The sequence below is a fragment of the Leifsonia sp. NPDC056824 genome (assembly GCF_042789575.1).
Lineage (GTDB): Bacteria > Actinomycetota > Actinomycetes > Actinomycetales > Microbacteriaceae > Leifsonia.
Window position 1 is genome coordinate 332,117 of record NZ_JBHUAV010000001.1, and the last position, 55,479, is coordinate 387,595.

At 67.6% G+C, this 55,479-nt stretch carries 63 protein-coding genes (1 of these 63 running past the window's edge); 6 read left to right on the plus strand and 57 right to left on the minus strand.

What is annotated here, in order from left to right:
* Window positions 1–2: 2 nt before the first annotated feature.
* The 27 genes from rpsK to rpsJ form a co-directional block, all read right to left on the minus strand.
* Window positions 3–401 (minus strand): 30S ribosomal protein S11, encoded by a 399-nt coding sequence (rpsK, locus tag ACFRFH_RS01690; protein ID WP_018191944.1) that lies wholly within the window; start codon window positions 399–401, stop codon window positions 3–5.
* A 29-nt stretch (window positions 402–430) separates the two neighbouring features.
* Window positions 431–805, minus strand: a complete 375-nt coding sequence (gene rpsM, locus ACFRFH_RS01695) for a 30S ribosomal protein S13 (RefSeq protein WP_055914002.1) — start codon at window positions 803–805, stop codon at window positions 431–433.
* A gap of 168 nt (window positions 806–973) precedes the next feature.
* Window positions 974–1,087 (minus strand): 50S ribosomal protein L36, encoded by a 114-nt coding sequence (gene rpmJ / locus ACFRFH_RS01700; RefSeq protein WP_011186712.1) that lies wholly within the window; start codon window positions 1,085–1,087, stop codon window positions 974–976.
* A gap of 79 nt (window positions 1,088–1,166) precedes the next feature.
* Complete coding sequence (infA, locus tag ACFRFH_RS01705; RefSeq protein WP_011186713.1) at window positions 1,167–1,388, minus strand: translation initiation factor IF-1; 222 nt, start codon at window positions 1,386–1,388, stop codon at window positions 1,167–1,169.
* 168 nt (window positions 1,389–1,556) lie between these two features.
* Window positions 1,557–2,387, minus strand: coding sequence for a type I methionyl aminopeptidase (gene map / locus ACFRFH_RS01710; RefSeq protein WP_382461291.1), 831 nt, complete (start codon window positions 2,385–2,387; stop codon window positions 1,557–1,559).
* Window positions 2,388–2,393: 6 nt separating this feature from the next.
* A complete protein-coding gene (locus tag ACFRFH_RS01715) occupies window positions 2,394–3,002 on the minus strand; it encodes an adenylate kinase (RefSeq protein WP_382461292.1) in 609 nt (202 codons plus the stop codon).
* The gene (gene secY / locus ACFRFH_RS01720) at window positions 2,999–4,321 is read right to left on the minus strand and encodes a preprotein translocase subunit SecY (protein WP_179605010.1); all 1,323 of its coding nucleotides are present in this window, start codon (window positions 4,319–4,321) and stop codon (window positions 2,999–3,001) included. Before secY ends, ACFRFH_RS01715 begins: the two co-directional genes overlap by 4 nt.
* A gap of 80 nt (window positions 4,322–4,401) precedes the next feature.
* Window positions 4,402–5,091, minus strand: coding sequence for a 50S ribosomal protein L15 (gene rplO, locus ACFRFH_RS01725; RefSeq protein WP_382461293.1), 690 nt, complete (start codon window positions 5,089–5,091; stop codon window positions 4,402–4,404).
* On the minus strand, window positions 5,091–5,276 hold the full coding sequence (gene rpmD, locus ACFRFH_RS01730) for a 50S ribosomal protein L30 (protein ID WP_185276507.1): 186 nt from the start codon (window positions 5,274–5,276) through the stop codon (window positions 5,091–5,093). Before rpmD ends, rplO begins: the two co-directional genes overlap by 1 nt.
* Window positions 5,276–5,995 (minus strand): 30S ribosomal protein S5, encoded by a 720-nt coding sequence (rpsE, locus tag ACFRFH_RS01735; RefSeq protein ID WP_055913991.1) that lies wholly within the window; start codon window positions 5,993–5,995, stop codon window positions 5,276–5,278. Before rpsE ends, rpmD begins: the two co-directional genes overlap by 1 nt.
* Window positions 5,992–6,363: a 50S ribosomal protein L18 gene (rplR, locus tag ACFRFH_RS01740; protein ID WP_382461294.1), complete on the minus strand. Its 372-nt coding sequence runs from the start codon at window positions 6,361–6,363 to the stop codon at window positions 5,992–5,994. Before rplR ends, rpsE begins: the two co-directional genes overlap by 4 nt.
* 2 nt (window positions 6,364–6,365) lie before the next feature.
* Window positions 6,366–6,902: a 50S ribosomal protein L6 gene (rplF, locus tag ACFRFH_RS01745; protein WP_382461295.1), complete on the minus strand. Its 537-nt coding sequence runs from the start codon at window positions 6,900–6,902 to the stop codon at window positions 6,366–6,368.
* Window positions 6,903–6,909: 7 nt separating this feature from the next.
* Window positions 6,910–7,308: a 30S ribosomal protein S8 gene (rpsH, locus tag ACFRFH_RS01750; protein ID WP_382461296.1), complete on the minus strand. Its 399-nt coding sequence runs from the start codon at window positions 7,306–7,308 to the stop codon at window positions 6,910–6,912.
* 111 nt (window positions 7,309–7,419) lie between these two features.
* On the minus strand, window positions 7,420–8,007 hold the full coding sequence (gene rplE, locus ACFRFH_RS01755; RefSeq protein ID WP_382461297.1) for a 50S ribosomal protein L5: 588 nt from the start codon (window positions 8,005–8,007) through the stop codon (window positions 7,420–7,422).
* Window positions 8,007–8,366 carry a 50S ribosomal protein L24 gene (gene rplX, locus ACFRFH_RS01760; protein WP_370054593.1) on the minus strand — a complete coding sequence of 120 codons (360 nt, stop codon included), beginning with the start codon at window positions 8,364–8,366 and terminating at the stop codon, window positions 8,007–8,009. Before rplX ends, rplE begins: the two co-directional genes overlap by 1 nt.
* 2 nt (window positions 8,367–8,368) lie before the next feature.
* Window positions 8,369–8,737, minus strand: a complete 369-nt coding sequence (rplN, locus tag ACFRFH_RS01765; RefSeq protein WP_018191958.1) for a 50S ribosomal protein L14 — start codon at window positions 8,735–8,737, stop codon at window positions 8,369–8,371.
* Window positions 8,734–9,039 (minus strand): 30S ribosomal protein S17, encoded by a 306-nt coding sequence (gene rpsQ, locus ACFRFH_RS01770; RefSeq protein WP_018191959.1) that lies wholly within the window; start codon window positions 9,037–9,039, stop codon window positions 8,734–8,736. Before rpsQ ends, rplN begins: the two co-directional genes overlap by 4 nt.
* Window positions 9,039–9,371, minus strand: coding sequence for a 50S ribosomal protein L29 (gene rpmC, locus ACFRFH_RS01775; RefSeq protein WP_370054595.1), 333 nt, complete (start codon window positions 9,369–9,371; stop codon window positions 9,039–9,041). Before rpmC ends, rpsQ begins: the two co-directional genes overlap by 1 nt.
* A complete protein-coding gene (rplP, locus tag ACFRFH_RS01780) occupies window positions 9,371–9,790 on the minus strand; it encodes a 50S ribosomal protein L16 (RefSeq protein WP_370054596.1) in 420 nt (139 codons plus the stop codon). Before rplP ends, rpmC begins: the two co-directional genes overlap by 1 nt.
* Before the next feature lie 2 nt (window positions 9,791–9,792).
* Window positions 9,793–10,572 carry a 30S ribosomal protein S3 gene (gene rpsC, locus ACFRFH_RS01785; RefSeq protein WP_382461298.1) on the minus strand — a complete coding sequence of 260 codons (780 nt, stop codon included), beginning with the start codon at window positions 10,570–10,572 and terminating at the stop codon, window positions 9,793–9,795.
* Window positions 10,572–10,964: a 50S ribosomal protein L22 gene (gene rplV, locus ACFRFH_RS01790; RefSeq protein WP_345834049.1), complete on the minus strand. Its 393-nt coding sequence runs from the start codon at window positions 10,962–10,964 to the stop codon at window positions 10,572–10,574. Before rplV ends, rpsC begins: the two co-directional genes overlap by 1 nt.
* Window positions 10,965–10,988: 24 nt before the next feature.
* Complete coding sequence (gene rpsS, locus ACFRFH_RS01795) at window positions 10,989–11,270, minus strand: 30S ribosomal protein S19 (protein WP_018191964.1); 282 nt, start codon at window positions 11,268–11,270, stop codon at window positions 10,989–10,991.
* A 12-nt stretch (window positions 11,271–11,282) separates the two neighbouring features.
* Window positions 11,283–12,122: a 50S ribosomal protein L2 gene (gene rplB / locus ACFRFH_RS01800; RefSeq protein ID WP_345834048.1), complete on the minus strand. Its 840-nt coding sequence runs from the start codon at window positions 12,120–12,122 to the stop codon at window positions 11,283–11,285.
* Between the two features lie 24 nt (window positions 12,123–12,146).
* On the minus strand, window positions 12,147–12,446 hold the full coding sequence (gene rplW, locus ACFRFH_RS01805) for a 50S ribosomal protein L23 (RefSeq protein ID WP_382461299.1): 300 nt from the start codon (window positions 12,444–12,446) through the stop codon (window positions 12,147–12,149).
* Complete coding sequence (gene rplD, locus ACFRFH_RS01810) at window positions 12,446–13,096, minus strand: 50S ribosomal protein L4 (protein ID WP_382461300.1); 651 nt, start codon at window positions 13,094–13,096, stop codon at window positions 12,446–12,448. The genes rplW and rplD overlap by 1 nt, the downstream gene beginning before the upstream one ends.
* Window positions 13,097–13,100: 4 nt before the next feature.
* The gene (rplC, locus tag ACFRFH_RS01815; RefSeq protein WP_055913953.1) at window positions 13,101–13,760 is read right to left on the minus strand and encodes a 50S ribosomal protein L3; all 660 of its coding nucleotides are present in this window, start codon (window positions 13,758–13,760) and stop codon (window positions 13,101–13,103) included.
* A gap of 14 nt (window positions 13,761–13,774) precedes the next feature.
* The gene (gene rpsJ / locus ACFRFH_RS01820) at window positions 13,775–14,083 is read right to left on the minus strand and encodes a 30S ribosomal protein S10 (RefSeq protein WP_005050520.1); all 309 of its coding nucleotides are present in this window, start codon (window positions 14,081–14,083) and stop codon (window positions 13,775–13,777) included.
* Window positions 14,084–14,537: 454 nt separating this feature from the next.
* Here rpsJ and ACFRFH_RS01825 point away from each other — a divergent pair, with 454 nt between their 5' ends.
* Window positions 14,538–15,488 (plus strand): hypothetical protein, encoded by a 951-nt coding sequence (locus ACFRFH_RS01825; protein ID WP_382461301.1) that lies wholly within the window; start codon window positions 14,538–14,540, stop codon window positions 15,486–15,488.
* Between the two features lie 244 nt (window positions 15,489–15,732).
* On the opposite strand, the gene ACFRFH_RS01830 is transcribed toward ACFRFH_RS01825, so the two are convergent.
* The 8 genes from ACFRFH_RS01830 to rpsL form a co-directional block, all read right to left on the minus strand.
* Window positions 15,733–17,286: a choice-of-anchor L domain-containing protein gene (locus tag ACFRFH_RS01830; RefSeq protein ID WP_382461302.1), complete on the minus strand. Its 1,554-nt coding sequence runs from the start codon at window positions 17,284–17,286 to the stop codon at window positions 15,733–15,735.
* Window positions 17,287–17,381: 95 nt separating this feature from the next.
* The gene (locus tag ACFRFH_RS01835; protein ID WP_382461303.1) at window positions 17,382–18,464 is read right to left on the minus strand and encodes a glycosyltransferase; all 1,083 of its coding nucleotides are present in this window, start codon (window positions 18,462–18,464) and stop codon (window positions 17,382–17,384) included.
* A complete protein-coding gene (locus ACFRFH_RS01840; RefSeq protein WP_382461304.1) occupies window positions 18,461–19,420 on the minus strand; it encodes a glycosyltransferase in 960 nt (319 codons plus the stop codon). The genes ACFRFH_RS01835 and ACFRFH_RS01840 overlap by 4 nt, the downstream gene beginning before the upstream one ends.
* 23 nt (window positions 19,421–19,443) lie before the next feature.
* Complete coding sequence (locus ACFRFH_RS01845) at window positions 19,444–20,457, minus strand: glycosyltransferase family 2 protein (protein ID WP_382461305.1); 1,014 nt, start codon at window positions 20,455–20,457, stop codon at window positions 19,444–19,446.
* Between the two features lie 244 nt (window positions 20,458–20,701).
* The gene (tuf, locus tag ACFRFH_RS01850; protein ID WP_055913937.1) at window positions 20,702–21,895 is read right to left on the minus strand and encodes an elongation factor Tu; all 1,194 of its coding nucleotides are present in this window, start codon (window positions 21,893–21,895) and stop codon (window positions 20,702–20,704) included.
* A gap of 114 nt (window positions 21,896–22,009) precedes the next feature.
* A complete protein-coding gene (fusA, locus tag ACFRFH_RS01855; RefSeq protein WP_382461306.1) occupies window positions 22,010–24,124 on the minus strand; it encodes an elongation factor G in 2,115 nt (704 codons plus the stop codon).
* 87 nt (window positions 24,125–24,211) lie between these two features.
* Window positions 24,212–24,682, minus strand: coding sequence for a 30S ribosomal protein S7 (gene rpsG, locus ACFRFH_RS01860; RefSeq protein WP_382461307.1), 471 nt, complete (start codon window positions 24,680–24,682; stop codon window positions 24,212–24,214).
* Window positions 24,682–25,056, minus strand: coding sequence for a 30S ribosomal protein S12 (gene rpsL, locus ACFRFH_RS01865; protein WP_055811472.1), 375 nt, complete (start codon window positions 25,054–25,056; stop codon window positions 24,682–24,684). The genes rpsG and rpsL overlap by 1 nt, the downstream gene beginning before the upstream one ends.
* Before the next feature lie 403 nt (window positions 25,057–25,459).
* On the opposite strand from rpsL, the gene ACFRFH_RS01870 reads away from it, so the two are divergent.
* The 5 genes from ACFRFH_RS01870 to ACFRFH_RS01890 all read left to right on the plus strand — a co-directional run bounded on the left by ACFRFH_RS01870 (window position 25,460) and on the right by ACFRFH_RS01890 (window position 29,123).
* Complete coding sequence (locus ACFRFH_RS01870; protein ID WP_382461308.1) at window positions 25,460–26,038, plus strand: SIS domain-containing protein; 579 nt, start codon at window positions 25,460–25,462, stop codon at window positions 26,036–26,038.
* Window positions 26,016–26,582 (plus strand): D-glycero-alpha-D-manno-heptose-1,7-bisphosphate 7-phosphatase, encoded by a 567-nt coding sequence (locus ACFRFH_RS01875; RefSeq protein WP_382461309.1) that lies wholly within the window; start codon window positions 26,016–26,018, stop codon window positions 26,580–26,582. The genes ACFRFH_RS01870 and ACFRFH_RS01875 overlap by 23 nt, the downstream gene beginning before the upstream one ends.
* 68 nt (window positions 26,583–26,650) lie before the next feature.
* The gene (locus tag ACFRFH_RS01880) at window positions 26,651–27,637 is read left to right on the plus strand and encodes a hypothetical protein (protein WP_382461310.1); all 987 of its coding nucleotides are present in this window, start codon (window positions 26,651–26,653) and stop codon (window positions 27,635–27,637) included.
* Complete coding sequence (locus ACFRFH_RS01885; protein ID WP_382461311.1) at window positions 27,637–28,323, plus strand: sugar phosphate nucleotidyltransferase; 687 nt, start codon at window positions 27,637–27,639, stop codon at window positions 28,321–28,323. Before ACFRFH_RS01880 ends, ACFRFH_RS01885 begins: the two co-directional genes overlap by 1 nt.
* Window positions 28,320–29,123 (plus strand): WecB/TagA/CpsF family glycosyltransferase, encoded by an 804-nt coding sequence (locus ACFRFH_RS01890; RefSeq protein WP_382461312.1) that lies wholly within the window; start codon window positions 28,320–28,322, stop codon window positions 29,121–29,123. Before ACFRFH_RS01885 ends, ACFRFH_RS01890 begins: the two co-directional genes overlap by 4 nt.
* Here the strand turns inward: ACFRFH_RS01890 and ACFRFH_RS01895 are convergent.
* From ACFRFH_RS01895 to ACFRFH_RS02000, 22 genes are all read right to left on the minus strand, one after another.
* Window positions 29,074–30,183, minus strand: coding sequence for a hypothetical protein (locus ACFRFH_RS01895; protein ID WP_382461313.1), 1,110 nt, complete (start codon window positions 30,181–30,183; stop codon window positions 29,074–29,076). The two genes, ACFRFH_RS01890 and ACFRFH_RS01895, sit on opposite strands and share 50 nt — an antisense overlap.
* A 108-nt stretch (window positions 30,184–30,291) precedes the next feature.
* Window positions 30,292–30,783, minus strand: a complete 492-nt coding sequence (locus ACFRFH_RS01900; protein WP_382461314.1) for a DUF6121 family protein — start codon at window positions 30,781–30,783, stop codon at window positions 30,292–30,294.
* 34 nt (window positions 30,784–30,817) lie between these two features.
* Window positions 30,818–31,990, minus strand: coding sequence for a hypothetical protein (locus ACFRFH_RS01905; protein WP_382461315.1), 1,173 nt, complete (start codon window positions 31,988–31,990; stop codon window positions 30,818–30,820).
* 100 nt (window positions 31,991–32,090) lie between these two features.
* On the minus strand, window positions 32,091–32,828 hold the full coding sequence (locus ACFRFH_RS01910) for a hypothetical protein (protein WP_382461316.1): 738 nt from the start codon (window positions 32,826–32,828) through the stop codon (window positions 32,091–32,093).
* 1 nt (window position 32,829) lies between these two features.
* The gene (locus ACFRFH_RS01915; RefSeq protein ID WP_382461317.1) at window positions 32,830–33,621 is read right to left on the minus strand and encodes a hypothetical protein; all 792 of its coding nucleotides are present in this window, start codon (window positions 33,619–33,621) and stop codon (window positions 32,830–32,832) included.
* Complete coding sequence (pilM, locus tag ACFRFH_RS01920) at window positions 33,618–34,670, minus strand: type IV pilus assembly protein PilM (protein WP_382461318.1); 1,053 nt, start codon at window positions 34,668–34,670, stop codon at window positions 33,618–33,620. Before pilM ends, ACFRFH_RS01915 begins: the two co-directional genes overlap by 4 nt.
* Window positions 34,671–34,697: 27 nt before the next feature.
* Window positions 34,698–35,504, minus strand: a complete 807-nt coding sequence (locus ACFRFH_RS01925) for a prepilin peptidase (protein WP_382461319.1) — start codon at window positions 35,502–35,504, stop codon at window positions 34,698–34,700.
* Window positions 35,505–35,513: 9 nt separating this feature from the next.
* Window positions 35,514–37,124 carry a hypothetical protein gene (locus ACFRFH_RS01930; protein WP_382461320.1) on the minus strand — a complete coding sequence of 537 codons (1,611 nt, stop codon included), beginning with the start codon at window positions 37,122–37,124 and terminating at the stop codon, window positions 35,514–35,516.
* Complete coding sequence (locus ACFRFH_RS01935) at window positions 37,115–37,729, minus strand: type II secretion system protein J (RefSeq protein ID WP_382461321.1); 615 nt, start codon at window positions 37,727–37,729, stop codon at window positions 37,115–37,117. The genes ACFRFH_RS01930 and ACFRFH_RS01935 overlap by 10 nt, the downstream gene beginning before the upstream one ends.
* On the minus strand, window positions 37,726–38,145 hold the full coding sequence (locus ACFRFH_RS01940) for a prepilin-type N-terminal cleavage/methylation domain-containing protein (protein WP_382461322.1): 420 nt from the start codon (window positions 38,143–38,145) through the stop codon (window positions 37,726–37,728). The genes ACFRFH_RS01935 and ACFRFH_RS01940 overlap by 4 nt, the downstream gene beginning before the upstream one ends.
* 114 nt (window positions 38,146–38,259) lie before the next feature.
* On the minus strand, window positions 38,260–38,727 hold the full coding sequence (locus tag ACFRFH_RS01945; protein ID WP_382461323.1) for a type II secretion system protein: 468 nt from the start codon (window positions 38,725–38,727) through the stop codon (window positions 38,260–38,262).
* A gap of 234 nt (window positions 38,728–38,961) precedes the next feature.
* Window positions 38,962–39,438, minus strand: coding sequence for a type II secretion system protein (locus ACFRFH_RS01950; protein ID WP_382461324.1), 477 nt, complete (start codon window positions 39,436–39,438; stop codon window positions 38,962–38,964).
* A gap of 164 nt (window positions 39,439–39,602) precedes the next feature.
* On the minus strand, window positions 39,603–40,832 hold the full coding sequence (locus ACFRFH_RS01955) for a type II secretion system F family protein (RefSeq protein WP_382461325.1): 1,230 nt from the start codon (window positions 40,830–40,832) through the stop codon (window positions 39,603–39,605).
* Window positions 40,832–42,523, minus strand: a complete 1,692-nt coding sequence (locus tag ACFRFH_RS01960; protein WP_382461326.1) for a type IV pilus twitching motility protein PilT — start codon at window positions 42,521–42,523, stop codon at window positions 40,832–40,834. Before ACFRFH_RS01960 ends, ACFRFH_RS01955 begins: the two co-directional genes overlap by 1 nt.
* A 13-nt stretch (window positions 42,524–42,536) precedes the next feature.
* Window positions 42,537–44,207, minus strand: a complete 1,671-nt coding sequence (locus ACFRFH_RS01965; protein ID WP_382461327.1) for a GspE/PulE family protein — start codon at window positions 44,205–44,207, stop codon at window positions 42,537–42,539.
* A 227-nt stretch (window positions 44,208–44,434) separates the two neighbouring features.
* Window positions 44,435–44,665, minus strand: a complete 231-nt coding sequence (locus tag ACFRFH_RS01970) for a hypothetical protein (RefSeq protein ID WP_345834026.1) — start codon at window positions 44,663–44,665, stop codon at window positions 44,435–44,437.
* Between the two features lie 89 nt (window positions 44,666–44,754).
* Window positions 44,755–48,630 carry a DNA-directed RNA polymerase subunit beta' gene (locus ACFRFH_RS01975; RefSeq protein WP_382461328.1) on the minus strand — a complete coding sequence of 1,292 codons (3,876 nt, stop codon included), beginning with the start codon at window positions 48,628–48,630 and terminating at the stop codon, window positions 44,755–44,757.
* Window positions 48,631–48,680: 50 nt separating this feature from the next.
* Window positions 48,681–52,178 carry a DNA-directed RNA polymerase subunit beta gene (rpoB, locus tag ACFRFH_RS01980; protein ID WP_382461329.1) on the minus strand — a complete coding sequence of 1,166 codons (3,498 nt, stop codon included), beginning with the start codon at window positions 52,176–52,178 and terminating at the stop codon, window positions 48,681–48,683.
* A gap of 285 nt (window positions 52,179–52,463) precedes the next feature.
* Complete coding sequence (locus ACFRFH_RS01985; protein ID WP_382461330.1) at window positions 52,464–53,495, minus strand: SDR family oxidoreductase; 1,032 nt, start codon at window positions 53,493–53,495, stop codon at window positions 52,464–52,466.
* Window positions 53,496–53,551: 56 nt separating this feature from the next.
* Complete coding sequence (locus tag ACFRFH_RS01990; protein WP_382461331.1) at window positions 53,552–54,259, minus strand: response regulator; 708 nt, start codon at window positions 54,257–54,259, stop codon at window positions 53,552–53,554.
* On the minus strand, window positions 54,256–55,413 hold the full coding sequence (locus ACFRFH_RS01995) for a sensor histidine kinase (RefSeq protein ID WP_382461332.1): 1,158 nt from the start codon (window positions 55,411–55,413) through the stop codon (window positions 54,256–54,258). Before ACFRFH_RS01995 ends, ACFRFH_RS01990 begins: the two co-directional genes overlap by 4 nt.
* Window positions 55,414–55,420: 7 nt before the next feature.
* Window positions 55,421–55,479, minus strand: the 3' portion of a protein-coding gene (locus ACFRFH_RS02000) for a hypothetical protein (RefSeq protein ID WP_382461333.1). Its footprint extends 460 nt past the window's final position; 59 of the gene's 519 nt are visible here — the last part of the coding sequence; its start codon lies beyond the right edge, outside the window; the stop codon is at window positions 55,421–55,423.

Genomic DNA, 55,479 nt, shown 5'->3' on the forward strand with positions numbered 1-55,479 from the left:
AACTAGACGCGGCGACGCTTCGGCGGGCGGCAGCCGTTGTGCGCCTGCGGGGTGACGTCGTTGATCGAGCCCACCTCGAGGCCGGCGGCCTGGAGCGAGCGGATCGCGGTCTCGCGGCCCGAGCCCGGGCCCTTGACGAAGACGTCGACCTTCTTCATCCCGTGCTCCTGCGCCTGGCGGGCGGCCGACTCGGCTGCCAGCTGCGCGGCGAACGGGGTGGACTTGCGCGAGCCCTTGAAGCCAACTCCACCGGAGGACGCCCACGAGATGACCGCACCGGTGGTGTCGGTGATCGAGACGATGGTGTTGTTGAAGGTGCTCTTGATGTGGGCCTGGCCCACAGCGATGTTCTTCTTTTCCTTCTTGCGCGGCTTGCGAGCGGCCGACTTGGGTGCTGCCATGATATTTCTCCTTCAGTCCTGGTGTCGGCCTAGCGAGCCTTCTTCTTACCGGCGACGGTACGCTTCGGGCCCTTGCGGGTACGCGCGTTCGTCTTGGTTCGCTGGCCGCGGACCGGGAGGCCCTTGCGGTGGCGGATGCCCTCGTAGCTGCCGATCTCGACCTTGCGGCGGATGTCGGCGGCGACCTCGCGGCGGAGGTCACCCTCGACCTTGAAGTTGCCTTCGATGTAGTCGCGAAGTGCGACGAGCTGGTCGTCGGTCAGATCCTTGACGCGGATGTCGCCCGAGATCTCGGTCTCGCGAAGGGTCTGCAGCGCACGAGTGCGCCCGACGCCGTAGATGTAGGTGAGTGCGACCTCCACGCGCTTCTCGCGCGGGATGTCGACGCCTGCTAGACGTGCCATGTTGTGGCTTCTCCTGTGATGAGTGGAGGTCTTCAGCGGTCCCGGTGCCCCGGCCTCCTCCGAGGGTGTCCCCCGCCTCCACGCTGGATGGAGACGGGTTCTGGGATCGCTTCGCCTGTTTAGTTGTTAGTTACTGTCAGTTGAGTCGTGCTGGTACTGCTGCTGCGATCAGCCCTGGCGCTGCTTGTGGCGCGGGTTCTCGCAGATGACCATGACCCGGCCGTTGCGACGGATGACCTTGCACTTGTCGCAGATCTTCTTGACGGAGGGGTTGACCTTCATTGTGCTGTTACCTTTGTTCGCTGTCCTCGTACCTCGCCAGGGGCTACCCGGTGGCGTGGCCGTTACTTACAGCAGTCCGTTACTTGTAGCGGTAGACGATCCGGCCGCGGGTCAGATCGTAGGGGCTCAGCTCCACGATCACGCGGTCCTCGGGGAGGATGCGGATGTAGTGCTGACGCATCTTGCCGGAGATGTGGGCAAGAACCTTGTGACCGTTCGTGAGCTCCACGCGGAACATCGCGTTGGGGAGCGCCTCGATCACAGATCCTTCGATCTCGATGACACCGTCTTTCTTGGCCATAGCCTCACTGTCGCTATTAGTAGTGGTTTGCTGGTCGTGCGTTGACTGGTGCCGGACATGCAGAAAGCACGCCTAAGACACCAAGGATCAATCTTATGGGATACCGGCGCATTTCGCCAATTCTGGTCTATCATCTGCGCCCGCTCTGAGCGAACAGTCGCGGAACGACTACGGGATCGGCGTCGGCGTGATCCCGAACGGCGCGAGCCCCGCGGCCCCGCCGTCGACCGCCGTGAGCACCCAGATGCCGCCGGCGTGCACGGCGACGCTGTGCTCCCAGTGCGCCGCAGCCGAGCCGTCCTCCGTGGCGACGGTCCAACCGTCGTCCTTCACGTACGTGTCCTGGTCCCCCAGCACCACCATCGGCTCGATGGCGACCACGAGACCCGGACGGACCTCGGGGCCTTTGGAGCGCACCCGGTAGTTGAACACCGGCGGCTCCTCGTGCATCCGGCGGCCGATGCCGTGCCCGATGTAGTCGGTGAGGATGCCGTAGTCGCCCTGCGACATGATGTGGTCCTCGACCGCCTCGCCCACCTCGTTGAGGTGACGGGCGGTCGCGAGCCGGGCGATGCCGTGCCAGAGCGACTGCTCGGTGACCTCGGAGAGCTTCTGCCGCTCGGCGACGCGCTCGGGATGCGCCGGGTCGGGCAGCACGAACGTGCGCGCCGCGTCCCCGTTCCAGCCCTCCTGGATGGCGCCGCTGTCGACCGACAGGATGTCGCCGGGCTGCAGGATGCGAGCCCCGGGGATGCCGTGCACGACCTCGTCGTTGACCGACGCGCAGATCGTGTGGTGGTACCCGGCCTCCAGCTGGAAGTTCGACCTTCCACCCGCTGCCTCGATCGCGGCCTCGGCGATCCGGTCGAGCTCGAGGGTGGAGACCCCGGCGGCGACCGCCGCCGCGACGGCGTCGAGGGACGCCGCGGTCGCCCGTCCCGGCGCGACCATCAGTCGGAGCTGGGCGGGCGACTTGTAGATCGACCGTCTCAGTGCCATCGGAAGCTAGGCGACCGGCTCGCCGGCGCCCTCGAGCGGGAGGATGCCGCGCTCGGCCAGAGCCGAACGGATGCGGGCGGCGACGTCGTCCATCCCGCCGAGGCCGTCCACCTCGACGAGCAGACCGCGCTCGCGGTACACGTCGATCAGCGGGGACGTCTCGCGCAGGTAGACCTCCTGGCGGTGCCGGATGGCCTCCTCGGAGTCATCGGCGCGGCCCTGCTCCTGCGCGCGCTTGGTGAGGCGCGCGACGATCTCGTCCTGGTCGGCGACGAGCTGGATCACCGCGGCGAGCTCCTGGCCCTTCGAGGCCAGCAGGTCGTCGAGGTACTTCACCTGCTCGAGCGTGCGCGGGTAGCCGTCGAGGAGGAAGCCGTCCTTCGCGTCGTCCTCGTTCAGCCGGTCGGTGACGAGCTGGTTGGTGAGGCTGTCCGGAACGTAGTCGCCCGCGTCGACGATCGCCTTGACCTGCTGGCCGAGCGGGGTCTCGTTCTTGATGTTGGCCCGGAAGATGTCGCCCGTCGAGATGTCGGGGATCCCGTACACGGAGGTGATGCGGGAGGCCTGAGTGCCCTTGCCCGCTCCGGGAGGTCCGACGATCAACATACGGGTCAACGCAGAAGCCCTTCGTAGTGCCGCTGCTGAAGCTGCGAGTCGATCTGCTTGACCGTCTCGAGTCCGACACCGACGATGATGAGGATGGACGTGCCGCCGAACATGAAGTTCTGGCTGGCGCCGAGCAATGCGAACGCTATCAGCGGGATCAGGGCGATGATGCCGAGGTAGATCGAGCCGGGCAGCGTCACGCGGGTCAGCACGTAGTCGAGGTACTCGGCGGTGGGGCGGCCCGCGCGGATACCGGGGATGAAGCCGCCGTACTTCTTCATGTTGTCCGCGACCTCCTCCGGGTTGAACGTGATGGCCACGTAGAAGTACGTGAAGCCCACGATCAGGAGGAAGTAGAGCAGCATGTAGAGCGGGTGGTCGCCCTTGGTCAGGTAGTTCGTGATCCAGGTCACCCAGGGCGCAGGGGCCTTGCCGGCCGCGGGCTGGTTGAACTGGGCGATCAGCGCGGGCAGGTACAGCAGCGACGACGCGAAGATGACGGGCACGACGCCGGCCATGTTCACCTTGATCGGGATGTACGTGTTGTTGCCGCCGTAGGTGCGCCGGCCGACCATCCGTTTGGCGTACTGCACCGGGATGCGGCGCTGCGACTGCTCGACGAAGACGACCGCGGCGACGATCAGCAGACCGATCGCAATCACCACCAGCATCACCTCGATGCTCTGCGACTGGCCGATGGCCCAGAGGGAGCTCGGGAACTGCGCGGCGATCGAGGTGAAGATCAGGAGCGACATGCCGTTGCCGATGCCGCGCTCGGTGACGAGCTCGCCCATCCACATGATGAGGCCGGTGCCGGCGGTCATCGTGATGACCATGAGCATGATGGCGTACCAGGAGTCATCCGTGATCAGCTGCGTGCACTGCGAGACCGCCGTGGTGCCGAAGAGCGCGCCGGAGCGGGCGACGGTGATGAGGGTCGTCGACTGGAGGACGCCCAGCGCGATCGTGAGATAACGCGTGTACTGCGTGAGCTTCGCCTGGCCGGCCTGGCCCTCCTTGTAGAGGGTCTCGAAGCGCGGGATGACCACGCGCAGCAGCTGCACGATGATCGACGCGGTGATGTACGGCATGATGCCGAGCGCGAAGATCGAGAGTTTGAGGAGAGCGCCACCCGAGAACAGGTTGACCAGGGAGTAGAGCCCCGAGGTGTCCTGGTTGGCGTTCAGACAGGTCTGCACGTTGGCGAAGTCGACGAACGGCGCAGGGATGAAGGAGCCCAGCCGGAACAGGGCGATGATCCCCAGCGTGAAGAAGATCTTCCGGCGGAGGTCCGGGGTGCGGAAGATCCGCGCGACGGCGCTAAACAAAAGTGCGTCCTGCTTTCCTGTAAGAGTCAGTCGGGTGACCGGAGCTTTCCGGCCACCCGACTGCGCTGCTTTACGGGCGGCTACTTGACGGAGCCACCAGCGGCGACGATCTTCGTCTCGGCAGAGCCGGAGACCTTGTCGACCGCAACGTTCAGCTTAACCGCAATGTCCCCGTTACCGAGAACCTTGACCTTCTCGTTCTTGCGAACGGCGCCCTTGGCGACGAGGTCGGCGATGGTGACATCGCCACCGGCCGGGTACAGCTCGGCCAGCTTCTCGAGGTTGACCACCTGGTACTCGACGCGGAACGGGTTCTTGAACCCGCGCAGCTTCGGCGAACGCATGTGGAACGGGAGCTGACCGCCCTGGAAGCCGGGGCGGACCTGGTAGCGGGCCTTGGTGCCCTTCGTGCCACGGCCCGCGGTCTTGCCCTTGGAACCCTCACCGCGTCCGACGCGGGTCTTGTCCTTCTTGGCGCCCGCGGCGGGACGGAGGTGGTGCACCTTGAGGACCTGCTCGCGGGGGGCCGCGACGTCCTTCTTGGCCGGGGCCTTCTTCGCCGAGGCGGAGACGGTCTCGTCCTTGGTGGAGGCGGCGGCCTTGTCGGCAGCGGCCTTCGCCGGAGCCTTCTTGGCCGGAGCCTTCTTCTCGGCGGCCGGCTTGGCGGCAGCCTTCTCGGCGGCCGGCTTCGCGGCAGCCTTGGTGGTGGTGCTCTTCTTGGCCGCCGGCTTCTCGGCAGCGGCCTCAGTGGTCGGCTTGTCGTCAGCCATTAGTCGATCTCCTCAACCTTCACCAGGTGAGCGACGGTGTTGACGTACCCGCGGTTCTGCGGGGTGTCCTCGCGGACGGTGACGTCACCGATTCGCTTCAGTCCCAGACTGCGCAGCGTGTCGCGCTGGTACTGCTTCTCGCTCACTTTCGACTTGATCTGCGTGATCTTCAGGCGCGCGGCCATCAGGCACCTACCTTCTCTGCCTTCTTGGCGGCAGCAGCGGCCTCAGCCGCCTCGGCCTCGGCACGCAGCAGGCGCGCGGGCGCGACCTGGTCGTAGTCGAGACCACGGCGAGCTGCGACGGCACGGGGCTCCTCGAGCTGCTTCAGCGCCTCGACGGTCGCGTGCACGATGTTGATCGTGTTGGACGAACCGAGCGACTTGCTCAGCACGTCGTGGATGCCGGCGCACTCCAGGACGGCGCGCACCGGGCCACCGGCGATAACACCGGTACCGGCGGCGGCCGGACGCAGGAGGACGACGCCGGCAGCGGCCTCACCCTGCACCGGGTGCGGGATGGTGACGCCGACGCGCGGGACGCGGAAGAAGTTCTTCTTCGCCTCCTCGACGCCCTTCGAGATCGCCAGCGGCACCTCGCGGGCCTTGCCGTAGCCGACGCCCACCAGGCCGTTGCCGTCTCCGACGACCACGAGAGCGGTGAAGCTGAAGCGACGACCACCCTTCACGACCTTGGAGACGCGGTTGATGGTGACGACGCGCTCCAGGAACTGGCTCTTGTCGGCGTCCCGGCTGCCGCGATCGCGGTTGGGGTTGCGCTCCCGGCCACCGCGGCGCGGCTCGCGCTCACGGTTGTTGTCGGTCGACGCAGCGGTCTCGACCGGCTGCGCGGTCTCCGTTACCTCAGCGGCCACGGTCTGCTCCTTGTTGTTCTCGTCGCTCACAGGTTCAGCCCACCTTCACGAGCGCCTTCGGCGACGGCCGCAACGCGACCGGCGTACTTGCTGCCGCCACGGTCGAAGACCACGGCCTCGACACCGGCGCTCTTCGCGCGCTCGGCGACGAGCTCGCCCACCTTGCGGGCCTTGGCGGTCTTGTCACCGTCGAAGCCGCGCAGGTCGGTCTCCATGGTCGACGCGGAAGCCAGCGTGTGGCCCTTGGCGTCGTCGATGACCTGCACGAAGACGTGGCGGGCCGAACGGGTGACGACCAGGCGAGGACGGACCTCGGTGCCCACGACCTTCTTGCGAAGTCGGGTGTGACGACGGCCGCGAGCGGCTGCCTTGCTCTTTCCTCTGGTACCCAGAGCCATGATTACTTACCAGCCTTTCCGGCCTTGCGACGAACGACCTCGCCGGCGTAACGCACACCCTTGCCCTTGTACGGCTCGGGCTTGCGGATCTTGCGGATGTTCGCAGCGACCTCGCCAACAGCCTGCTTGTCGATCCCGCTCACGGTCACCTTGTTGTTGCCCTCGACCGTGAAGGTGATGCCGGCCGGCGGCTCGACGTTGACCGGGTGCGAGAAGCCGAGCGCGAACTCGACGCCCGCGCCCTTCTGGGCCACGCGGTAACCGGTGCCGACGATCTCAAGGCCCTTGGAGTAGCCCTCGGTGACGCCGATGATGTTGTTGTTGATGAGCGTGCGGGTGAGGCCGTGGAGCGAGCGCGAAGAGCGCTCGTCGTCCGGACGGGTGACCAGGACCTGGCCCTCCTCCAGCTTTGCCTCGATGGGGCTCGCGACGACGAGCGAGAGCTCGCCCTTCGGGCCCTTGACGGTGACGGTCTGGCCGTCGATCTTCACATCGACCCCAGCGGGGATCTCGATGGGCAGTCTTCCGATACGCGACATGGCGGTGTCACCACACGTAGGCGAGGACTTCCCCACCCACGCCCTTCTTCTCAGCCTGGCGGTCCGTGAGGAGCCCCGAGGAGGTGGACAGGATGGCGACACCGAGGCCGCCGAGGACCTTGGGGAGCTCCGTCGACTTCGCGTAGACGCGGAGGCCGGGCTTGGAGACTCGCTTGATGCCGGCGATGGAACGCTCACGGTTCGGACCGAACTTGAGGTTGAGCGTCAGGGTCTGGCCGACACGGGCGTCGGTGACCTCCCAGCCGGAGATGTAGCCCTCGGAGGTGAGGATCTCGGCGATGTGGGACTTGAGCTTGGAGTGCGGCATCGACACGGTGTCGTGGTGCGCCGAGTTCGCGTTGCGCAGTCTGGTCAGCATGTCTGCGACCGGATCTGTCATCGTCATTGCGGTTTTCCTTTGTTCACCAGGTTTCGTACAGCCGTTACACGACTGACGACCTGTGGTGGAAGTGGGCCGGCCGGGTGGCCGGCCCACAAAGAGACAAGACTACTAGGTCTAGTTGCTCGCCTCGTTCGAACGGAACGGGAAGCCGAGCTGCTTGAGCAGCGCGCGGCCCTCGTCGTCGTTCTTGGCAGTGGTCACGACCGTGATGTCCATACCGCGGACACGGTCGATCCGGTCCTGGTTGATCTCGTGGAACATCGACTGCTCCGTGAGACCGAACGTGTAGTTGCCGTTGCCGTCGAACTGCTTTTCGCTCAGGCCGCGGAAGTCCCGGATACGGGGCAGCGCGAGCGAGAGCAGACGGTCGAGGAACTCCCACATGCGGTCGCCGCGCAGCGTGACGTGCGCGCCGATCGGCTGGCCCTCGCGCAGCTTGAACTGCGCGATGGACTTGCGGGCCTTGGTGACCTGCGGCTTCTGGCCGGTGATCAGGGTGAGGTCGTTGATCGCACCGTCGATCACCTTGCCGTCACGAGCAGCCTCGCCGACACCCATGTTGACCACGATCTTCACGAGACCGGGCACCTGGTGCACGTTCGTGAAGCCGAAGTCGCCCTTGAGCTGAGCGGAGATCTCGGTCTTGTACTTCTGCTTCAGGCGAGGCTGGATTTTGCCAGCACTCGTTGCAGTGTCCGTCATTACAGGTCCTTACCAGACTTCTTGGCGTAACGAACGCGGACCGTCTTGGTGACGCCGTCCTTCGTAACGGTCTCGTTGCGGAAGCCGACGCGGGTCGGCTTCTTGGTCTCGGGGTCGACGAGCGCCACGTTGGAGACGTGGATGGAAGCCTCGTGCGTCTCGATGCCGCCGGTCTTCGTGCCACGCTGCGTCTGACCGACGCGGACGTGCTTGGTCACGAAGTTGACGCCCTCGACGATCACGCGGTTCTTCTCCACGAGGACCTCGATGACACGACCCTGCTTGCCGCGGTCACCACCGCGGGCCTGCGAGCGGCCCGTGATGACCTGGACCAGGTCGCCCTTCTTGATGTTCGCCATGGTTACAGCACCTCCGGGGCCAGCGAGATGATCTTCATGAACTTCTTGTCGCGAAGCTCACGGCCGACCGGGCCGAAGATGCGGGTACCGCGGGGGTCACCGTCGTTCTTCAGGATCACGGCGGCGTTCTCGTCGAACTTGATGTAGGAGCCGTCCGGGCGGCGGGTGTTCTTCCGCACGCGCACGACGACGGCCTTGACGACATCGCCCTTCTTGACGTTGCCGCCGGGGATCGCGTCCTTGACCGTGGCGACGATGACGTCACCCAGGCCGGCGTAACGACGGCTGGAACCGCCGAGGACACGGATGGCGAGAAGCTCCTTGGCGCCGGTGTTGTCGGCGACCTTGAGTCGGGATTCCTGCTGAATCACTTGGCCTTCTCCAGAATCTCAACCAGGCGCCACCGTTTGGAGGCGCTCAGCGGACGGGTCTCGTTGATGAGAACGAGGTCGCCGATGCCGGCGGTGTTGTTCTCGTCGTGCGCCTTCACCTTGGAGGTGCGGCGGATGACCTTGCCGTACAGGGGGTGCTTCACGCGGTCCTCGACCTCGACGACGATGGTCTTGTCCATCTTGTCGCTGACGACGTACCCGCGACGGGCCTTGCGGTAACCACGGACGAGGGCCTCGTCGGCCGCCGACTCCGCGGCCGCAGCCTTGGTGGTCTCAGCCATTACTTGGCCTCCTCAGTCTCGGTCTCGGCGACCTCGGGGGCCTCAGCGGCCTCCTTCTTCGCCTTGCTCTTCTTCTCTGCCTTGGCGGGCGTCACGTCGGCCGGGGCCGGGGTCGCCCGGATCCCGAGCTCGCGCTCGCGGATCACGGTGTAGATACGAGCGATGTCGCGCTTGACCGCACGCAGGCGGCCGTGGCTCTCGAGCTGACCGGTGGCCGACTGGAAGCGCAGGTTGAACAGCTCTTCCTTGGCCTTCTTCAGCTCGTCGATCAGACGCTCGTCTTCAAAGGTGTCGAGCTCGCTGGGAGCGAGCTCCTTGGTGCCGATCGCCATTACGCGTCGCCCTCCTCGCGCTTGATGATGCGTGCCTTGAGGGGCAGCTTGTGGATTGCACGGGTCATTGCCTCACGAGCGAGTTCCTCGGAGACGCCGGAGACCTCGAAGAGGACCCGACCCGGCTTGACGTTCGCGACCCACCACTCGGGAGAACCCTTACCGGAACCCATTCGGGTCTCGGCCGGCTTCTTCGTGAGCGGACGGTCCGGGTAGATGTTGATCCACACCTTGCCGCCACGCTTGATGTGACGCGTCATGGCGATACGAGCGGACTCGATCTGACGGTTGGTCACGTAAGCGGGGGTCAGGGCCTGGATGCCGTACTCGCCGAAGGAGACCTTCGTGCCACCGGTCGCCTGGCCGCTACGGCCGGGGTGGTGCTGCTTGCGGTGCTTGACTCTGCGTGGGATCAACATGGTTATGCCTCAACTCCTGCTGCGGCCGGCGCGGTCTCGACGGCGGGGGCGTTGCCCCGGCCACCGCCGCGACGCGGACCACGGTCACGGTCGTTGCGCTCGCGCGACGGCTTCTGGTTGGCCTGCTCGCGGGCAAGCTCCTTGTTCGTGATGTCGCCCTTGTAGATCCACACCTTGACACCGATGCGACCGAAGGTGGTCTTGGCCTCGTAGAAGCCGTAGTCGATGTTGGCGCGGAGCGTGTGCAGCGGCACACGACCCTCGCGGTAGAACTCCGAGCGGGACATCTCGGCGCCGCCGAGGCGGCCCGACACCTGGATGCGGACACCCTTGGCGCCGGCGCGCTGAGCGCCCTGCAGGCCCTTGCGCATCGCGCGGCGGAAGGCCACGCGGGCGGCGAGCTGCTCGGCGATGCCCTGGGCGACGAGCTGAGCGTCGGCCTCGGGGTTCTTGACCTCGAGGATGTTCAGCTGGATCTGCTTGCCCGAGAGCTTCTCGAGGTCGGCGCGGATGCGCTCGGCCTCGGCGCCACGACGACCGATCACGATGCCCGGACGGGCGGTGTGGATGTCGACGCGGACGCGGTCGCGGGTGCGCTCGATCTCGATGCGGGACACGCCCGCGCGGTCGAGCGAGGTCTTCAGCAGCGTGCGGATCTTGACGTCCTCAGCGAGGTAGTCGCTGTAACGCTGACCCTTCTTCGTGCTGTCGGAGAACCAGCGCGACACATGGTCGGTCGTGATCCCCAGACGGAAGCCGTACGGGTTGACTTTCTGGCCCATTACTTGCTCGCCTTCTTCGTAGCGTTCGCAACCTCAGCCTCGTCCGGCGTCGCGAGGACGATCGTGATGTGGCTGGTGCGCTTGTTGATCCGGAAGGCCCGACCCTGTGCGCGCGGCTGGAACCGCTTGAGCGTGGTGCCCTCGTCCACGAAGGCCTTGCTCACGTACAGGTCCTGCTCGTCCAGGTAGGTGTTGCTCTGGTCGGCCTTGACGCGCGCATTGGCGATCGCCGAGGCGACGAGCTTGTAGACCGGCTCGCTCGCGCTCTGCGGGGCGAACTTCAGGATGGCCAGGGCCTCCTGGGCCTGCTTGCCGCGGATCAGGTTGACGACGCGGCGGGCCTTCATGGGGGTGACGCGGATGTGACGCACGCGTGCGATCGACTCCACCATTTCTCTCCTCCTTACGCCACCGCGTTAGCGGCGGCGACCCTTCTTGTCGTCCTTCACGTGACCACGGAAGGTGCGGGTGGGCGCGAACTCGCCCAGCTTGTGACCGACCATGGTCTCGGTGACGAACACCGGGATGTGCTTGCGACCGTCGTGCACCGCGATGGTGTGACCCAGCATGGCCGGGACGATCATCGAGCGGCGCGACCAGGTCTTGATCACGTTCTTGCTGTTGGCCTCGTTAGCGGCGACCACCTTGCGAAACAGGTGCTCGTCGACGAAGGGGCCCTTCTTGAGACTGCGTGGCATCTTCTCGAACTCCTACTTACGCTTCTTGCCGGCGTTACGACGGCGGACGATGAGCTTGTCGCTTTCCTTGTTGGGGTGGCGCGTGCGGCCTTCCTTCTGACCCCACGGGCTGACCGGGTGGCGACCACCGGAGGTCTTGCCCTCACCACCACCGTGCGGGTGGTCGATCGGGTTCATGGCGACACCGCGGACGGTCGGGCGGACGCCCTTCCAGCGCATGCGGCCGGCCTTGCCCCAGTTGATGTTCGACTGCTCGGCGTTGCCGACCTCGCCGATCGTCGCGCGGCAGCGGACGTCGACGTTGCGGACCTCGCCCGAGGGCAGGCGCAGCTGGGCGTAGGGGCCGTCCTTCGCGACGAGACGCACCGAGGCACCGGCGGAGCGGGCCATCTTGGCGCCCCCACCCGGCTTCAGCTCGATGGCGTGCACGACGGTACCGGTCGGGATGTTGCGCAGCGGCAGGTTGTTGCCCGGCTTGATGTCCGAGCCGGCGCCCGACTCGACCACGTCGCCCTGCTTCAGCCCGGCCGGAGCCAGGATGTAGCGCTTGGTGCCGTCCACGAAGTGGAGCAGCGCGATGCGCGCGGTGCGGTTGGGGTCGTACTCGATGTGCGCGACCTTGGCGTTGACGCCGTCCTTGTCGTTGCGACGGAAGTCGATCACGCGGTACTGGCGCTTGTGGCCACCACCGATGTGACGGGTCGTGATGCGGCCCTGGTTGTTGCGGCCACCGGTCTTCGACAGCGGACGGAGAAGGGACTTCTCCGGCGTCGAGCGGGTGATCTCGGCGAAGTCGGCGACCGAGGAGCCGCGACGACCGGGGGTCGTGGGCTTGTAATTACGAATAGCCATGTCTGTCTTCCTCTAGTCCTTCGCTTAGCCGACGGCCGTGAAGATGTCGATGGAACCGGACTTCAGCGTGACGATGGCACGCTTGGTGTCCTTGCGCTTGCCGGTGCCGAACTTGGTGCGGCGGGTCTTGCCCTGACGGTTCAGGGTGTTGATCGACGCGACCTCGACCTTGAAGATCGACTCGATGGCGAGCTTGATCTCGGTCTTGTTCGAACGCGGGTCGACGACGAAGGTGTACTTGCCCTCGTCGATCAGGCCGTAGCTCTTCTCGGAGACGACCGGGGCGATGATGATGTCGCGCGGGTCCTTGTTGACGGCGGCCATTACGCGTTCACCTCTTCCTTCTTGGTCTTGGACGAGATGAAGCCCTCGAGCGCGGCCTGCGAGAAGACGATGTCGTCGCTCACCAGGACGTCGTAGGCGTTCAGCTGGTCGTAGGTCAGCACATGCACGGACGGGACGTTGCGCACGCTCTTGAAAGCGAGCTCGTCGTCGCGCTCCAGCACCACGAGGACGTGGCGGGAGGTCGCGACGCCGTTGAGCAGCTCCACGACGGCCTTGGTCGAGGGGACCTCGCCGGTCGTGAACGCCTGCACGGCATGGATGCGGCTGCCGCGGGCGCGGTCCGAGAGGGCGCCGAGCAGAGCAGCGGCGATCATCTTCTTCGGGGTGCGCTGCGAGTAGTCGCGCGGGTTCGGTCCGTGGACGACGCCACCGCCGGTCATCTGAGGAGCGCGGATCGAGCCCTGACGAGCGCGACCGGTGCCCTTCTGCTTGAACGGCTTGCGGCCGGCGCCGGAGACCTCGCCACGACCCTTGGTCTTGTGGGTGCCCTGGCGCGCCGCGGCGAGCTGAGCGGTCACGACCTGGTGGATCAGCGGGATGTTGGTCTGGACGTCGAACAGGGAGTCCGGAAGCTCGATGGAGCCGGCCTTCTTGCCCTTGAGGTCGACGACGTCAATCGAGGTAGCCATCTACTTAGGCCCCCTTCACTGCGTTGCGGACGAAAACGATGCGGCCACGAGCGCCGGGGACGGCGCCCTTGACGAGCAGCAGGCCCTTCTCGGCGTCGACGGCCTGGACCTTGAGGTTCAGGACGGTCACGCGCTCGCCACCCATGCGACCGGCCATGCGCATGCCCTTGAAGACACGGCTCGGGGTCGAGGAGGCGCCGATGGAGCCCGGCTTGCGGTGGTTGCGGTGCGCACCGTGCGAGGCGGAGACGCCCTTGAAGTTGTGGCGCTTCATGACACCGGCGAAGCCCTTGCCCTTGGAGGTGCCGACGACGTCGACCAGCTGGCCGGCTTCGAAGGTGGCGTCCACGGTGAGCTCCTGGCCGGCCGAGTACTCGGCGGCGTCAGCGGTGCGGACCTCGGTGAGGTGGCGGCGCGGCGTGACGCCCGCCTTGTCGAAGTGGCCGGCGGCCGGCTTGTTGACCTTGCGCGGGTCGATCTGGCCGTACGCGATCTGGACGGCGTTGTAGCCGTCGACCTCGGGGGTGCGGACCTGGGTCACGACGTTCGGCGTGATCTCGATGACAGTCACCGGGATGAGCTTGTTGTTCTCGTCCCAGACCTGGGTCATGCCGAGCTTCTTGCCCAGGAGGCCCTTGGAGGTCTTGGTGTCGATGTTGGACATAGCGGCACTCCCCCTTAGAGCTTGATCTCGATGTTGACGTCGGCGGGCAGGTCGAGACGCATGAGCGAGTCGACGGCCTTCGGCGTCGGGTCGATGATGTCGATCAGCCGCTTGTGCGTGCGCATCTCGAAGTGCTCGCGGCTGTCCTTGTACTTGTGGGGCGAACGGATGACGCACACCACGTTCTTCTCGGTGGGAAGCGGCACCGGGCCGACGACGGTTGCGCCTGCACGGGTCACCGTGTCGACGATCTTGCGCGCCGAGGTGTCGATGACCTCGTGGTCATACGACTTAAGCCGAATGCGGATCTTCTGTCCCGCCATGTCTGACTCTCTCTCTTGTTATGGCGTCGTACGAGACGGCTCTTACGAACCGCGCTCGCATTGGACGCAGTGCGACGTACGCGTGGGAAACGCCACTATTCTTCTGTCAACTCACGCACGCCTCGAGGCACAGAGAAATCCCTGCTTTTCGAAGATGTCGATTGTGAGCATGTCCTGCTACCTGCGGCCTAACCCCTCGACCGCCGATCCGAAGACTCTCGCGGTGGGCTATGCACTGCCTGGCAGTGATCCGTTCGGAGCGCACGTCAGCGCGCTCGTTCCGAAATGTTGAACCAGACAAGTTTGCCAGATCCGGAGCGATGCTGCAACCCGGGCGTGTCGCGGGTGGTCGGCAGCGGTCTGAACTTCCTCCACAGCCGCGCCAGAACGCCGTGTTCTCCCCAGATTTCCGCCGTCCCGCCCGTCGCCGGCCGGCCCTCGCCAGGCTGGACCCATGACAGCACTCCACGACACCACCAGCACCCCCACCCGGCTCCACCGGCTGCACCTGCGCGCGGTCGAGCCCGGGCGCCACGCGACCCTCCGGCAGGTCGGCAGGAGGCGGTCGCGGAGGGAGCAGCTCGAGCGGCTGCACCTGTTCGCCGCGATGCGGGCGAGGCCTCCTGTGTTCGCGTACTGGTCGGCGGCGATCATTCACGGGCTCCCCTTGCTCAACGTTCCCCCCGCGACCATTCATATCGTCGCCGCAGGACCCGCTGAGAGCGCCGCTCACGGGATCGTGACGCATCGAGGGACGGCCGGGGCGGCGCCCGTGCACGCACACGGGCTCAACGCGACGTCGGTCGCCGAGACGGTGGCGGCGCTGGCAGGGCGGACGTCGTTCGTCGAGGGCGTGGTGCTCGCCGACCACGCCTTGCATGCGGGCGCGTTCGGGGATCGGGTCCCGCTCGCGACCTGTGCCGAGCTGGTCGACGCCGCCGGAGCGCTGACCGATCCGGAGGAGCGGCGGCGCGCACTCGCAGTCGCGTGGTTTGCGGACGGGCGTGCCGAGTCGCCGCTCGAGTCGGTCAGCCGGGCGACTATGGCGCTGGCCGGGGCTCCCCCACCCGAGTTGCAGCTCCGCGTGCAGGACCTGTTCGGTGTGATCGCCCGGCTCGACTTCTGCTGGCCCGGGCTCGGGATCGCCGGCGAGGCGGACGGGGCGGAGAAGCTGCAGCATCCGGCGTTCCGACGATTCACCGAGGTGCGGGAGGAGCTCGCGGCGCGAGCGGAGCGCGAGAGACGGATCGAGTCCGCCGGGCTCCGGGTCATCCGCTGGCGCTGGGCCACGGGACGGCGCGTCGATCTGATGCGGGAGTTCCTGATCCGGGAGGGCGTCCCGCTCGATCCGCGGGGCCGGCTGGCTGAGCTGGGGCTGGACCCGGGATCTGGCCCGTCCCCGTGACGCGGAAAACGGGACCGGCGTTCGCCGGTCCCGCTCCGAACGGCGCCTCGCGCCGCCGCTCTCGTGGTTCCAAGACCGCCTAGACGGTGTCCGAACTCTTCGTCCGTGCTCCGGTCAGCGGCTTGGTCTGGTTTGCGAGGTCCATGCTCACCATAGGCACTCTCCCTTCGTCGACGGACCCGTTCGGTTGAAACGGTGCCCTCATTCTGCGCCCGACCCGGCGAGAGGTAAACCCCTGGCGAACTCAGGCACAGGAACGGGTGCGTCGCGATCGCACGAGGAGACCGAGACAGAGCGCCGCCGCACCGGCTACGCCGGCGCCGATCGCCAGCGACGCCAGCGGGACGATCTCGACGGTGGCGCCGGTACCGGCGAGAGTGCGCGAGCGCTCCGACACGGACACCGGCCCGGGCGGGAAGACCGGAACAGTGCGGCCGGTGATGGCCGGCACGGGCCGGGTCACGACATCCAACGTGACGGTGGCCGGCGTGCTCGTCCTGCCCTCGATGGTGGCGGTGTAGACGAACGAGTCGGCTCCGGCATGTGCCGGGTCGCTCCGGTAGCTGCGTTGCGCACCCTCGCCGCTGAGGATGCCGTGGGTCGGCTCCGCCACGACGTCGATCCGCACGGACCCCTCGTCCGGGACGGAACCATCCGCTGCGGAGGCGACCAGGCGTATCGGCGTGTCCTCCCCCGCGAACGCGGTGTAATGCACGTCGCTCACGGTCGGAAGGAGCGCGGCGTCCTCGACCACCTCGATGTCCACCCGGTACGGGCCCGACGTGGAGTGACCGTCGCTGACCGTGTACTCGAACGCATCCGCCCCGGCGAAACCCGCTTCGGGGCTGTACACGCCGCCGGAGCCGCTCGACCGGAACGTGCCATGGGCCGGCTCGGAGACGATCGCGTACGTCAGCTCGTCGCCGTCCGGGTCCGTGCCGGGGAACTCCACCGCAGCCGACGACCCCGCCGCCAGGGTGAACGCGATATCGGCGGCCGCCGGCGGAGCGTTCGACACGACGCCGCCCGCGGCCAGGAGCACCACCGAGTCGAGGAACGCGTCCGAGACATCCGCGATGACGAGCTTGACGTGATTCTGCTCGTGCGCCGCCACCGGAGCGACGCAGCGCAGCGGAACGGTGAAGCCGTTGAGCGCCGTGTCGACCGAACCGGCCGTGTTGTCCACGAACAGCTCCGCGTAGCTGAGCGCGTTCACCGTGTCGACACTGACCGGAGCCTCTCCGATCACGGCGCAGTTCGTGCCGTTGACGAAGAAGCCGAACACGTCGTTGTAGCCCTTGCCGACCCACTTGTTGTACTCGGCCGACCCGAACACGTAGTCGATGGAGAGTGAGGTCGAGGTCGGTACGACGTCGAATTCCAGGATGGCCGCGTCCCGAGTCTGGGCACCCGCCAATGCGGTGGCGTCCTCGTCGCCCGGGGTGTCCAGGCGCGTCGACAGGCTGCCCCCGTGAGGACCGGGGATCCCTGCCACCCGACCGGTGCTGAGCGCGACGCCCGACGTGAGACCGAGCGCGCCCATCCCGTCGAAGGAGCCGATCGCCCGAGGGTCACCGGTGAACCGGATGTCCGAGGTGGTGACACCCTCACCGACAAGCTGCGCGACGAAGGACTCAACAGAGGCCGTCGTCCCGTCCGTCACCGTTTGCGCGGGGTCGCCGAGCGCCGCCGGCCCGGCGAGTGTGAGCGGCGCCGCGACGAGGGCGAGACCTCCGATGGCGGCGACGAGACGGGTGGGAAAGGAGCGAGAGCGGGCGCGGGAACGAATCGAGGGCATGCGTGATTACCTTAGGTGTTAGATGCGACCACCAATATTTATCACACCTCTACCTCCACGCCAAACGATGAAGATGACGGCGACGGACCATGCGCTTACGCGCTGCGTCGGTCAACCAGGCGGCGGAGGGCCGGTCCGAGCTCGTCGAACCGGTTTGCCACGTATTGTTCGAGCCTTCGAGCGCTACCCTCACGGGGTATCGCGTTGCTTTCAGCACCCGACTGTACGAATGCGGCAGCAAGACTGTCCACGAGCCCGCACTTCTGCGTGTCCTCCACGATCACAAGCTGGTCTCCCACCGCGGGCACGATCTCGGCGATCGCGGGCGACGCCTGGGTTATGACCGGTTTCCCGCACGCCAATCCTTGCCACACCTTGTTCGCGAGTACAGTCTGTGCCTTCCGGGAGGTTCCGAACACGCCGAGCACGACGTCGTGTCCTGCGATCAGGTCGCCGAGCTCGGATTCGGGGACGGGACCGCGGAAGTCGCAGAGCGCTTCGACGCCGAGCAGTCGGGCCTCCTTCTCGATCGACGGACGGAGCGCGCCATCGCCGACGAGCGTGAGTCGGATCGGTGTGTCCTCGACTGCGCGGCCGAGCGCTTCGAGCACCACCGGAAGCCCGTGCAGCGGGGCATAGTTCCCGTAGTAGAGAAGGCGGAGAGTGCCGGACGGTTCGGGCGACGCTGCGGGTACCGCCCAGGTCGGGGCGCCAACAGGAAGAGCCATCGCCCGCACGCCCGGATGCGCTTCCTCGATCGCGGCAGCGCGGACGTCGGTGTCGATGAGCACGAGGTCCGCCAGACGGTAGGCGATCGTGTCGGCGAACCGCAGCAGCCGCGCCTTGAGCGAGCGTGGACGAGCACGACCCCAATCCTCGACCTCGGTCTCGTACTTTCCCACGAACGCATCGACGACGAAGGCTCCTCGATTCAGGCGAGCCACCAACCAGTAAAGCGGGGCGAACCCGTTCGAGAACTCGGAGAGGATGTACACGTCACGACGATTCACCCTCGTGAACGCGCGCCAGACATCCTGCAGGAGACGTCGTGGTCTCGATCTGTTGTCGCCGCGACGGGTGAGGTCGACCTCCACGTCGCCGAGGCCGGTCAAGTGTGCACGCACTCGAGCATTGCGCGGATAGTTCTCGTCCCAGACCCGGCAGTATGCGACCCTCACGATTGCGCCCCCTGTTGGTGTGAGCGGCGGCGGTTCAAGGAGGCGATTCGCCGAAGGGAAACGCGGACGCAACGCGCCACGCTCACGCCGAAGTAGGCGAGCGCGTACGGCCCTGGTCTTCCATGCCGTATGGCCGCCGCCATGCACCTGACGAGACCTCCCAGATCCCCCGCCCGCGCGGCCCGGTCGGTGGGTGCTGTGAGGAAGAAGTCGCCGCGAATCCTTGCCGAGAGAGCCGGGAGGTACCGCCGTCCCCACTCGATGCTTCCGCGCCAGTTCGGTGCTGTCGTGAGCGAATCCGCCATGCCGACCGGCCGGAACGACAGGGGCTCGTACTGACACGCCATCGGTGTCCCCTGCCGTTGCACAAGTCGAAGGAGCCACTCCCAGTCCTGATGCAGCCGCACTGCCGGGTCCCACGGCTCCCGGCGAGCAAGCGCAGTCGGAAACACCAGCGTGGAGGATTGGAACTGAGGCGAGGCCGAGTGGAGCGCGGAACGTTGCAGCAGATACGCCGGGATGTCCGGGATCGGGCTGCGGCCCGGGTCCGTCGTCGGAACGACGCGGCGCGCACCCGTTTCGGCGTCGATCTCGGTGATCGCACAGCTCACCAGCCAGTTGTCGTCTGCACCACGGCCGAAAAGCGCCCGAGCGAACTCGAGCTGCGAGGCAAGCTTGTCGGGAGACCAGAGGTCGTCATCGTCGAGCAACGCCAGCACGGGGTGACGCGCAGCCGCGATGCCGGCTCGTCGAGCTCCGTTGCCTCGGTCTTCGGGCGACGACCGGATGACGCGGACTCGACGGTCCGCGAAAGTCGGAGCGTCGCCTGTTCCGTTCATGACGACCACGACTTCGACCTCGACATCACGCTGATCGAGCGCTGTCCGCACTGCTGCCTTCAGACTGTCGCGATCGCCCGTTGTGGGGATGACGACCGAGACCTTCGCGCTGTTCACGCTCGATCGAGCCCGGTCGGGCATCATCGCCCCCTGACTGATCGAGCCAGGCCGTGAACGGACAAGGCCAGGCGAAGTGCAGGCGCGTAGAACGGGCCGCTGTGAGAGATCAGTCGGGCATGCAGTACTGCCTTCCGGTCGATTCGTGCGATTCTCGATAGATCGAAGGTCGCGATCTCGGCCCGGGCAAGGCGAGTACCCAGTCGCACCGTGGCCGGACTCGCGCGGAAACGCACCGGGGTGAAAGCCACGGCAATCGCGTGGAACCAGAGCTGGAAGTACTCGATCAGTATCGGGTCGAAGCCCTCGTCACGGGCAACCCGAACCAGGCTGTCCCGCGCGATCGCATACCGGTCGAGTGCTGGATTCCTGGTACGGCTGAGCGACGCCTCGCGGTTCAGATACGTGTAGACCGTCTCGGATACAGTCACCACCGTGGCGCTCCGCGACAGAGCGGTCACCGTGCCGACGAAATCCTCCTGCGGACTGTTCGCGGGGAAGACGTCGCCGGCCAGAGCCGATACGCGGATCAACTTGCTCCAGAGGAAACCCTGGATCTCCCCACGGAGCATCAGGTCGAGGGCGCCCTTTCTGTCGAGGACGGTGGAGCGTGGAACGCCGTCGATGCGCCGGCCCTGTTGCGCGGCCGGCCGTCGATAGTCGGCGCATCCGATCACCATGTCGGCGTCGTGCGCCAGCGCGGCGGCGGCCAGGGTTGTCAGTGCGTGCGGCGGCCAGCTGTCGTCTGCGTCGATGAACCAGGCATAGGGACGCTCAGCCGACCGGAGACCCAGATTGCGGCTCTCGGCGAGCCCCTGATTCTGCGGGGCCCGAACGACGACCACCTCCGGCTTCCCGTCGGCCCACGCCGACAACAGGGAAGGGGTGTCGTCGGTGGAGCCGTCATCGACGAGAACGAGCTGAGCGCATCCGAGAAAGCTCGCCTCCACGTTGCTGAAGAATCCGGGCAGATAGCGCTCTTCGTTGTAGAAGCACGCGATCACGCTGACGGGGAGCTGTTCGTCGGGCTCGGGCAATTGGTCATTCCTCGGGATCGGCGCGACTGCGCAAACGTCACCGAACTGACGCCGGCAGCGCCCGAGTATTCCACGTTGCCGAAGCCGGTCATTCGATCGAGCCCGGGACACCGCGGAGCGAGCCCCATCGTCACGCCCGCGATTTCACCCGGTCGAACCCGCGCCCGACCCAAACGACGAAGGGCCGGACCCTCACGGGTCCGGCCCTCTGCCGAAATACCTGCCCGGTGGACCGGGCGGGGACTTACTTGTTGATCTTGGTCACCGTACCGGCGCCAACGGTGCGGCCACCCTCACGGATGGCGAAGCCGAGGCCCTCCTCCATGGCGATCGGCTGGATCAGCTCGACCGACATGTCGGTGGTGTCGCCGGGCATGACCATCTCGGTGCCCTCGGGCAGCGAGATGACGCCGGTGACGTCGGTGGTACGGAAGTAGAACTGCGGGCGGTAGTTCGTGTAGAAGGGGTTGTGACGGCCACCCTCCTCCTTCGAGAGGATGTAGGCAGTGCCCTCGAAGTTGGTGTGCGGCGTGACCGAACCCGGCTTCACGACGACCTGGCCGCGCTCCACGTCCTCGCGCTTGGTGCCGCGGAGGAGCAGACCACAGTTCTCGCCGGCCCAGGCCTCGTCGAGCTGCTTGTGGAACATCTCGATACCCGTGACCGTGGTCTTCTGCGTCGGGCGGATGCCGACGATCTCGACCTCGGAGTTGATGGCGAGGGTGCCACGCTCGGCGCGACCGGTGACGACGGTTCCACGACCGGTGATCGTGAAGACGTCCTCGATCGGCATCAGGAACGGCTTGTCCTTGTCGCGCACCGGGTCCGGGATGGACTCGTCGACGGCGTCCATGAGGTCGAGGACCGACTGGACCCACTTCTCGTCGCCCTCGAGAGCCTTGAGGCCCGAGACGCGCACGACCGGGGCGTTGTCGCCGTCGAAGTCCTGGCTGGAGAGCAGCTCGCGGACCTCGAGCTCGACGAGCTCCAGGATCTCCTCGTCGTCGACCATGTCGGACTTGTTCAGCGCGACGAGCAGGTACGGAACGCCGACCTGCTTGGCCAGCAGAACGTGCTCGCGGGTCTGAGCCATCGGGCCGTCGGTGGCGGCGACCACGAGGATCGCGCCGTCCATCTGAGCCGCACCGGTGATCATGTTCTTGATGTAGTCGGCGTGACCCGGGGCGTCGACGTGCGCGTAGTGACGCTTCGGGGTCTCGTACTCGACGTGCGAGATGTTGATCGTGATACCACGCTGACGCTCTTCCGGAGCCGAGTCGATCGACGCGAAGTCGCGCTGCACGTTGGTCGCCGACGGGTACTTGTCAGCAAGCACCTTGGAGATCGCCGCGGTGAGCGTCGTCTTGCCGTGGTCGACGTGACCGATGGTTCCGATGTTCACGTGCGGCTTAGTCCGCTCGAACTTGGCCTTAGCCACTGTGGTCCTCCTCAGGACTCTCGTGCAGACACCCCGGTCGACGGATTTCGACCGGAAGGCCTACGGGATTGGTTTCTTATGTTACGGGATGTTGCCTGAGAGCAGTGACCGAGGTCACTCGCCCTTGCTCTTCTGGACGATCTCGTCGGCCACAGCCTTCGGGACCTCCGCGTAGCTGTCGAACTGCATCGAGTACACCGCGCGGCCCGAGGTCTTGGACCTCAGGTCGCCGATGTAGCCGAACATCTCGGACAGCGGGACGTTGGCGCGGACGACCTTGACGCCGCTCGCGTCCTCCATGGACTGGATCTGTCCACGGCGGGAGTTGAGGTCGCCGATGACGTCGCCCATGTACTCCTCCGGCGTACGCACCTCGACCGCCATGAGCGGCTCGAGGAGCACCGGGTTCGCCTTGCGCGCAGCCTCCTTGTAGGCCATCGAGCCGGCGATCTTGAACGCCATCTCCGAGGAGTCGACGTCGTGCGAGGCACCGTCGACGAGGATCGCCTTGACACCCACCGTCGGGAAGCCGGCGAGCACGCCGACCTGCATCGCGTCCTGGATGCCCGCGTCGACCGAGGGGATGTACTCGCGCGGGACGCGACCACCGGTGACGGCGTTCACGAACTCGTACGAGGTCTCCGGGGTCACCTCGAGCGGCTCCAGGGTGATCTGCACCTTAGCGAACTGACCGGAACCACCGGTCTGCTTCTTGTGGGTGTAGTCGTACTTCTCCACCGTGCGGCGGAGGGTCTCGCGGTAGGCCACCTGCGGCTTGCCGACGTTGGCCTCGACGTTGAACTCGCGCTTCATGCGGTCCACGAGGATGTCGAGGTGCAGCTCGCCCATGCCCTTGATGACCGTCTGACCGGTCTCCTGGTTCTGCTCGGTGCGGAACGTCGGGTCCTCTTCGGCGAGCTTCTGGATGGCCGTGCCGAGCTTCTCCTGGTCGGCCTTGGTCTTCGGCTCGATGGCGACCTCGATCACGGGCTCCGGGAAGGTCATCGACTCGAGCACGACCTGGTGGTCCGGGTCGCTCAGGGTGTCACCGGTGGTGGTGTCCTTGAGGCCGATCACCGCGTAGATGTTGCCGGCGGTGACGAAGTCGACCGGGTTCTCCTTGTTGGCGTGCATCTGGAAAATCTTGCCGATGCGCTCCTTCTTGCCCTTGGTCGAGTTCACGACACCGGCTCCGGAGTCGACACGGCCCGAGTACACGCGGACGTAGGTCAGGCGACCGAAGAACGGGTGCACGGCGACCTTGAACGCGAGCGCCGAGAACGGCTCGGTGGCGTCGGCGTGGCGCAGGATGACCTGCTCCTCGTCGCGCGGGTTGTGCGCCTCGATGGCGGGCACGTCGAGCGGCGACGGGAGGTAGTCGATCACGGCGTCGAGCATCGGCTGCACACCGCGGTTCTTGAACGCGGAGCCGCAGAGGACCGGGTAGATCTCGTTGTTGACCGTGAGCTTGCGGATGGCGGCCTTGATCTCCGGGATGGTGATCTCTTCGCCGGCGAAGAACTTCTCGAGGAGCGCGTCGTCGGTCTCGGCGACGGTCTCGAGGAGGCGGTTGCGGTACTCCTCGGCCTTCTCCTGAAGGTCGGCGGGGATCTCCTGGACCTCGTACTTGGCGCCCATGGTCACGTCACCCTTGGCGTCGCCGGGCCAGACCAGTGCACGCATCTCGACCAGGTCGACGACGCCGACGAAGTCGGACTCGGAGCCGATCGGGAGCTGCATCACCAGCGGCTTCGCGCCGAGGCGGGAGACGATGGTGTCGACGGTGAAGTAGAAGTCGGCGCCCAGCTTGTCCATCTTGTTGACGAAGCAGATGCGCGGGACGACGTACTTGTCGGCCTGACGCCACACGGTCTCCGACTGGGGCTCGACGCCCTCCTTCGCGTCGAAGACGGCAACGGCACCGTCGAGCACGCGGAGCGAGCGCTCCACCTCGACCGTGAAGTCGACGTGACCCGGGGTGTCGATGATGTTGATCTGGTTCTTGTTCCAGAAGCAGGTGACCGCGGCGGACGTGATGGTGATGCCGCGCTCCTTCTCCTGCTCCATCCAGTCGGTGGTCGAGGCGCCGTCGTGCGTCTCACCGATCTTGTGGTTGACGCCCGTGTAGAACAGGATGCGCTCGGTCGTGGTGGTCTTGCCGGCATCGATGTGGGCCATGATGCCGATGTTGCGGACCTTGTTGAGGTCGGTGAGCACGTCCTGTGCCACAGGGATTCCTCCGAAAAGTAGAAAGTGGAAGGGGTGCCGCCCGGGCGCGGCACTCCTACGAGTGCAACGCCCGGACGACGAAAATGTTTACCAGCGGTAGTGCGCGAAGGCCTTGTTCGACTCGGCCATCTTGTGCGTGTCCTCGCGGCGCTTGACAGCGGCGCCCAGACCGTTGGACGCGTCGAGGATCTCGTTGGTGAGACGCTCGGTCATCGTCTTCTCGCGACGGCCCTTGGCGTAGCTGGTGAGCCAGCGCAGCGCGAGGGTGTTCGCACGGTGCGGCTTGACCTCGACCGGCACCTGGTAGGTCGAGCCACCGACGCGTCGGCTGCGGACCTCGAGGGTCGGGCGGATGTTGTCGAGAGCCTTCTTGAGGGTGACGACCGCGTCCTGGCCGGACTTGGTCGAGACGCCCTCGAGCGCGTCGTAGACGATGCGCTCGGCGAGGCCCTTCTTGCCGTCGAGGAGGATCTTGTTGACGAGCTGGCTGACGATCGGCGCGCCGTACACCGGGTCGGCGACGACGGGGCGCTTCGGAGCGGGACCCTTGCGAGGCATTACTTCTTCTCCATCTTCGCGCCGTAGCGGCTGCGAGCCTGCTTGCGGTTCTTGACGGCCTGGGTGTCGAGCGCGCCGCGGACGATCTTGTAGCGGACGCCGGGCAGGTCCTTCACACGGCCGCCGCGGACGAGCACCATCGAGTGCTCCTGCAGGTTGTGGCCCTCACCGGGGATGTACGCGGTGACCTCGGTCCCGTTCGAGAGCTTGACACGCGCGACCTTGCGGAGCGCCGAGTTCGGCTTCTTGGGGGTGGTGGTGTAGACACGGGTGCACACGCCGCGCTGCTGGGGGTTGGACTTCAGGGCGGGAGCCTTGGTCTTGGTGACCTTCGGCGACCGGCCCTTCCGAACCAACTGCTGAATGGTTGGCACTGAACTTCTCCTTATATGGACTGCACGGTGACAGTTGTCGCTTTTTCCCCGCACCCCGAGCGACCCGCTTCGCAGGCGATCGAGGAGTTGGGGAGTATCGGACCGATGGCCGATATGCCGTGGGGGCGGTGATTCCGTGCGGTCTCTCCGCCCATCGGATGAGTACGTGCCGGCCCGCTCGGTGTCGGCTCTCGCGAGCACACAACAAGCGCGCGTCAGAGCGCACACCCGATAAATACTATCGTCCGCGCGGTGGGCGGTCAAATGAAGGAGGGCGTGCTAGCGGTCTGTCCGCGCGAGGCGGAATCTCCCCGTGTCACCCGGGGTGGAATGCTTCTTGTCAGGTGCAGTATCTCAACCCCGTATACACTCCCGGCATCCGACGCCGAAAGAAGGGCCCGTCATGCGCAGCATCGAAGAGATCCTCACCGAGACCATCGCGGTCAAGAGCCGCATCATCGACGACAGGCGCCTGCTCGCCGTCGGCGAGCAGATCGCCGAGGCAATGGTGCGGTCGTATCGGGCGGGCGGACGCTCCTACTTCTGCGGCAATGGGGGCAGCGCGGCCGACGCCCAGCACTTCGCCGCCGAGCTCAGCGGGCACTTCATCTTCGATCGCCCACCCCTGGCGGCGGAGGCTCTGCACGGCAATGCCTCGCACCTCACGGCCGTTGCGAACGACTACGACTACGACAGCGTGTTCGCCCGCGCGCTTGAGGGATCCATCCGATCCGAGGACGTGCTGGTCGCCATCAGCACCTCAGGCAACTCCGAGAGCATCGTCCGAGCGGCCAAGGCCGCCCATGACAAGGGGGCCACGGTCATCGCATTCACCGGCGAGTCCGGCGGCGCGCTGCGCGAGCACGCCGACATCCTGCTGAACGTGCCGTCGTCGGACACCGGGCGCATCCAGGAGTCGCACATCGTCTTCATCCACGCGATCTCGGAGCACGTCGAGCATGACCTCTTCGCAGCCGCCTGAGCCGTGGTGCCTCTTCCTCGACCGGGACGGCGTCATCAACCGCCGGATCGCCGGGGATTACGTGCGCACGACGCGGCAGTGGGAGTACCTCCCCGGAGCGATTCAGGCGCTGCGCCTGCTCTCGGAATGGGCGCCGCGGATCGTGATCGTCACCAATCAGCGCGGGGTAGGACGCGGGCTTGTCTCGCCGGAAGACCTTGACAGTGTCCACGCGCGGCTACTCGATGACGTCGCGACCGCCGGAGCACGGGTGGACGCGATCCGCGTGTGCCCGCATTTGGAGACGGACGAGTGCTCATGCAGGAAGCCGCTCCCTGGGCTCGCTTTGTCGTGGCTTGCGGTGAATCGGGAGGTGAATCCGGCCCGCTCCGTAATGGTCGGCGACTCACCGTCGGACATGGGCATGGCGGAGAATCTCGCCGCCGCCACAGGCGGGTGCGTCCGGGTGTTGATCGACGATCGCTCCGACCCTGCGCTGACCGGGGTCGACACTGACTTCCGCTTTCCCACCCTCCTCGATTACGCAAGGAACGTGTCCACGTGATCCCACATTCGACCACAGTGCGTGGCCGGGCCCCGCTCCGACTCGGCCTCGCCGGAGGCGGAACCGACGTGTCGCCGTACTCCGACACCTACGGAGGCCGGATCCTCAACGCAACCATCGACAAGTACGCCTACGCCTACGCGACGCTGATCGACTCCGGTGTGGAGTTCCACTCACCTGACAGGCAGACGGCGGGCGAGGTGGACATCGACGACATCGACACACTGCTCGACGGGTTCGGCCTCCACGTCGCCACTTACAAGCGCATGATGGACGAATTCAACGGCGGGGACCGTCTGCCGGTGCGGCTCTCCACGCAGGTCGACGCGCCGCCCGGTTCGGGACTCGGCTCCTCGTCGACGCTCGTCGTGGCGCTTGTGACCGCGCTAGCCGAACTGCTGCAGACCTCGCTGGGCCAGTACGAGATCGCCCGCCTCGCGTGGGAAATCGAGCGCGAAGACCTCGGGCTCGCCGGCGGCTGGCAGGACCAGTACGCCGCAACCTTCGGAGGCTTCAACTACATGGAGTCGCGCCCGGGTGGGCGGATCGTCGTCAACCCTCTGCGCGTGCGCCGCGAGGTGATGACAGAGCTCGAGGCGTCTCTGCTGCTCTACTTCGGCGGTGTGTCGCGCAGCTCTGCAGCCGTCATCGCCGAACAGCAGAGGAACGTCGTCGCGGGCGACAGTGGGGCCATCGATGCGACGCACCTGCTGAAGGCCGAGGCAGAGGCCATGAAGGACCACCTTCTTGTCGGGGACCTCCCGGCGCTCGCGTCCACAATGCGCGGCACCTGGGAGGCCAAGAAGCGCCTCGCGTCGCAGATCAGCACCCCTGCGATCGAGAAGGCGTATCGCATCGCGGATGAGCACGGGATGCTCGCAGGCAAAGTGTCGGGGGCCGGAGGCGGTGGCTTCATCCTGCTTCTTGTCGACCCCGCGCGACGGTTCGAACTGGCGCGCAACCTTGAGTCGGAATGCGGCGGTCAGGTAATGACCTGCCACTTCACCAAGCACGGTGCGGAGAGCTGGCGTGCCCCGGAATCGGAGCTCCGCTGATGCAGCTCGCGGTCCTCGCCGGCGGACTCGGCACCCGATTGAGCGAGACGATCCCCGCAGGCGTCCCCAAGCCTCTCGCCCCGATCGCGGGGCGGCCGTTCCTCGACCACCTACTCGACTGGGCGATCGAGCGCGGCGCGGACGATATCGTGTTGCTCACCGGACACGGCACTGTGGCGATCAGTGACCACATCGGCGACGGCTATCGGAGCACACCGGTGCGCTACAGCGTGGAACCGACCCAGCTCGGCACCGGCGGTGCGCTGGTGAACGCCCGCTCGCTGCTGGCCGAGGAATTCGTCCTCGTCAACGGCGACACGTTCGTCGACGCCGACCTGGTCGCGCTGCGTGGTGTCCTCGACTCCTCGCCCGTTGTCATGGGCCTTGTGGAGGTCGCCGACACCGGACGGTTCGGACGCGTCGAGGTGACCGAAGGCATCGTCACCGGGTTCCAGGAAAAAGGCGTCACTGGTCCTGGGCTCATCAATGCGGGCCTGTACGGTCTCCGGCGATCCGTGATCGATCGGCTGCCGCAGGGCGCCTCGTCCTTCGAGCGCGACTTCCTCGGGCCCCGCTTGTCGGAGGTAGCCCCTCGTTACCTCCGCTGCGGCCCCACCTTTTTCGACATCGGCGTCCCGGCGGACTACCACGCCGCGGACCAGCATTTCACGGAGGTCAGCTCATGACGATCACGCTGCAACGGGCCACTATCGGCGGCCTGCGCCTGGATCGCGCCGACCTGAACGATGCCATCCTCCGCATCCTCGACCTTGTCGCGTCCGGGTCGGGAGGGATCGTCGTGCCGTCCAATGTGGCGACCTCCCGCTACCTGCGCACTGTCGGCTTCCCTCGGCTCGAGCAGGAGACCGCCTTCTGGCCGGTCGACGGTGTCCCCCTCACCTGGCTGCTCCGGATCGCCGGAAAGGGGGCCTTCCCCCGAGTCGCCGGGACCGATCTGATGAACGCCCTCATTGCCCACCCCGGCACGCGGGACCTCCGGATCGCGGTGATCGGCGCGGCATCCGACGAAGCGGAGCGGTTCTACCGCGTTCAGGGGCACGCCAACGTACGAGGGGGCCACTTGCCGGTCGCGGAGACGGGCAGCCCCGTGCTCATCGACGCCGGCGACGATTTTCTCGGCGAGTACCGCCCGCAAATCGTCTTCACCTGCCTCGGGTTCCCGAAGCAGGAGCACCTGATGCTCTCGCTTCACGAGCGTCATCCCGAGGTCGTCTTCATCGGTGCAGGCGCGGCCGCCCAGATCAACACCGGGCACTTCCCGCGCGCGCCGCACCTGATGCGCCGGCTCGGGCTGGAGTGGGTGTGGCGGATGGGACAGGACCCGTCGCGCCTGGTGAAGCGCTATCTGCTCCAGGACCTGCCGTGGCTCGTCGGGATGATCCCCGTGGCCGTAATCGAACGGGTGCGGAGCGGCCTCAGGCCCCCGCCTGCGCGGGCGGCCCGTCGTTCGCGATCAGCGGGGTGAAGAGCGCGCCGCCGCCGTCGAAGGTCAGGATGCCGCGGAAGTCGAAGCTCCAGGGGTCGGTGTAGCCCTGGCCGGTCGCGCCGTCGGACCTGCGGGTCAGCGTCGCCTCCGCCGAGATGCTGCCCGAGGTGCTGTCGACCATCCAGCCGCCCGTCGTCCACACCGGGTCGATCGTGACGTCCGGCCGGGTGTGGAGCTGCCAGCTCACGTTGCTGATGTCGTCGGCGGGGCTGTCCGCGACGGTGCCGAACGGGCAATGGGCCGGCTCCGCGTCGTGCGAGGCGACGCACCCGTCCAGCCAGGTGTTGATCGCGGTGCGCGCCGCCGCCTGGCCGCCGTCGGAGAGCCGTGCGGTGAACACAGTGGGCGAGACGGCGTTGCCGGCCGGAGTGGTGGTGATGGCGCGCACGGGGACGTCGAAGTTCGCGCTCTTCGAGACGAGCTCCACGGGGTACGTGCCAGGCAGCGCGCGGAGGGTCACGTCGGTGGCGAGCGGCATGTTCTGCGGCTTCACGCCCGCGACCGTGTACTGGATGCCCGCTGGGCCCTCGACCATGAGGTCGACGGTGTCGGGCTCGATGCGTCCGAGGCGCCAGAACGGGAGCCCGGGGAGGCCGCCCTCCTTCTCCACGACGAACGAGCGCTCATACGTGCGATCGCCCTGCGTGATCTGCGCCCGGACGGTCATGGTGGCGCCGCGGGTGACCGGCGACTGCACGGTGAAGGAGCTGACGCGGTCGGTGATCCGGGAGTACGCGGCGTCGTTGAGCAGCACGTCCCCGCTGTTCGCGCGGATCCCTGCCAGTTTCATCGCGGCCTCCGCCCGGCCGTGCTCGAGCTCGCCCAGGTACTGCGCGACCAGCGTGCGCGGGAGGTTCTGGATCGCGACGATCGCCGACAGCGAGACGGTGACGCCCGCGGCGGTGACCACGAGGGTGACCGCGGCGATGAGGGCGATGATCCAGCGGCCCGCGTGCGAGCGCCGGGGTCGGGCGGGAACGGGAGTGGGAGCGGAGAGGATGTCGTCGTCCGGGAGGGCGTGGGCTGGAGCGTCGGACATCGGAACCTCTCTGTCGGGTTCCCGCAGTGTATCGGCCGGGGGTGGACCGTCGCGTCCACCTGTTCGGGTCACCCCGGCGCTCTACTCGTCGCCTTATTCGTCGGCGCGCTATTCGTCGTCCGGCCGCTCCCACGGCCAGCGCGGCCGCCCGCGCTGCCGGAAGCGGCCGACGAGGACGAGCTGGTAGAGCAGCATGATCAGGACGGCCGCGGCGCCGGCGGCGATCGCGTAGAGGCTTCCGAGCTGTCCGGCGGCGAACAGCACGAAGTGCAGGACGTCGCCGGTCGCGAGCGCGCCCGCCACTCCCCCCGCCAGGCAGTAGGAGAGGTAGCAGGCGACACCCGCGCCGAGCGCGTTGAGCGGCGCGATGCGCTGCTGATCGCCCGGAACGCGGATCCCGGTCAGGATCAGGAGGACCAGGAGCACGGCCACGGCGACGCCCGTCATGATCGGCCCGACCAGCGGCCCGGCGGCCGGGTCGGGGATCACCTCGGTGTTCGTCCCGAGCGAGATGAGCCCGAACGCCGCGACGAGGACGGCCAGGTAGAGGCCGGCGGCGAAGCAGGCGACGACGATGGCGTAGGAACGCTCCTCACGCATGGGAGCCCCCTCGAAAGCGGATGGGTTCGGTCGGTCAGTACCCCTGAGCGTACGCGTTGGCGGCCTGGTTCTGGGCGTCGGCGAGCTGCTGCTCGTAGTCGGCCTGCGCCTCCGCGTTGCGCGCCTTCAGCTTCCGTCCGCGCGCGGCGAGCCAGGCTCCCGTCCACACCGACATCTCCCGGGCGATGACGCCGGCGAGGACCGCGAACGGGTTCACCCAGACGCGGCTGAGGATGAGCGCCTGCTCCTCGGCGTTGCGCGACAGGTAGTGCGCGTCCGAGAGCTCGGCGCCGATGTAGACGAGGTAGACGAAGACCGCGACGACCAGGCCGCCGAGGATGTACGCCCACCAACGCGCCCGGTTGATGATCTGGATGAGCACGACCATCCCGACGAAGAACGCCACGATCGGCGCCCAGCCGGCGAGCTGCGTCGTGAAGTACTGGGTGAGCACCGGCAGGAACTCGCTGCTCGGCGTCAGCATCGCGCCGACGACGACCACGGCGACCGCCCAGAGCACGGCGAACGCGACGGTGCCGACCAGGGCGATGAGGATGCCGATGCCGCGATTGCTCTTGCGCTTGGGCGGCTCGGGTCGCTGCAGGAAGATCGGCGCGACCGGCTGCGGGATGAACGGCGGCGGGGTCTGTGCCACGGGAGCGGCCGCGGCGGTGGCCTCGCCCTGCGGTGCGGCGGGCGGTTGCTGCTGCTGCGCGGTCGCGGGCTGGGCGGTCGCCTGCTGGGCGGCCTCCCCCGCGATGATGACCGGCGCGGCGGACTGCGCCGGAGACGCGGTGTCCACGGTCGCGTCGCCCGCTGCGGCGGCGCCCGGCTCGCTGGAGGAGCGCGCGACGGCCGCGGCGACGTCGTCGGGCGACGTGGCCACGGGCTCCGGCTCGATCGCCGCGGTCGGCGGCGTGGCGGCGGGGGCGGCGGGGGCGGCGGGCACCTCGGTCGCTGCGTCGTCCGCGGGACGGTTGAGGTGGCCCCGGGCGGACACCGGCGCCGACGGCGGAACGCTCATCTCCGGGTCCGTGTCGTGCGGCTCGCCCGCAGGGGCAGGGGCCGGCTCGGCGGGGACGGACTCGGCGTGGGGCGCGGGCTCGGCGGCGGCCGACTCGGCCGGCGCGGTCGCGGGCGGGGAGGCAGGTTCGGCCGACCCCGCTTCATCCCGCTTGTCGGCGGGGTCCGGTGTCGTGTCGCTCATGCTGGCACTCCTCGCTGCGCCCCCAGTGGGCACCCTGTGATGTGGTGCCCACTGTAGCAACGGGGGACGGCGGGGCGAGGGAGGTGCGGCGGGAGGGCGGCTACTTGGAGGGGGTTGGTGCGGGAGTGGGGGCGGTGGACAGGACGTAGACGAGGCCCTTGATCGTGTAGTCCACCTGGCTCACGGCGGCTGCGGCGGCAGCCCCGGTCGGAGTTGCCTTACTCTCGTTGCCCGAGAACCCGGTGACCAGCATGAGCCGCTTGCCGTGCTGCAGCGCTCCGAGGAACGCGATGGCCCCGTCGGTCGAGCCTTTGACGGTGATCGTCATCGGGATCGCGACGAAGTTGCTGGATGTGATCAGGGAGTTCGTCGTCGCCTTCGGAGCCTGGGGCGCCGTGGGGGCGGCAGGCGCCGCGGGCGTCGGCGTGGGCGTGGGCGACGGAGACGCCGTGCTGGTCGAGGATGGAGTCGGAGCCGCCGGCGCCGCGGGCGGCGTGTACGCAACCGGGTCGGACGGGTTGACGCCCGAGATCGTCTCGCCCGTCTGCGCGGCAAGCGCGTGGAGGTCGGAGACGAAGGAGTCGAGCGATCGCGTCGACGGGATCGACTCCTGGAGGTCGGCCAACTGACCCTTGAACTGGTCGATGTCGGCGTAGTCCTTCTTGAGCTGGTTCAGCTGTACCTCTGTCGCGTGATTCGTCGTGGAGATCTGGGCGGCCTGGTCGGCGGCCGTCGCCGCGGCGGTGAGCTGGGGCTGCACGCCGAGGAGATAGCCGAGGCCGATCACGACAGCGATGGCGAGTCCGACGCCCGCGATGACGAGACGCTGCTTGTCCATGTCACTTTCCCTTCGTGGCGAAGCGGCCGTCGAAGGCCGACGCGTCCAGGTGCATGATCGCTGAGGCCGTGTATCCCGACTGGTCGAGGGTGATCGACGCCGGTGAGACGTCGGTGACCGAGGGAAGAGCCGCGAGCTGCGCGAGCCAGGCCGAGACCTCGTCGAGGTTCGTGGCGTGCACGTCGATGGTGACGGTCGCGACGCGAGCACCCTCGAGCGGCACCGCCGACTGCTGATAGGCGGCGAGCGGGGACGCGGAGTCGATCGTGATGCCGGAGAGCGACAGTCCGCCGCCGATCGTGGCCCGCGCCTTGCTGAGGAACGCGGTCCAGTCGATCTCGGTCGACGCCCCGACCTCCTGGCCGGCCTTTGCGAGCGCGATCTGGTTCTGGACCTGGCGGACGCCGACGTATTTCTGCTGCTGCGAGGTGAGCGCGGTGGTCTGCTGCTGGGCCGCGGCGAGAGTGGAGCCGGCCTGCAGCGCGAGGAAGGTGCTTCCGCCGATGGCAGCGGCGACGAGGACGATCACGACGACGAGCGCGAGGACCAGTCGCCGGGCGATCGCATCGTGACGCCGCGAGGTCTTGACCTCGGGAGGGAGGAGGTCGACTCTGGGCTCCTCGCGCAGGACCGAGGGTCCCTGGTGCGCGGAGGCGGCCTCGTCCTTCTTGGCTCCCCTGCCCTTCGGCGTCCGTTGCGCCTTCGAGGGCGCCCCTTCCTTCGGGTGACGACGGCGCTTACCGCCGTCGGGCTCGGGCGCCGCGTCGCCCTGCCGAGTCAGTTCGGTGGTCACGCTGCCTCACTTCCCATCGCCAATCCGAGTGCCACAGTGATGGCCGCCTGGTCGTGGCGCAGGCGCTGCGCGTCGAGGCTGCGGGAGAGCGCCACCGACGTGAACGGGTCGCCGAGCACCGCAGGGACCCGCGTGTAATCCGCCACGGCGTTCGGGAAGCCAGGGAGCTGCGAGGCCCCGCCCGTGAGCATGATCCCCGCGACCGGATGGGTCGGCCGGGTGTTGGAGTAGTACGAGATCGTGTTCCGAAGGCTCACGAGCAGGTCGGCGACGAGCTCCATCACGGCGCCTGCGACAGTCTGACCTTCGGGAGCGGACGGGTCCGGCGCGATGCCGTGTGTGCGCTTCAGACGCTCGGCCTCTTCCGGCGCCACGCCGAGTCTCGCCGCGAGGCCGGTCGTCACGTCCGATCCGCCCGCTGCGATGATGCGGACGAACTGCGGGACGCCGTCAGCGGCGACGACCACGGTCGTGGTGCTCGCACCGACATCCACGAGCGCGATGGTCCCCTTCACACGAGGCCGGGCGAGCATCAGCCTGTCCAGTGCGAAGGGGATGAGATCCACTTCCACCGGGGTGAGGCCGGCGGCCTGAACCGCCTTGACGTTGCCGACCACGGCCTCCTTGACTGCGGCGATGAGCAGCCCGTGCGTCGTCGGGCCGTTCTCGGTCATCGACTCGGAGACGGGGTAGAAGTCGAGCAGCGCGTCCTGGACCGGCACCGGCAGCATCTCCTGCGCGACGAACGGGAGGGACTCCCGGATGCGCTGGCGCGATGCCGTGGGGACGCTCAGGTCGCGGGCGAGCACCCGCTGGTTGCCCATCCCGAGCACCACCCGGCGGCTCTTGAAGCCGCCGACGCTCCAGAGCTGCTTGAGCAGGCCGCCGACGGTGTTCGGCTCCAGCACCTCGCCGCGGCTGACCGCCCCTTCGGTGAGCGGGAGTTCCGCGTAACGCAGAAGGGTCGGCCGGGGCTTGCCGGGGTCGCCGAGCTCGACGGCGCGGATCGTCGTCGATCCGATGTCCACACCCACGATCGTCTTAGCCATCGAGCTGTCTCCCTTCCGACGCCATCACTAGACGCCGATCATTGCGAAGTACGCTGCGACCACGGCCGCACCGAAAAGGATTCCCACCCAGGCGCCCGCGAGCATCCACGGGCCGAAGGGGATGCCTCCGGTACGCTTCACGCGGTTCGCAGCGAGCAGGGCGATGCTGAAGATCCCGCCGAGCACGAAGGCGGCGAACGCGCCGACCACGAGCTGCGCCCAGCCGGCCCAGCCGAGTGCGAAGCCGAGCACGGCCGCGAGCTTGACGTCGCCGAAACCCATGCCGCCTGGCCGGACGAGGGCCAGGATCAGGTAGAAGGCGAAGAGCGCGACGCCCCCGATGACTGCCTGCACGAGCCGCATCCCGTCGCCGTCGACGACCGCTGCAGCGGCCAGCAGCACGACCACGGCGATGGCCGTCGGGAACACGATCCGGTCGGGGAGCCGATGCGTCTCCACATCGATGATGGCGAGTGCGACGCTCACCGCCGCGAGCCAGAGGTAGGCGAGGAGTTCCAGAATGGTCGCGGCGAGCGGGCGGCCCGGCACGCGGAGCGGTCCGAGGAAGGCGAAGGCCACCACTGCGAACAGCAGGGCGGTGCCCAGCTCGACCAGCGGATATCGCACGGGGATGCGAACCCGGCAGTCACGGCAGCGGCCTCGGAGCAGAAGCCAGGAGAGCACCGGGATGTTGTCGTACGGCCGGATGGCGCTGCGGCACGACGGGCACGCGCTTGCCGGCCGCATGATCGAGAGTCCTGCGGGGACGCGGTACACGACCACGTTGAGGAACGATCCGATGAGCGAGCCGAAGACGGCGGCGACGACGACCATGAGCGACCCCTACCCCGAGATGTTCCTGGTGGAGAACACCGTGTCGAGGTGTCCGGGGACGGGCGGAGTGGGCGGGCTGTAGGTGCCGTCGTTGAAGTTCACGCCCGGCAATCCCATCGAGACGAAGTTGAGCGTGTACGAGTTGTTGAACCCGACGCCCGCGGAGTAGATCTGCCCCCACCAGGTGCTTCCGGTATTGGCCAGCACGCACGGCGTATAGATCATGATCGGCGCGGTCGCGTCGTTGACCACCTGGTTCTCGATCTTGGTCGTGAGCGCTTGAGTCGGGCAGGTGGGCGCGGAGTCCTTCAGCGAGTCGGGCGTCACGATGTAGAGCCGGTGCGTGCCCGTCCCCGGCGCGGACGTGATCGTCAGGCTCTTGAGGTCGAACGCGTCGGTGATCAGTGCGACGTCGGCTTTCAGGGTGATGTTGCTGCCGCTGCCCGTGAGACTCACCATGCCGAGCGGGCACTTCGAGTTGGCGAGCACGACGGTCGGGGTGATCGCCGCGTTGATGGCGGCGGCGACATCGGGGCCATTGCAGGTGGCCGGCACGGACTCCGGCCAGAGGACGCCTGACGAGTTCGCCCAGTCGCTGTGGTGGTACGCGAAGTCGACCCAGTTCGGGACCGTCGGTGGGGTCGGCGTCACGATACCGGACACATTCTGAGTGATGCGGGAGGCGGGGAGGCCGCCCCCGGAGACCGACACGGTGCCCGCGGTCTGGAACGTGCCGCCGACGCTTCCCGAGACCGTCGACTGGCCGCCCGCAGGCCCGGCGATGACGCTGCCGCCGACGCTCCCGACGATGCTCACCGGACCGGACGACGTGACGTTCCCGTTCACCTGCGCACCGTTCGCGACCGTGACGATGGGCGAACCGGTCCCACTGCCGTGCACGTTGCCCGTGATGACGCTCTTGTTGCCGACCTGCACGGTGTTGGAGGCCCACAGGTCGCCGTTGATGGTGCATCCGCTCGGAGACTGGTAGGAGCCCGACCCGAGGATGACATCGCCTTGGATGGTCCCGCCGGTCTGGCAACTCGCGTTACCGCTTCTGAACTCGATGCCCGGGCTGTTGGTACCGCTCTGGGTGATCGTGAGGTTGGTGATCGTGGAGTCCGTGACGCCGTAGCCGTAGACGGCGGCTCCGGAGCCCTGGATCGACTGTCCGGGGGTGAACGGGATGTAGTTGTAGATGGTCTCCACGGTCCGGGTGATCGCGGACCACGCCGAAGCCGTGCCGACGGAGACGATCTTGACCTTGTTGACGTCGCTGGCGATCGACGGGCAGCCGGTGATCCAGGTCGTGCCGGTGACCGTGCGCTGGTACGACAGCGTCACCGAGTACTTGGGGGTCACGCTGCTGGTGTACGGCAGTGTGCAGGCGCCCTGGCTCATCTGGGCCGCAACGACGGCGACGCCGGCCTGGGCCGCGGCCTGGGCCTGGACGGCCGCACGGCTCGTGTCGCTGTAGCGGAACGACGTCACGACCATGCTGCTTCCCAGCAGCAGGAACGCCATGAGCACGGCGGCGACGCCGATCACGGCCACGAGCGCCCCGCCCCGCTCGTCGCTGCGACGAGGGAGGCGCACGGAGAGGCGACGGATCAGAAGCATGGCGAGCTCACAGGTGTCGTGTTGGCGATGTGGACGGTGGTCTCGATGTGGACGGGCTTCTGCGACCCGTTCACGACATCGAACTTCAGGTCGACGCGCGTTCCGTTCGGGGTGGCGAAGACCGTGGACGACTGGGCGGCGGCGACGTTCGCGCCGAGACCGCTTCCGATGATCTCCCAGGTCGAGTCGGGCGCGCCGGTCGGCATTGCGATCGCAGCCGCGGGAAAGACGGTCTTGACGTAGATGGAGCCTCCCCCGGCCGGGTTGAAGTACCAGGCGCTGCAGCCGATGGAGGCATTGGTCTGAGTGGGGTCGCTGGCCGCCGTCATCGAATAGACCCGGGCCTGGAGCAGCTGCGCGCCGGAGACGGGGTCGGTGGTGACCGTCACGGCCGTCGCATTCGCGACGCCCTGCGTCACTGAGCGGGCGACCAGCTGGCCGAGTGTCGCCGACGCCGTGGCGGCGCGGGTGCTCGTCTGCGCCTTGTTCGCGCTGATCAGGAGGCCGCCCACCGCGACGACGACCAGGATCGTCAGCGCGGAGGCGACGATGAGCTCGATCAGCGTGAACCCCTCGTCCGCCTTGTCGGCGCCCCGGCGAATCACGATGCCGCCTTGACGAGGACCAGGGTCGTGACCGAGGCGATGACGGCCGAGCTGCCCGACTTGGTCACGGTGACCTGGACCTGGATGGTGCTCGGATACGAGGCCGGGCACGGCAGCGTGACGATCCGGTGGGGCTGCAGGCTCACCCCGCGACCGTCGACCACGGGGGCCACGGTCTCGGTCTGATACGCCTGCAGGGCGGCACAGGTTGCGGCACGACTCTGCGCGTCGTCGATCTGCTGACCGGCGAGCTGGCTCGCCGTGGCGATCGTCGTGTTGGTGGAGGTGGCCCGCATCTGGGAGACGAACGCCGGCACGAGTGCCAGGGCGACGACGACCAGCAGAAGCATGGCGACCATCACTTCGATCAGTGTGAAGCCGGAGTCGTCTCGGACGAGACGGGAGTACTTCTTCACGGGTTCACCTCCCTTCGATTTCGGGTCTCTCGGGGTGTGGGTGGGGCATGTTCGCCGGAAAAGGCGAAAGGTGGGCGGACAGCCGTGGGATCACGACCATCCGCCCACCGCGGATCAGCAGCCGGCTGGCTTGGTCTTCGACGCGCCGGTCGAGTCGGTCGCGTAGAACACGGTGTGACCGCTGCTCATGCTCGTAGCAGTGACGCAGAAGCCGCTCCCCGCGGCAGCCGGGACGTAGCTCAGGGTCTGCGTGTTGTTGCTGAGGCTGGCACCACCGCTGATCGCTTCCGGGGTGAGGATCTTTCCAGTGGAGTCGATCACAGCGGTGGAGGTCGGCAGGGCGCCGGTGCTCGTCTGCATGCTGACGACGGCGGTCTTGAGGTTGACGACGTCGGACTGGGCCGAGCTGTCCTTGGCGTTGTCCTGGATGCCCAGGTACACCGGGATCGCGATCGCGGCGAGGATGCCGATGATGATCACGACGACGAGGAGCTCGATCAGGGTGAAGCCCTTCTCGACCTCTTCGCCCTGAAGGAGGGCCTTGCGGCGGGCGTTGAGCGTGCCCATGAGGCGGAAATACATCGCAGGTTTCCAATCGGTCGGAGAACTTCTGGGGCAGACCGGGTGCGAAACGATCCCGATCGGGTTCGATGCTATTTCGCGGGAAACGTGCAACTTAATCCCGCGAGTGGGGGGTTTAAAGCATTTCGGTGGCCCCAGTTGAGGGGCTCTCAGTATGGTTTTGTCCGCCAAAACGGGGACAAAAGCCGGGTAGGACTGCTGCCGCAGGCGCTGCCGCCCTACCCGGCGCCGGCATTACGGGCAGACGCTGCCGGTCGGCTTGGTCTTGGTCGCCCCGCTGGAGTCGGTCGCGTAGAACACGGTGTGATTGGTGCTCATGCTCGTCGCCTCGACACAGAACTGGCTGCCGGTTCCCGGGGTGTAGCTCAGGCTCTGCGTGTTGTTGCTGAGGCTGGCACCACCGCTGATCGCAGCGGTGGTGAGGATCTTTCCAGTGGAGTCGACCACAAGGGTGGAGGGCGTCGGCAGGGCACCGGTGCCCGTCTGCATGCTGACCACGGCGGTCTTGAGGTTGACGACGTCGGACTGGGCCGAGCTGTCCTTGGCGTTGTCCTGGATGCCCAGGTACACCGGGATCGCGATCGCGGCGAGGATGCCGATGATGATCACGACGACGAGGAGCTCGATCAGGGTGAAGCCCTTCTCGACCTCCTCGCCCTGCAGCAGGGCCTTACGACGGTTGTTCAGCGTGCCCATGAGTCGGAAGTACATTGCAGTGTCCATTCGGTCGGGTGTCGGGAGACCGGGCTAGGAGACTCCCGATCGAGACCGATGCTATTTCTGAGGAAAGATCCAAGATAATCCCGCATGTGGGGGGTATTCTTGATGTTTTTGTCCCCAGTTGAGGGGCTGTCACGACCCGGAAGGCGCACGCCCTAGTGGATCAGCGTGGCGATCTGGAAGATCGGCATGTAGAGCGCGACGATCATGCCGCCGATCACGACTCCGAGGAAGGCGATCAGGAGCGGCTCGATGAGGGACGTCAGCGCCTCGGTCATCGACTCGACCTCGTTGTCGTAGAACACCGCGATCTTGTCCAGCATCGTCTCCAGCGAGCCGGCGTCCTCGCCCACCGCGATCATCTGGGTGACCATCGGCGGGAACACGTCCACCCGTGACATGGGCTTGGCTATGGACTCGCCCTTTCGCACCGAGTCGGCGACCTCCTCCAGCGCGTTCTGGATGACCCAGTTGCCCGAGGTCGCGCCCACGATGTGGAGGGCCTGCAGGATCGGCACGCCTGCGCCGATCATGTTGGACAGGTTCTTCGAGAACCGCGCGATGGCGATCTTCTTGTTGAGGGCGCCGAACACGGGTATCCGGAACTTGATGGGGTCGGTGCGCCTGCGGACGTTCTCGTTGTTCTTGTTGACCCGCCACCACAGCACCGTGCCGATGATGAGGACGGCGAGAAGCGGGCCGAGCCACACCATCGCCGCGGACAGGTTGACGAGGATCTGCGTCGGCAGCGGGAGCTGACCGCCCAGGCTCTGGAACATGTTCTTGAAGATCGGGACGATGAAGATCAGCATCACCACGACGGAGACGAGGGACATCACCAGCACGACGACCGGGTAGGTCATCGCCGACTTGATCGTGGCTCGGAGCTTGACCTCCTTCTCGAAGTTCTCCGCCACCGAGGACAGGGCGTTGTCGAGGAAGCCGCCGGTCTCGCCCGCCCGCACCATGCTGATCATCAAGGGCGGGAAGTCTACGTCGTGCTTCGCCATCGCCGACGACAGCGACGTGCCGTCCTCGACGTCGTCCCGCACCTGGCCGAGGATCTCCTTCAGCCGCTTCGACTCGGTCTGGTCGGCCAGGATGTTCAGCGTCCGCAGCAGCGACAGGCCGGAGCCGATCATGGTCGCCATCTGACGGCTCATCACGGCGAGGTCCTTGAGCTTCACGACCTTCTGGAAGCCGGGGATGGAGATCTCCTTCTGGAGTCCCGTGCCGGCCGACGACTCCTGGATGGAGACAGGACTGAGGCCCATCGCCCGCAGCCGGACGACCACCGCGCCCTCACTGGGCGCGTCCAGCTTGCCTTTGACGAGCTTCCCGGCATTGGTGCGGCCCGCGTACGCGAAGGTCGCCGAGCCGGCCATCAGCGCACCGTCCCGGAGTAGCGGTCGCCGAAGTCCGGGCCGCTCTCGGCGATGGCCCACGCGGAGGCTGCTGTGGGCGACTCCACGCGCTGGATGAGCCGGTCGAGCCCGACCGGATCGTGCGCCTTCTCGAACGCGGCTCCGCGGGTGATCGCGCCCGAGTCGACGAGGTCGGCGAGGTGTTGGTCCATCGTGTGCATCCCCAGATCGCGGCCCGCCTGCATCATCGAGCCGATCTGGTAGGTCTTGCCCTCGCGGATCAGGTTCGCGATGGCGGGCGTCGTCAGCATGACCTCTGTCGCGACGGCGCGACCACGGCCGGACGCCTTCTTGACCAGAGTCTGACAGATCACACCCTGGAGGGTCGCAGCGAGCTGAGCGCGCACCTGCTGCTGCTGGTGCGGCGGGAAGACGTCGATCACACGGTCGATCGTCTGCGGCGCATCCTGGGTGTGCAGGGTCGCGAAGACCAGGTGGCCGGTCTCGGCGGCCGTGAGGGCCACGGAGATGGTCTCCAGGTCGCGGAGCTCGCCGATCAGGATGACGTCGGGATCCTGGCGGAGGACGTGCTTGAGGGCGTTGTTGAAGCTGTGGGTGTCGTGCCCGACCTCGCGCTGGTTGACGAGCGCCTTCTTGTGCGTGTGCATGAACTCGATCGGGTCCTCGACCGTCACGATGTGGTCGGCGCGGGTCGTGTTCACCAGGTCGATGAGCGCGGCCAGCGTGGTCGACTTCCCGGAACCGGTCGGGCCGGTGACCAGCACAAGTCCGCGCGGCAACTGCGACAGCTTGGAGACGCTCTCGGGGATGCCCAGCTCGTGCAGGCCCTTGATCTCGGTGGGGATGAGACGGAAGGCCGCACCGACCGAGCCGCGCTGCTGGTAGATGTTCACGCGGAAACGCGAGTTCGCGGAGATCGTGAACGCGAAGTCGAGTTCGAGCTCCCGCTCGAAGACGACGCGCTGACGCTCGTCGAGGAGACTGAACAGGGCTTCGCGCGTGCGCTCGTGGCCCCACGGCTGGGCGGAGCCCGCCGGGGTGAGCGCGCCGTCGATGCGCACCATGGGCGCCGCGCCCACCGTGACGTGGAGGTCGGAGGCGCTCAGAGTGACAACCGTGCGCAGTGCGGCGACCAGCTCCTTGTCGGCTGCCGCCAGCGTCTCGCGCTCGGCGGGGGTGAGAGTGTGCAGGCCGCCATCCTCGTCGGACTCGACCTCCGGAGCAGGGGGCTGCGCTGCGACCGGAGGCGCCGCCGGCGCGGGGAGGTCGGCGAGCGCAGCCGTCGGGGTCGCGGTGGGCGACTCATAGCCCGCTGCGGGCGGCTGGTACACGGGCGTCGACGGCTCGTACGACGGGGCCTGGTAGGCACGAGCCGGCGCCTGGTACACGGGTGCCGGGGGCTCGTACGCGGGCGGCTCGTACCCGCTTACCGGCGGCACGTACGCGGGAGGCTCCACCGGCACCGGCGCGAACTCGTACGCCGGGGACGGCGGCGGTGCGGCCGGTGCGGCCTCCTCCGCGGGCGACGGCAGGAACGACGCAGGCAGGGTGTCCGCGAACGCATCGAAAGGACCGGAGACCGGGCGTGCCCAGCCCGGCGCCTCCGGAGGAGTCAGCGGGATCTCGTAGATCGGACGGCCCTCTGCGGCCCTTGCCGCGTTCCAGCCCTCGTTCGTCGCATCCGTTGCCATTTGAATCCCTTCCTCAGGCGACCACGCGCAGAATCTCGTCGACCGAGGTCTGACCGAGCTTGACTTTCTCCCAGCCGTCCTCGCGGAGCGTCAGCATCCCCTGCTCGCGGGCCGCCCGGCCGATCTCGGCGCTCGACGCGCGCTCGACGGTGAGCCGCTCGATCTCCTCGGTGACGGCCATGACTTCGTGAACGGCGAGACGGCCCCGATAGCCGGTGTTCGAGCACGCCTGGCAGCCGACCGGTCCGAAGATCATCGGCGGCTCGCCCTCCGGGTCCAGCGCGAAGCGCATCCGGATCAGGTCGTCCGTCTCGTACGCGAGCGGCTGCTTGCAGCGCTCGCACAGCCGGCGGGCAAGTCGCTGGGCGACGACGCAGTCGAGCGCCGAGCCGACCAGGAACGGCTCGATGTCCATCTCGGTGAGACGTGTCACCGCGCTGGGGGCGTCGTTCGTGTGCAGCGTCGACAGCACCAAGTGCCCGGTCAGCGACGCTTCGATCGCGATCTGCGCCGTCTCGTGGTCGCGGATCTCGCCGAGCAGCACCACATCCGGGTCGCTGCGAAGGATGCTGCGCAGCGCGCTCGCGAAGGTGAGACCCGCCTTCGGGTTCACCTGGACCTGGTTGATCCCCGGCATCCGGTATTCGACGGGGTCCTCGACGGTGATGACGTTGATCTCCGGCTTCGACACCACGTTCAGCGTCGTGTAGAGCGTGGTCGACTTGCCGGAACCGGTGGGGCCGGTGACCAGGATCATCCCGTACGGCTTGGAGTACGCCGTCTTGAACGTCTCCAGGTTGCGGTCGAGAAGATTGAGGTCGCGAAGCGTGAGCGACGTGTTGGTGTTGTCCAGGATTCGCATGACGACCTTCTCTCCCCACACCGTGGGGAGGGTCGCGACGCGCAGGTCGATCTGCCGGCCGCCGTGGACGACGGACATGCGGCCGTCCTGCGGCTTGCGGCGCTCCGCGATGTCTATGTCGCTCATGATCTTGAGCCGCGAGATGACGCCGTTCTGCACCGTCTTGGGAGCGGACTGCATCTCATGCAGCACGCCGTCGATGCGGTAACGGACCCGAAGGCTGTGCTCCCCCGGCTCGATGTGGATGTCGGAGGCGCGGTCCTGGATGGCCTGGCTGACGATCAGGTTCACGAATCGGACGATGGGCGCTTCGTCATCGGCCAGTTCATCGGTGATCGCGGCGGAGCTCAGCTCCTCGGGCGCAGCCTCGTCCTCGAGGGTGGTGGTCAGGTCGTTCAGCTCGTCGTCGGCTCGGATGTACCGGTCGATGGCGGCCGCGAGGTCGGTGGGCTCGGCGACGACGGCGACGATGGGCATCCGGGCGGCAGCGCGGACGTCGTCCAGCGCGAGGACGTCACCCGGGTCGGCGGATGCCAGCAGGAGGGCACCGTCGACGACGCCGATCGGCAGCACATTGTGCCGTTTGCAGATCGCGCCGTTCACCAGCGCGACCGCGGCGCGGTCGACGGGGTAGTCCACGAGCTCGACGAAGGGCGCGCCGGCCTGGGCCGCGCGGGCGCGCGCGAGCTGCAGCGGTGTGATGGCACCGCGCTCGACCAGCTCGCGCACGACGGACTCCTCCGACGCCGGCTCGCTCACCGAGTCCAAGTACTCGATGGGCAGGTGGCCGTGAAGGATGAGGATCTCTGTCATGGACGCCACGGGGACCTCCTCGGATAGCAGGTCTGCCGGCGTCGGGTCACCGGCAGAGCGTCGCCGTCCCCCGGGCGAGTCTCCGGGCGGGGCGAAGCCTTGTCACCCTAACTTCCGCTGAGGGTCGCTCAACAGTCCCGCTTGCGGGTGCCCCATTAAAGGGGGACACTCCATCTCTTCCGGACTTGTGTACGCGACACGCCGTGCGGAGGCGTACAGAACTCCGGGAGAGATGGTCAGCGGCGCCGGAGATCGCCGCGACGGCTCGCGAGGTAGACGAGGACGCCGGCCAGCACGGCGCAGCCCATCGTCGTCATCCAGAACGGGAGGGTACCTGCGGCGTGCCCGGAGACGGCCTGCACGATGCCGACCACGAAGCTCACCACGGCGACGACGAGCGCCACGGCCGCGAAGCCGACCATCGAACGGCCGACCGTGTCGGTGTATTGCAGCAGCTGTCTCCACACCGTTCCATTGTCCCGTACCCGGGAGGCCGGGAACGACGAAGGCCCCCGGCAAGCGCCGGGGGCCTTCGTGGTACGGACTACCTACACGCTCAGTTGTAGGTGCCCGGGGTGTAGTCGTCCGAGCTGAAGCTGTCGAAGTCGACGAAGCTCAGGTCGTTCTCGCTGAACGCGGAGTCGTCGGCGAAGATGCGGTTGGGGTACCGCTCCGCCTTGGCCTCCTCCGTCGCCTCCACCGAGACGTTCCGGTAGCGGGACAGGCCCGTGCCGGCCGGGATGAGCTTACCGATGATGACGTTCTCCTTGAGACCGATCAGCGGGTCGGACTTGCCCTCCATGGCCGCCTGCGTCAGGACGCGGGTGGTCTCCTGGAAGGACGCGGCCGACAGCCACGACTCGGTCGCCAGCGAGGCCTTGGTGATACCCATGACCTCCTGACGGGCGGACGCCGTCTTCTTGCCCTCGGTCAGCGCAGCGCGGTTGATCTCGTTGTACTTCGACCGGTCGACGAGCTCACCCGGGAGCAGGTCGGTGTCGCCGTGGTCGACGACGGTGACCTTGCGGAGCATCTGACGGACGATGACCTCGATGTGCTTGTCGTGGATCGGCACGCCCTGCGAGCGGTAGACGCCCTGGACGCCGCCCACCAGGTGCTTCTGCACCTCGCGGACGCCCTTGACCCGGAGGACTTCCTTCGGGTCGACGGTGCCGACGATCAGCTGCTGGCCGAGCTCGACGCGCTGGCCGTCCTCCACCAGGAGGGTCGAGCGCTTCAGCACCGGGTAGACGTGCGGCTCGTCGCCGTTGTCCGGGGTCAGGATGACCTTGCGGGACTTGTCCGTCTCCTCGATGACGATGCGGCCGGCGGCCTCGGCGATCGGGGACGCACCCTTGGGGGTACGCGCCTCGAACAGCTCCTGCACGCGCGGCAGACCCTGGGTGATGTCGTCCGCGGAGGCCGAACCACCGGTGTGGAAGGTACGCATCGTGAGCTGCGTTCCGGGCTCACCGATCGACTGGGCGGCGATGATGCCGACCGCCTCGCCGATGTCCACCAGCTTGCCGGTCGCGAGCGAACGGCCGTAGCAGGCGGCGCAGACGCCGACCGCCGACTCGCAGGTGAGCACCGAGCGGACCTTGATGTCGGTCACGCCGGCGGCCACCAGCTTGTCGATGAGCACATCGCCCACGTCCTCGCCGGCCTTCGCCACGACGTCGCCGTTCGAGCCCACGGCGTCGGCCGCGAGCGTGCGGGCGAACACCGAGTTCTCGACGTTCGGGTCGCGCGTGAGCACGCCCTCGGCGTCGGCGGTGGCGATCGGGAGGTCGAGGCCCTTGGTCGTGCCGCAGTCGTCCTCGCGGATGATGACATCCTGCGAGACGTCCACCAGACGACGGGTCAGGTAGCCCGAGTCCGCCGTACGGAGGGCCGTGTCGGCCAGACCCTTACGGGCACCGTGCGTCGCGATGAAGTACTCCGCCACCGACAGACCCTCGCGGTACGAGGAGATGATCGGGCGCGGGATGATCTCACCCTTCGGGTTGTTCACCAGACCACGCATACCGGCGATGTTGCGCACCTGCAGCCAGTTACCACGGGCACCGGAGGTGACCATGCGGTTGATGGTGTTGTCGACCGGGAAGTTGGCGCGCATGGCCTCGGCCACCTCGTTGGTCGCCTCGGTCCAGATCTTCACCAGCTCCTGGCGACGCTCGAGGTCGGTCGTGAGACCCTTCTCGAACTCCGCCGTGATCTTCGCGGCCTTCTTCTCGTAGCCGGCCACGATCTGCGCCTTGTTCGGCGGGGTCAGGATGTCGCTCAGCGACACCGTGACGCCCGAGCGGGTGCCCCAGTAGAAGCCGGCGTCCTTGATCCGGTCGAGCGCCGCGGCGACCTCCACCTTGGGGTAGCGCTCCGCCAGGGCGTTGACGATCGACGAGATCTGGCCCTTGTCGGCGACCTCCTCCACGTACGGGTAGTCCGCCGGCAGCGCCTCGTTGAAGAGGGCGCGGCCGAGGGTGGTCTCCACGATCGCGGTGACGGGCGTCGCACCGGTGTCGGCTGCGTCGGACGGCACGTAGTCGTTCAGGCGGATCTTCACCTTGGCGTTGAGGTGCAGCGAGCCCTGGTCCTTCGCGAGGATCGCCTCGGAGACCGAGGAGAACGCGCGACCCTCGCCCACAGCGCCCTCGCGGACGGTGGTGAGGTGGTGCAGACCGATGATCATGTCCTGCGAGGGCAGGGTGACCGGGCGGCCGTCGGACGGCTTCAGGATGTTGTTCGAGGCGAGCATCAGGATGCGGGCCTCGGCCTGGGCCTCCACCGACAGGGGCAGGTGCACAGCCATCTGGTCGCCGTCGAAGTCCGCGTTGAACGCGGCGCAGACGAGCGGGTGCAGCTGGATGGCCTTGCCCTCGACGAGCTGAGGCTCGAACGCCTGGATGCCGAGACGGTGCAGGGTGGGAGCGCGGTTCAGGAGGACGGGGCGCTCGCGGATGATCTCCTCGAGGACGTCCCAGACCTGCGGGCGCGAACGCTCCACCATGCGCTTGGCGGCCTTGATGTTCTGAGCGTGGCTCAGGTCGATCAGGCGCTTGATGACGAACGGCTTGAACAGCTCCAGCGCCATCTGCTTGGGCAGACCGCACTGGTGCAGCTTGAGCTGCGGACCCACGATGATGACCGAACGGCCCGAGTAGTCCACGCGCTTGCCGAGCAGGTTCTGGCGGAACCGGCCCTGCTTGCCCTTCAGCATGTCGCTGAGGGACTTGAGCGCGCGGTTGCCGGTGCCCGTGACCGGGCGGCCGCGGCGGCCGTTGTCGAACAGCGCGTCGACGGCCTCCTGGAGCATGCGCTTCTCGTTGTTCACGATGATCTCGGGAGCACCGAGGTCGAGCAGGCGGCGGAGACGGTTGTTGCGGTTGATGACGCGGCGGTACAGGTCGTTCAGGTCGGAGGTCGCGAAGCGGCCACCGTCGAGCTGGACCATCGGGCGCAGCTCCGGCGGGATGACCGGGACGACGTCGAGGACCATCGCGGCCGGCGAGTTGCCGGTGGCCAGGAACGACGACACCACGCGCAGGCGCTTGATCGCGCGGATCTTCTTCTGACCCTTGCCGTTGGCGATCTGCTCGCGGAGCAGCTCGGCCTCGGCGGCCAGGTCGAAGGCCAGCAGGCGGCGCTTGATCGCCTCGGCGCCCATGAACGCCTCGAAGTAGAGGCCGTACCGGTCGACGAGCTCGTTGAAGTCCGCGTCCTCCGGCTTGAGGTCGCCGACCTTGAGGGTGCGGAACGACTCCCACACGCGCTCGAGGCGGGCGATGTCCTCGTCGTAGGACTTGCGGATCTGGCCCATCTCCTTCTCGGAGGTGTCCTTGACGCGACGCTTCTGGTCGGCCTTGGCACCTTCCTCCTCGAGGGCGGCGAGATCGGTCTCCAGGCGCTGCAGACGCTCGGCGACGCGGGCGTCGCGCTGGTCGGCCAGCGTCTTGATCTCCAGGCGCAGCTCGTTCTCCAGGCCGGGGAGGTCGGCGTGACGGCCGTCCTCATCCACCTGGATCACCATGTAGGCAGCGAAGTAGATGACCTTCTCGAGGTCCTTCGGCGCCATGTCGAGCAGGTAGCCGAGACGGCTGGGCACACCCTTGAAGTACCAGATGTGCGTGACCGGCGCGGCCAGCTCGATGTGGCCCATGCGCTCACGGCGGACGGAGGACTTGGTGACCTCCACACCGCAGCGCTCGCACACGATGCCCTTGAACCGGACGCGCTTGTACTTGCCGCACGAGCACTCCCAGTCGCGGGACGGGCCGAAGATCTGCTCTCCGAACAGGCCGTCCTTCTCGGGCTTCAGCGTGCGGTAGTTGATCGTCTCGGGCTTCTTGACCTCGCCGTAGCTCCAGCGACGGATGTCGTCGGCGGTGGCCAGGCCGATACGCAGCTCATCGAAAGTTGTCGATTCGAGCAATGTTTCACTCTCTCCTATAGAAGATTCGTCAGTTGGGTCTGGCTACCGGGTCAGATCTCGTCGATGGACGACGACTCGAACCGGGAGGAGATGTTGATGCCGAGCTCTTCCGCAGCGCGGAAGGCCTCGTCGTCCGCGTCGCGCAGACTGACGGTCTGGCCGTCGGCCGAGAGGACCTCCACGTTCAGGCAGAGGGACTGCATCTCCTTGATGAGGACCTTGAAGGACTCCGGGATGCCCGGCTCCTGGATGTTCTCACCCTTGACGATGGCCTCGTAGACCTTGACGCGACCGAGGATGTCATCCGACTTGATGGTCAGGAGCTCCTGGAGCGCGTACGCGGCTCCATAGGCCTCGAGGGCCCAGACCTCCATCTCACCGAAGCGCTGGCCACCGAACTGCGCCTTACCACCGAGCGGCTGCTGGGTGATCATCGAGTACGGGCCGGTCGAACGCGCGTGGATCTTGTCGTCGACCAGGTGGTGCAGCTTCAGGATGTACATGTAGCCGACCGACACCGGGTCCGGGTAGGGCTCGCCGGAGCGGCCGTCGAAGAGCTGCGTCTTGCCGGACGATCCGATCAGGCGGTCGCCGTCGCGGGTCGGGAGGGTGGCGTCGAGCAGGCCGGCGATCTCCTCCTCCTTCGCACCGTCGAACACCGGGGTCGCGACCTTGGTGTTGGGGGCGGCGCTGAACGCGGCCTCCGGGAGCTCGGCAGCCCACTTGGGCTTGCCCTTGATCTCCCAGCCGTTCTTGGCGATCCAGCCGAGGTGGATCTCCAGGACCTGGCCGAAGTTCATTCGACCGGGGACACCCAGCGGGTTGAGGATGACATCGACCGGCGTTCCGTCCGCGAGGAACGGCATGTCCTCGACCGGAAGGATCTTGGAGATGACGCCCTTGTTGCCGTGACGGCCGGCGAGCTTGTCGCCCGCGGTGATCTTGCGCTTCTGGGCGATGTAGACCACCACACGCTGGTTGACGCCGGAGCCGAGCTCGTCGTCGCCGTCCTGCGAGTCGAAGACCTTGACACCGATGATCGTGCCCTCTTCACCGTGGGGAACCTTGAGCGAGGTGTCGCGCACCTCGCGGCTCTTCTCGTTGAAGATCGCGCGGAGCAGGCGCTCCTCGGCCGACAGCTCGGTCTCGCCCTTCGGCGTGACCTTGCCGACGAGGATGTCGCCGGGGCGCACCTCGGCGCCGATGCGGATGATGCCGCGCTCGTCGAGGTCGGCCAGGAGGTCCGGGCTGACGTTCGGGAGGTCGCGGGTGATCTCCTCCTTGCCGAGCTTGGTGTCGCGGGCGTCGACCTCGTACTCCTCGATGTGGATCGAGGAGAGGGTGTCGTCCTTCACCAGGTTCTGGCTGAGGATGATCGCGTCCTCGAAGTTGTGGCCCTCCCACGGCATGAACGCCACGAGCAGGTTCTTGCCGAGCGCGAGCTCGCCGTTCTCGGTCGCGGGGCCGTCAGCGACGACCTCCCCGGCCTCGATGCGGTCGCCCTCGTCCACGACCACGCGGTGGTTATACGACGTGCCCTGGTTGGAGCGGTCGAACTTGCGCAGGTAGTAGGACTTGATCGTGCCGTCGTCGGCCTGGACGGTCACGGCGTCTGCCGAGACCTCGGTGACCACACCGGACTTGTCGGCGGTGACCACGTCACCGGCGTCGATCGCCGCGTAGCCCTCCATACCGGTTCCGACGACCGGGCTCTCCGAGCGGAGCAGCGGCACCGCCTGGCGCTGCATGTTCGCACCCATGAGGGCTCGGTTGGCGTCGTCGTGCTCGAGGAACGGGATCAGCGACGTACCGACCGACACCATCTGGCGCGGGGAGACGTCCATGTAGCCGATCTCGCCGGCGGGGATCAGGTCGACCTCGCCGCCCTTCTGACGGGCGAGCACGCGCTCCTCGGTGAAGTGGCCGCTCGGGTCGAGCGGGGCGTTGGCCTGCGCGACGACGAAGTCGTCCTCCTCGGAGGCGGTCAGGTAGTCGATCTGGTCGGTGACCCGGCCCTCGACGACCTTGCGGTACGGCGTCTCGATGAAGCCGAAGGAGTTGATCCGCGCGAACGACGCGAGCGAGCCGATCAGACCGATGTTCGGGCCTTCCGGCGTCTCGATCGGGCACATGCGGCCGTAGTGCGACGGGTGGACGTCACGGACCTCGACGCCCGCGCGCTCACGGCTCAGACCACCGGGGCCCAGCGCCGACAGGCGGCGCTTGTGGGTCAGGCCCGCGAGCGGGTTGTTCTGGTCCATGAACTGCGAGAGCTGCGAGGTGCCGAAGAACTCCTTGATCGCGGCGACGACGGGTCGCACGTTGATCAGGGTCTGCGGGGTGATCGCCTCGATGTCCTGCGTGGTCATGCGCTCGCGGACGACGCGCTCCATGCGCGAGAGACCGGTGCGGACCTGGTTCTGGATGAGCTCGCCGACGGCGCGGATGCGACGGTTGCCGAAGTGGTCGATGTCGTCGGTGTCGAGACGGATGTTGGTCTCGACGCCGCTGCGCAGGCCCTTGAACGTGGTCTGGCCGTCGTGCAGGGAGACCAGGTACTTGATCGTGGCGATGATGTCCTGGACGGTCAGCACCGAGTCCGACAGCGGGGCCTCGAGGCCGAGCTTGCGGTTGATCTTGTAACGGCCGACCTTGGCGAGGTCGTAGCGCTTCGGGTTGAAGTAGAAGTTGTCCAGCAGCGCACGCGCGGCCTCGGCGGCGACCTGCTCGCCCGGACGCAGCTTGCGGTAGATGTCCTTCAGCGCCTCCTCCTTGGTGAGGATGGCGTCCTTCTCGAGGGTCAGCTCGATCGACTGGAAGCCGGCGAACTCGGCGAGGATCTCCTCGCTGGTGAGCCCGAGGGCCTTCAGGAACACGGTGACCGACTGCTTGCGCTTGCGGTCGATGCGGACACCGACCTGGTCGCGCTTGTCGATCTCGAACTCGAGCCACGCACCGCGGCTCGGGATGATGCGCGCCGAGTAGATGTCCTTGTCGGAGGTCTTGTCGGCGGCGGCCTCGAAGTAGACGCCCGGCGAGCGGACGAGCTGGGAGACGACGACACGCTCGGTGCCGTTGATGATGAAGGTGCCCTTTTCGGTCATGAGCGGGAAGTCGCCCATGAAGACCGTCTGGGTCTTGATCTCACCGGTGAGGTGGTTCATGAACTCGGCCTCGACGTAGAGCGGGGCCGAATAGGTCTTGCCCTTCTCCTTGCACTCGTCGATCGAGTACTTCTTCTCCTCGAGGAACGGGTTGGTGAAGGAGAGCTGCATGGTCTCGCCGAGGTCCTCGATGGGAGAGATCTCTTCGAAGATCTCCTCGAGGCCCGTGTTGGCGGGCAGATCCTGGCGACCCTGGGCCTCGGCCTCGACGACGCGTTCCTTCCACGCGTCGTTTCCGACCAGCCAGTCGAAGCTCTCCGTCTGCAATGCGAGCAGATCGGGAACCGTGAGGGTGTCCGTGATCTTGGCGAACGAAAGACGAGATGCGGCTCGTCCGTTCTTGGGTGTCTTGTCAGTGTTGGTTGCGTTGCGCGCAGCAGCCAAGGAAATAACCTCCGTGGGCCCCGTCGGGCCAGTTACTGTCGGTCGAGATGTGGTGTTGTGAGGGACGAGGACTCCCAGGCACGTCTCGTGCCGCCGTATCTGACCCGGTGAACCGGGCCCAGACGCGCGCGAGTGAAGTCAGAGCCGACCGCAATATGAAGGCAAGGGTGTGCGTGGGAGCGCAAAGAACCACTATATGTCAAACTGACGCGCCGTGTCCAGTCTTTTCTTGACCGGAGGCGCAGTCACGGTGTATAACCTCGCGGACGGCCGGGTATTCCCGCGTCACTGCAGGCGCGGCGGCAGCGAGTCGACGGTCGCGATGACGGCCTCCTCGCGGGAGCGCGGCCGCCAGCCGAGCACCGTGCGGGCCTTGGCGGACGAGCCGTTCCGGTAGACGCCGATGTCGGGCAGCGAGCCGCGCACCTGGCGGCTGAACGGCGCGAGGGCCTTCAGTATCCACGACGGCATCAGCCCGGTGCGGACCCTGTCGCCCGCTGGCGAGCCGAGGTGGCCGCGGATGATGAGGGCGAGCTCCGGCGCGCTCAGCGCGTCGCCCGCCGTGGCGAGGAAGCGCTCGCCGGCGGCCTCCGGCTTGGTCATGGCGAGCAGGTGCAGGCCGGCGACGTCGCGCACGTCCACGACGCCGAAGTACACGTCGGGCAGGCGCGGGAGGCGGCCCTCCCGCACGGTCTTCACCAGGGCGACCGAGCTCGAGTAGTCCGGGCCGAGCACCGGGCCGAGGATGCCGACCGGGTTGACGGTGGCGAGCTGCATGTCGCCGCCCTCCTTGGCCATGAAGTCCCAGGCGGCGTGCTCGGCGAGCGTCTTGGAGCGGACGTACGAGCTGATCGGGCGGCCGCTGTCCAGTTCGGTCCAGTCCACCTCGGTGAAGGGCTGCCGGGTCGGGGCGTGGCCGTAGCCGATCGCGGCGTAGGACGAGGTGAGCACGACGCGCTCCACCCCGGCGTCGCGGGCCGCACGCAGGACGCGCAGTGCGCCCTCCCTCGCCGGCCGCACCAGCTCGTCCGGGTCCTTCGGCTCGGTCATCGGGAACGGCGAGGCCACATGCAGCACGAACCGGCAGCCCGCGACGGCCTCGGCCCAGCCGGCGTCGTCGAGCAGGTCGGCGACCGCGAACTCCAGCCGGTCCCCCGCATCCGGGATGCCGCCTGCGGCGAGCTGGGACCGCACATCGGCGGCGCGCTGCGGCGAGCGGATGGTCGTCCGCACCGAGTATCCGGCCTCCAGCAGCGCGAGCACGCAGTGCGCCCCCACGAAACCCGAGCCGCCCGTCACCAATACCCGATCAGTCATGCGCCCATCCTCCCCCAGCGCGACCGAACCCGCGACCGCGTGCGGCCGGGTGTCCGTCAGCTGCGGACGAGCGCGATGGCCTGGGCGCGCGAGGAGACGCCGAGCTTGGCGAAGATCGCGTTGATGTGGGTCTTCACTGTGGAGCCGCCGACGAAGAGGACGGAGGCGATCTCGCCGTTGCTGAGGCCGTCGGCGACCAGGCCGAGCACCTCGGCCTCCCGGCGGGTGAGCGCGGGGAACCGCTCCACGAGCGCGCCGGCGGGGTCGGCCGGCCTGGCGCGCGGTACGGAGGTGAGCGAGCCGATGATGCGGGCGCCGACCTCCGGGGCGAAGGTCGCCTGTCCGCGCGCGACGGCCCGGACGGCGGAGGCCAGCTCGGCGCGGCCGGCGTCCTTGGTGAGGTAGCCGCGGGCGCCGGCGCGCAGCGCGGCCAGGATCGAGTCGTCGTCGGCGAAGGTCGTCAGCACGAGCACCGCGGAGCCCGGCGCCTCGCGCATGATCCGCTCGGTGGCGCCGACGCCGTCGAGCACCGGCATCCGGAGGTCCATCAGCACCACGTCGGGACGCTCGGCCACGGCGAGCGCCACCGCCTCGGCGCCGTCGGCCGCGGAGCCGACGACCTCCATGTCGGGCAGCAGGCCGAGGACGGTGACCAGGCCGTCGCGGATGATCGCCTGGTCGTCGGCGACGACGACGCGGATGCGGTCCGGTGTCGTCTCGCCGCCCGTGCCAGCCGCGCCGCTCATGCCAGCCGCGCCGCTCATGCCAGCCTGGCCTCGGCCGTGACGGTGAACCGGCCGCCGTCCGCGGTCGCGGCGACGGAGCCGCCGAGCGGAAGGGCGGAGAAGCGTTCGCGCATCCCCTCAAGGCCGTGCCCGCCGCCCGAGGTCGCGAGCGCGGCGCCGTGCGACGCGACGACCGGCGGGACCAGCGGCGAGGAGACGGTGAGCAGCACCCGTTCATCCTGCCAGTCGAGCGCGGCGTCGACCGGCGCGCCCGGCGCGTGCTTGCGCGCGTTGCTCAGGGCCTCCTGGAGGGCGCGCTGCAGCGCGGTCGCCTGGGCGGAGTCGAGCGGCCGCGGCGAGCCCGACTCGTGCAGCGCTGCGACGCCGCCGAGCGTGCGGTGCGCGGCGACCAGGTCGTCGAGCGTCGCGCGGAAGTCGGCGGCGGTCACTTCCGTCGTCGCCGCCCCGTCCGGGTCGCGCAGCGCTGCGACGGCTCGGCGCGCCTCGGCGAGGCCGTCCGCCGCCAGCCCGCGTGCCGCCACGACGCGCTCCCTGGCCGACGCGGCGTCCCCGGCCTCCAGCAGCGCGTCCACCGCGTCGAGCTGGATGACCAGGCCGCCGAGGCTGTGCGCGAGGACGTCGTGGAGGTCGCGGGCGATCGCCACCCGGGCGGCCTCCTCGCGCATGGCGAGGTCGCGCTCCCGAAGCAGCGCGCCCTGCTGCTCGGTGAGGCGGAACTGCCGGCGACTGAGTCCCGCGAAGCCGGCCAGCACGATCCCGGCCATCTCCCCGAGCACCGCCGCCACGGGCGAGCCGAACGGGAGGGCGCCCACCGCGACCAGCGCCGCCGAGACCGCGGCGACCGCCCCGCCGAGCGGCAGCGGCCACGTCGGGTCGCCGACCAGGTAGACCACCGCCACGGCCGCCGGCACGATCGCGATCCCGTCGGTGGCCGGCGCGACGAACGCTCCGGTCACCGCCGAGAGCAGGCACATCACGAGCGCCGCGCGCCGCCAGCCGACGAAGGTGAGGACCGACCGGGCCAGCCACGACGCCACCGCGAACAGCGCGAGCGCGAGCACCCACGCCGGGCGGTCCGCGGCGTGGGTGCGCAGCAGCGACCAGCCCACGGCGCCCGCACCGAGGATGTTCAGTACGAGCGCCAGCAGGCCCGGTCTGCTCCAGAAGTCCACGAGACCATCATGCGGCGAGCGCGGCGTGCCGATCGAGACGCGCCGAGAAGACGGCGGTCCGGGCGG

Coding starts and splice junctions, on each gene's coding strand:
- rpsK (WP_018191944.1), bottom strand. CDS start 401: ATGGCAGCACCCAAGTCGGCCGCTCGCAAGCCGCGCAAGAAGGAAAAG.
- rpsM (WP_055914002.1), bottom strand. CDS start 805: ATGGCACGTCTAGCAGGCGTCGACATCCCGCGCGAGAAGCGCGTGGAG.
- rpmJ (WP_011186712.1), bottom strand. CDS start 1,087: ATGAAGGTCAACCCCTCCGTCAAGAAGATCTGCGACAAGTGCAAGGTC.
- infA (WP_011186713.1), bottom strand. CDS start 1,388: ATGGCCAAGAAAGACGGTGTCATCGAGATCGAAGGATCTGTGATCGAG.
- map (WP_382461291.1), bottom strand. CDS start 2,387: ATGGCACTGAGACGGTCGATCTACAAGTCGCCCGCCCAGCTCCGACTG.
- rplO (WP_382461293.1), bottom strand. CDS start 5,091: ATGGCTGACGACAAGCCGACCACTGAGGCCGCTGCCGAGAAGCCGGCG.
- rpmD (WP_185276507.1), bottom strand. CDS start 5,276: ATGGCCGCGCGCCTGAAGATCACGCAGATCAAGTCGAAAGTGAGCGAG.
- rplR (WP_382461294.1), bottom strand. CDS start 6,363: ATGGCTCTGGGTACCAGAGGAAAGAGCAAGGCAGCCGCTCGCGGCCGT.
- rplF (WP_382461295.1), bottom strand. CDS start 6,902: ATGTCGCGTATCGGAAGACTGCCCATCGAGATCCCCGCTGGGGTCGAT.
- rpsH (WP_382461296.1), bottom strand. CDS start 7,308: ATGACGATGACAGATCCGGTCGCAGACATGCTGACCAGACTGCGCAAC.
- rplE (WP_382461297.1), bottom strand. CDS start 8,007: ATGACGGACACTGCAACGAGTGCTGGCAAAATCCAGCCTCGCCTGAAG.
- rplX (WP_370054593.1), bottom strand. CDS start 8,366: ATGGCGAACATCAAGAAGGGCGACCTGGTCCAGGTCATCACGGGCCGC.
- rpsQ (WP_018191959.1), bottom strand. CDS start 9,039: ATGGCTGAGACCACCAAGGCTGCGGCCGCGGAGTCGGCGGCCGACGAG.
- rpmC (WP_370054595.1), bottom strand. CDS start 9,371: ATGGCGATCGGCACCAAGGAGCTCGCTCCCAGCGAGCTCGACACCTTT.
- rplP (WP_370054596.1), bottom strand. CDS start 9,790: ATGTTGATCCCACGCAGAGTCAAGCACCGCAAGCAGCACCACCCCGGC.
- rpsC (WP_382461298.1), bottom strand. CDS start 10,572: ATGGGCCAGAAAGTCAACCCGTACGGCTTCCGTCTGGGGATCACGACC.
- rplV (WP_345834049.1), bottom strand. CDS start 10,964: ATGGTGGAGTCGATCGCACGCGTGCGTCACATCCGCGTCACCCCCATG.
- rpsS (WP_018191964.1), bottom strand. CDS start 11,270: ATGCCACGCAGTCTCAAGAAGGGCCCCTTCGTCGACGAGCACCTGTTT.
- rplB (WP_345834048.1), bottom strand. CDS start 12,122: ATGGCTATTCGTAATTACAAGCCCACGACCCCCGGTCGTCGCGGCTCC.
- rplW (WP_382461299.1), bottom strand. CDS start 12,446: ATGGCCGCCGTCAACAAGGACCCGCGCGACATCATCATCGCCCCGGTC.
- rplD (WP_382461300.1), bottom strand. CDS start 13,096: ATGGCTACCTCGATTGACGTCGTCGACCTCAAGGGCAAGAAGGCCGGC.
- rplC (WP_055913953.1), bottom strand. CDS start 13,760: ATGTCCAACATCGACACCAAGACCTCCAAGGGCCTCCTGGGCAAGAAG.
- rpsJ (WP_005050520.1), bottom strand. CDS start 14,083: ATGGCGGGACAGAAGATCCGCATTCGGCTTAAGTCGTATGACCACGAG.
- ACFRFH_RS01825 (WP_382461301.1), top strand. CDS start 14,538: ATGACAGCACTCCACGACACCACCAGCACCCCCACCCGGCTCCACCGG.
- ACFRFH_RS01830 (WP_382461302.1), bottom strand. CDS start 17,286: ATGCCCTCGATTCGTTCCCGCGCCCGCTCTCGCTCCTTTCCCACCCGT.
- rpsG (WP_382461307.1), bottom strand. CDS start 24,682: ATGCCTCGCAAGGGTCCCGCTCCGAAGCGCCCCGTCGTCGCCGACCCG.
- ACFRFH_RS01870 (WP_382461308.1), top strand. CDS start 25,460: ATGCGCAGCATCGAAGAGATCCTCACCGAGACCATCGCGGTCAAGAGC.
- ACFRFH_RS01875 (WP_382461309.1), top strand. CDS start 26,016: ATGACCTCTTCGCAGCCGCCTGAGCCGTGGTGCCTCTTCCTCGACCGG.
- ACFRFH_RS01885 (WP_382461311.1), top strand. CDS start 27,637: ATGCAGCTCGCGGTCCTCGCCGGCGGACTCGGCACCCGATTGAGCGAG.
- ACFRFH_RS01890 (WP_382461312.1), top strand. CDS start 28,320: ATGACGATCACGCTGCAACGGGCCACTATCGGCGGCCTGCGCCTGGAT.
- ACFRFH_RS01895 (WP_382461313.1), bottom strand. CDS start 30,183: ATGTCCGACGCTCCAGCCCACGCCCTCCCGGACGACGACATCCTCTCC.
- ACFRFH_RS01900 (WP_382461314.1), bottom strand. CDS start 30,783: ATGCGTGAGGAGCGTTCCTACGCCATCGTCGTCGCCTGCTTCGCCGCC.
- ACFRFH_RS01905 (WP_382461315.1), bottom strand. CDS start 31,990: ATGAGCGACACGACACCGGACCCCGCCGACAAGCGGGATGAAGCGGGG.
- ACFRFH_RS01910 (WP_382461316.1), bottom strand. CDS start 32,828: ATGGACAAGCAGCGTCTCGTCATCGCGGGCGTCGGACTCGCCATCGCT.
- pilM (WP_382461318.1), bottom strand. CDS start 34,670: ATGGCTAAGACGATCGTGGGTGTGGACATCGGATCGACGACGATCCGC.
- ACFRFH_RS01925 (WP_382461319.1), bottom strand. CDS start 35,504: ATGGTCGTCGTCGCCGCCGTCTTCGGCTCGCTCATCGGATCGTTCCTC.
- ACFRFH_RS01930 (WP_382461320.1), bottom strand. CDS start 37,124: ATGCTTCTGATCCGTCGCCTCTCCGTGCGCCTCCCTCGTCGCAGCGAC.
- ACFRFH_RS01945 (WP_382461323.1), bottom strand. CDS start 38,727: ATGTATTTCCGCCTCATGGGCACGCTCAACGCCCGCCGCAAGGCCCTC.
- ACFRFH_RS01950 (WP_382461324.1), bottom strand. CDS start 39,438: ATGTACTTCCGACTCATGGGCACGCTGAACAACCGTCGTAAGGCCCTG.
- ACFRFH_RS01955 (WP_382461325.1), bottom strand. CDS start 40,832: ATGGCCGGCTCGGCGACCTTCGCGTACGCGGGCCGCACCAATGCCGGG.
- ACFRFH_RS01960 (WP_382461326.1), bottom strand. CDS start 42,523: ATGGCAACGGATGCGACGAACGAGGGCTGGAACGCGGCAAGGGCCGCA.
- ACFRFH_RS01985 (WP_382461330.1), bottom strand. CDS start 53,495: ATGACTGATCGGGTATTGGTGACGGGCGGCTCGGGTTTCGTGGGGGCG.
- ACFRFH_RS01990 (WP_382461331.1), bottom strand. CDS start 54,259: ATGAGCGGCGCGGCTGGCATGAGCGGCGCGGCTGGCACGGGCGGCGAG.